Origin of the sequence: Desulfobulbus oligotrophicus, assembly GCF_016446285.1 — a bacterium.
In the GTDB taxonomy this organism is placed as follows: domain Bacteria; phylum Desulfobacterota; class Desulfobulbia; order Desulfobulbales; family Desulfobulbaceae; genus Desulfobulbus; species Desulfobulbus oligotrophicus.
Window position 1 is genome coordinate 57,672 of the sequence record NZ_CP054140.1, and the last position, 57,671, is coordinate 115,342.

Annotated in this window: 50 protein-coding genes (2 of these 50 cut by a window edge); 28 read left to right on the forward strand and 22 right to left on the reverse strand. The window is 51.7% G+C overall.

Going from position 1 to position 57,671, the window contains the following annotated elements:
* Positions 1-600 carry the 5' end (the start) of a retention module-containing protein gene (locus HP555_RS00255; RefSeq protein ID WP_199263233.1) on the reverse strand. Its footprint begins 3,750 nt before the window's first position, so 600 of the gene's 4,350 nt are visible here — the first part of the coding sequence; it begins with the start codon at positions 598-600; the stop codon falls past the left edge of the window.
* Positions 601-861: 261 nt separating this feature from the next.
* On the opposite strand from HP555_RS00255, the gene sppA reads away from it, so the two are divergent.
* Positions 862-2,727 carry a signal peptide peptidase SppA gene (sppA, locus tag HP555_RS00260; protein WP_199263234.1) on the forward strand — a complete coding sequence of 622 codons (1,866 nt, stop codon included), beginning with the start codon at positions 862-864 and terminating at the stop codon, positions 2,725-2,727.
* 78 nt (positions 2,728-2,805) lie between these two features.
* Here the strand turns inward: sppA and HP555_RS00265 are convergent, their stop codons facing one another.
* Positions 2,806-3,978 carry an RtcB family protein gene (locus HP555_RS00265; protein ID WP_199263235.1) on the reverse strand — a complete coding sequence of 391 codons (1,173 nt, stop codon included), beginning with the start codon at positions 3,976-3,978 and terminating at the stop codon, positions 2,806-2,808.
* Between the two features lie 119 nt (positions 3,979-4,097).
* On the opposite strand from HP555_RS00265, the gene HP555_RS00270 reads away from it, so the two are divergent.
* Together HP555_RS00270 and HP555_RS00275 are read left to right on the forward strand one after the other, a co-directional pair.
* A complete protein-coding gene (locus HP555_RS00270; RefSeq protein WP_199263236.1) occupies positions 4,098-5,069 on the forward strand; it encodes a hypothetical protein in 972 nt (323 codons plus the stop codon).
* 55 nt (positions 5,070-5,124) lie between these two features.
* Positions 5,125-6,051, forward strand: a complete 927-nt coding sequence (locus HP555_RS00275) for a universal stress protein (RefSeq protein WP_199263237.1) — start codon at positions 5,125-5,127, stop codon at positions 6,049-6,051.
* A 42-nt stretch (positions 6,052-6,093) separates the two neighbouring features.
* Here HP555_RS00275 and HP555_RS00280 read toward each other — a convergent pair whose 3' ends face one another.
* The gene (locus tag HP555_RS00280; protein ID WP_199263238.1) at positions 6,094-8,982 is read right to left on the reverse strand and encodes a M16 family metallopeptidase; all 2,889 of its coding nucleotides are present in this window, start codon (positions 8,980-8,982) and stop codon (positions 6,094-6,096) included.
* Between the two features lie 75 nt (positions 8,983-9,057).
* Here HP555_RS00280 and HP555_RS00285 point away from each other — a divergent pair, with 75 nt between their 5' ends.
* Positions 9,058-9,885 (forward strand): SDR family NAD(P)-dependent oxidoreductase, encoded by an 828-nt coding sequence (locus tag HP555_RS00285; protein WP_199263239.1) that lies wholly within the window; start codon positions 9,058-9,060, stop codon positions 9,883-9,885.
* A gap of 12 nt (positions 9,886-9,897) precedes the next feature.
* Here the strand turns inward: HP555_RS00285 and HP555_RS00290 are convergent, their stop codons facing one another.
* Both HP555_RS00290 and rpmB read right to left on the reverse strand, forming a co-directional pair.
* A complete protein-coding gene (locus HP555_RS00290; RefSeq protein WP_199263240.1) occupies positions 9,898-10,155 on the reverse strand; it encodes a hypothetical protein in 258 nt (85 codons plus the stop codon).
* A 98-nt stretch (positions 10,156-10,253) separates the two neighbouring features.
* Positions 10,254-10,448: a 50S ribosomal protein L28 gene (gene rpmB, locus HP555_RS00295; protein ID WP_199263241.1), complete on the reverse strand. Its 195-nt coding sequence runs from the start codon at positions 10,446-10,448 to the stop codon at positions 10,254-10,256.
* 308 nt (positions 10,449-10,756) lie between these two features.
* Here rpmB and HP555_RS00300 point away from each other — a divergent pair, with 308 nt between their 5' ends.
* Positions 10,757-12,250: a diadenylate cyclase gene (locus tag HP555_RS00300; RefSeq protein ID WP_233249211.1), complete on the forward strand. Its 1,494-nt coding sequence runs from the start codon at positions 10,757-10,759 to the stop codon at positions 12,248-12,250.
* Between the two features lie 188 nt (positions 12,251-12,438).
* Here the strand turns inward: HP555_RS00300 and HP555_RS00305 are convergent, their stop codons facing one another.
* The 3 genes from HP555_RS00305 to HP555_RS00315 form a co-directional block, all read right to left on the reverse strand.
* The gene (locus HP555_RS00305) at positions 12,439-13,503 is read right to left on the reverse strand and encodes a hypothetical protein (protein ID WP_199263242.1); all 1,065 of its coding nucleotides are present in this window, start codon (positions 13,501-13,503) and stop codon (positions 12,439-12,441) included.
* A gap of 115 nt (positions 13,504-13,618) precedes the next feature.
* Complete coding sequence (locus HP555_RS00310) at positions 13,619-14,851, reverse strand: CaiB/BaiF CoA transferase family protein (RefSeq protein WP_199263243.1); 1,233 nt, start codon at positions 14,849-14,851, stop codon at positions 13,619-13,621.
* 16 nt (positions 14,852-14,867) lie between these two features.
* Positions 14,868-15,056 carry a hypothetical protein gene (locus HP555_RS00315; RefSeq protein ID WP_199263244.1) on the reverse strand — a complete coding sequence of 63 codons (189 nt, stop codon included), beginning with the start codon at positions 15,054-15,056 and terminating at the stop codon, positions 14,868-14,870.
* A 1,112-nt stretch (positions 15,057-16,168) separates the two neighbouring features.
* Here HP555_RS00315 and HP555_RS00320 point away from each other — a divergent pair.
* The 7 genes from HP555_RS00320 (at position 16,169) to HP555_RS14315 (ending at position 25,419) form a co-directional block, all read left to right on the forward strand.
* Positions 16,169-16,957, forward strand: a complete 789-nt coding sequence (locus HP555_RS00320; protein WP_408639855.1) for an acyl-CoA dehydratase activase — start codon at positions 16,169-16,171, stop codon at positions 16,955-16,957.
* Between the two features lie 39 nt (positions 16,958-16,996).
* On the forward strand, positions 16,997-18,130 hold the full coding sequence (locus tag HP555_RS00325) for a double-cubane-cluster-containing anaerobic reductase (protein WP_199263246.1): 1,134 nt from the start codon (positions 16,997-16,999) through the stop codon (positions 18,128-18,130).
* 993 nt (positions 18,131-19,123) lie between these two features.
* The gene (locus HP555_RS00330; protein ID WP_199264450.1) at positions 19,124-19,888 is read left to right on the forward strand and encodes a thermonuclease family protein; all 765 of its coding nucleotides are present in this window, start codon (positions 19,124-19,126) and stop codon (positions 19,886-19,888) included.
* Between the two features lie 159 nt (positions 19,889-20,047).
* Complete coding sequence (locus HP555_RS00335) at positions 20,048-23,065, forward strand: RelA/SpoT domain-containing protein (protein ID WP_199263247.1); 3,018 nt, start codon at positions 20,048-20,050, stop codon at positions 23,063-23,065.
* A 575-nt stretch (positions 23,066-23,640) separates the two neighbouring features.
* A complete protein-coding gene (locus tag HP555_RS00340) occupies positions 23,641-24,486 on the forward strand; it encodes a pirin family protein (RefSeq protein ID WP_199263248.1) in 846 nt (281 codons plus the stop codon).
* A 487-nt stretch (positions 24,487-24,973) separates the two neighbouring features.
* A complete protein-coding gene (locus HP555_RS00345; protein ID WP_199263249.1) occupies positions 24,974-25,225 on the forward strand; it encodes a GIY-YIG nuclease family protein in 252 nt (83 codons plus the stop codon).
* 137 nt (positions 25,226-25,362) lie between these two features.
* Positions 25,363-25,419, forward strand: coding sequence for a hypothetical protein (locus tag HP555_RS14315; protein ID WP_408639856.1), 57 nt, complete (start codon positions 25,363-25,365; stop codon positions 25,417-25,419).
* Between the two features lie 563 nt (positions 25,420-25,982).
* Here HP555_RS14315 and HP555_RS00360 read toward each other — a convergent pair.
* The 6 genes from HP555_RS00360 to HP555_RS00385 all read right to left on the reverse strand — a co-directional run bounded on the left by HP555_RS00360 (position 25,983) and on the right by HP555_RS00385 (position 29,405).
* Positions 25,983-26,339 (reverse strand): putative quinol monooxygenase, encoded by a 357-nt coding sequence (locus HP555_RS00360; protein ID WP_199263251.1) that lies wholly within the window; start codon positions 26,337-26,339, stop codon positions 25,983-25,985.
* 47 nt (positions 26,340-26,386) lie between these two features.
* A complete protein-coding gene (locus HP555_RS00365; protein ID WP_199263252.1) occupies positions 26,387-26,782 on the reverse strand; it encodes a VOC family protein in 396 nt (131 codons plus the stop codon).
* A 15-nt stretch (positions 26,783-26,797) separates the two neighbouring features.
* Positions 26,798-27,688 (reverse strand): radical SAM protein, encoded by an 891-nt coding sequence (locus HP555_RS00370; protein ID WP_199263253.1) that lies wholly within the window; start codon positions 27,686-27,688, stop codon positions 26,798-26,800.
* Positions 27,689-27,751: 63 nt separating this feature from the next.
* Entirely contained in the window at positions 27,752-28,630 is an 879-nt protein-coding gene (locus HP555_RS00375; RefSeq protein WP_199263254.1) for a radical SAM protein, read from the reverse strand.
* 122 nt (positions 28,631-28,752) lie between these two features.
* Entirely contained in the window at positions 28,753-29,079 is a 327-nt protein-coding gene (locus HP555_RS00380) for an ArsR/SmtB family transcription factor (RefSeq protein ID WP_199263255.1), read from the reverse strand.
* Between the two features lie 152 nt (positions 29,080-29,231).
* Positions 29,232-29,405 (reverse strand): hypothetical protein, encoded by a 174-nt coding sequence (locus HP555_RS00385; protein WP_199263256.1) that lies wholly within the window; start codon positions 29,403-29,405, stop codon positions 29,232-29,234.
* Between the two features lie 263 nt (positions 29,406-29,668).
* Between HP555_RS00385 and HP555_RS00390 the strand changes: the two genes are divergently transcribed.
* The 12 genes from HP555_RS00390 (at position 29,669) to HP555_RS00445 (ending at position 39,869) form a co-directional block, all read left to right on the forward strand.
* Positions 29,669-30,853 carry an ATP-grasp domain-containing protein gene (locus HP555_RS00390; RefSeq protein WP_199263257.1) on the forward strand — a complete coding sequence of 395 codons (1,185 nt, stop codon included), beginning with the start codon at positions 29,669-29,671 and terminating at the stop codon, positions 30,851-30,853.
* On the forward strand, positions 30,843-31,601 hold the full coding sequence (locus tag HP555_RS00395) for an esterase family protein (protein ID WP_199263258.1): 759 nt from the start codon (positions 30,843-30,845) through the stop codon (positions 31,599-31,601). Before HP555_RS00390 ends, HP555_RS00395 begins: the two co-directional genes overlap by 11 nt.
* 185 nt (positions 31,602-31,786) lie before the next feature.
* Positions 31,787-32,629 (forward strand): class I SAM-dependent methyltransferase, encoded by an 843-nt coding sequence (locus tag HP555_RS00400; protein WP_199263259.1) that lies wholly within the window; start codon positions 31,787-31,789, stop codon positions 32,627-32,629.
* Positions 32,630-32,740: 111 nt separating this feature from the next.
* Positions 32,741-33,325 (forward strand): tetratricopeptide repeat protein, encoded by a 585-nt coding sequence (locus HP555_RS00405; protein WP_199263260.1) that lies wholly within the window; start codon positions 32,741-32,743, stop codon positions 33,323-33,325.
* A 207-nt stretch (positions 33,326-33,532) separates the two neighbouring features.
* Positions 33,533-35,233, forward strand: a complete 1,701-nt coding sequence (ilvB, locus tag HP555_RS00410; protein WP_199263261.1) for a biosynthetic-type acetolactate synthase large subunit — start codon at positions 33,533-33,535, stop codon at positions 35,231-35,233.
* Between the two features lie 64 nt (positions 35,234-35,297).
* Positions 35,298-35,780, forward strand: coding sequence for an acetolactate synthase small subunit (gene ilvN / locus HP555_RS00415; protein WP_199263262.1), 483 nt, complete (start codon positions 35,298-35,300; stop codon positions 35,778-35,780).
* Positions 35,781-35,829: 49 nt separating this feature from the next.
* Entirely contained in the window at positions 35,830-36,510 is a 681-nt protein-coding gene (locus HP555_RS00420; RefSeq protein ID WP_199263263.1) for a phosphatidylserine decarboxylase family protein, read from the forward strand.
* 131 nt (positions 36,511-36,641) lie between these two features.
* Positions 36,642-37,412, forward strand: coding sequence for a CDP-diacylglycerol--serine O-phosphatidyltransferase (pssA, locus tag HP555_RS00425; RefSeq protein WP_199263264.1), 771 nt, complete (start codon positions 36,642-36,644; stop codon positions 37,410-37,412).
* On the forward strand, positions 37,378-38,028 hold the full coding sequence (rsmD, locus tag HP555_RS00430) for a 16S rRNA (guanine(966)-N(2))-methyltransferase RsmD (RefSeq protein WP_269846879.1): 651 nt from the start codon (positions 37,378-37,380) through the stop codon (positions 38,026-38,028). Before pssA ends, rsmD begins: the two co-directional genes overlap by 35 nt.
* Positions 38,021-38,545, forward strand: coding sequence for a pantetheine-phosphate adenylyltransferase (coaD, locus tag HP555_RS00435; protein ID WP_199263266.1), 525 nt, complete (start codon positions 38,021-38,023; stop codon positions 38,543-38,545). The genes rsmD and coaD overlap by 8 nt, the downstream gene beginning before the upstream one ends.
* Positions 38,545-39,000 (forward strand): QcrA and Rieske domain-containing protein, encoded by a 456-nt coding sequence (locus HP555_RS00440; protein ID WP_199263267.1) that lies wholly within the window; start codon positions 38,545-38,547, stop codon positions 38,998-39,000. Before coaD ends, HP555_RS00440 begins: the two co-directional genes overlap by 1 nt.
* Before the next feature lie 14 nt (positions 39,001-39,014).
* Positions 39,015-39,869, forward strand: a complete 855-nt coding sequence (locus HP555_RS00445) for a cytochrome b family protein (protein WP_199263268.1) — start codon at positions 39,015-39,017, stop codon at positions 39,867-39,869.
* Between the two features lie 76 nt (positions 39,870-39,945).
* Here the strand turns inward: HP555_RS00445 and HP555_RS00450 are convergent, their stop codons facing one another.
* The 5 genes from HP555_RS00450 to HP555_RS00470 form a co-directional block, all read right to left on the reverse strand.
* The gene (locus HP555_RS00450) at positions 39,946-41,643 is read right to left on the reverse strand and encodes an ABC1 kinase family protein (RefSeq protein ID WP_199263269.1); all 1,698 of its coding nucleotides are present in this window, start codon (positions 41,641-41,643) and stop codon (positions 39,946-39,948) included.
* Positions 41,644-41,651: 8 nt separating this feature from the next.
* Complete coding sequence (locus HP555_RS00455) at positions 41,652-41,960, reverse strand: phasin family protein (RefSeq protein ID WP_199263270.1); 309 nt, start codon at positions 41,958-41,960, stop codon at positions 41,652-41,654.
* A gap of 73 nt (positions 41,961-42,033) precedes the next feature.
* Complete coding sequence (locus HP555_RS00460; protein WP_199263271.1) at positions 42,034-42,402, reverse strand: RapZ C-terminal domain-containing protein; 369 nt, start codon at positions 42,400-42,402, stop codon at positions 42,034-42,036.
* A gap of 1 nt (position 42,403) precedes the next feature.
* Entirely contained in the window at positions 42,404-44,140 is a 1,737-nt protein-coding gene (locus HP555_RS00465; RefSeq protein ID WP_233249212.1) for a chloride channel protein, read from the reverse strand.
* Between the two features lie 38 nt (positions 44,141-44,178).
* A complete protein-coding gene (locus HP555_RS00470; RefSeq protein ID WP_199263273.1) occupies positions 44,179-45,384 on the reverse strand; it encodes a deoxyguanosinetriphosphate triphosphohydrolase family protein in 1,206 nt (401 codons plus the stop codon).
* Positions 45,385-45,609: 225 nt separating this feature from the next.
* Here HP555_RS00470 and HP555_RS00475 point away from each other — a divergent pair, with 225 nt between their 5' ends.
* Positions 45,610-45,786, forward strand: coding sequence for a hypothetical protein (locus HP555_RS00475; RefSeq protein ID WP_199263274.1), 177 nt, complete (start codon positions 45,610-45,612; stop codon positions 45,784-45,786).
* A gap of 573 nt (positions 45,787-46,359) precedes the next feature.
* Positions 46,360-49,935 carry a pyruvate:ferredoxin (flavodoxin) oxidoreductase gene (gene nifJ / locus HP555_RS00480; RefSeq protein ID WP_199263275.1) on the forward strand — a complete coding sequence of 1,192 codons (3,576 nt, stop codon included), beginning with the start codon at positions 46,360-46,362 and terminating at the stop codon, positions 49,933-49,935.
* A gap of 156 nt (positions 49,936-50,091) precedes the next feature.
* Here nifJ and HP555_RS00485 read toward each other — a convergent pair whose 3' ends face one another.
* Entirely contained in the window at positions 50,092-51,045 is a 954-nt protein-coding gene (locus tag HP555_RS00485; protein WP_199263276.1) for a YkgJ family cysteine cluster protein, read from the reverse strand.
* A gap of 287 nt (positions 51,046-51,332) precedes the next feature.
* Here HP555_RS00485 and HP555_RS00490 point away from each other — a divergent pair, with 287 nt between their 5' ends.
* Complete coding sequence (locus HP555_RS00490; protein ID WP_199263277.1) at positions 51,333-51,530, forward strand: hypothetical protein; 198 nt, start codon at positions 51,333-51,335, stop codon at positions 51,528-51,530.
* 9 nt (positions 51,531-51,539) lie between these two features.
* Positions 51,540-52,358, forward strand: a complete 819-nt coding sequence (locus HP555_RS00495; protein WP_199263278.1) for a histidinol-phosphatase — start codon at positions 51,540-51,542, stop codon at positions 52,356-52,358.
* Between the two features lie 288 nt (positions 52,359-52,646).
* Here HP555_RS00495 and HP555_RS00500 read toward each other — a convergent pair whose 3' ends face one another.
* Both HP555_RS00500 and HP555_RS00505 read right to left on the reverse strand, forming a co-directional pair.
* On the reverse strand, positions 52,647-54,377 hold the full coding sequence (locus tag HP555_RS00500) for an FAD-dependent oxidoreductase (protein WP_199263279.1): 1,731 nt from the start codon (positions 54,375-54,377) through the stop codon (positions 52,647-52,649).
* A gap of 105 nt (positions 54,378-54,482) precedes the next feature.
* Positions 54,483-57,671, reverse strand: partial view of a hypothetical protein gene (locus HP555_RS00505; protein WP_199263280.1) — the 3' portion only. It continues 249 nt past the right edge of the window; only the last 3,189 of its 3,438 coding nucleotides appear in the window; its start codon lies off the right edge, out of view; the stop codon is at positions 54,483-54,485.

The window sequence follows — 57,671 nt, forward strand, 5'->3', positions numbered from 1 at the left end:
AATACTGTCCATCGACACAGTTGGCGGAGATACAGGCGGGGGAACAGGTATATCGGTCTCCCCGTCAACAGGAGGCGCAGGAGGTGTCTCGGTTCCATCATCAATACCGGCAAAGACCCAGTAGGGCGGATCTAAAAAATCCCAGCCAATGCCCCGTGTTTCAGCACCGGAATCAGGTATCATCTCCATCTGGGTTGCTTCAAAAACAACAATCTGCCGGCCACCGCCTCCTGCTCCGGCAACACCGGTACCGGCAGCAGGAGGTGGCAGATCCGTGGTGGGATCAAAGTTTTCATCCTGTTGCAGGGCCTGTTGCATATCTGCAACCGAGGCCGAAAAATCACCGGCATCCCCGGGTGCTGCCGCTCCGTACACTTCTTCATCAACGAGGACATCGGACATGCGCCCGAGCATCATTGCATTGGGAGTATTGGTAAAGGTGATGGAAACACTGCCATCTGAACCTGTTACTATTCGATCATCAGCGTAGATAACGCTGTTGGGAGTCAGTACCCGCTCAAAACCATTTGCTGAAACCGCCTTAACTGTTCCATACACGATAACGGCTTTCCCGACCGTTTGTGCCTTTCCAACTGCCATATCTGCTTCCTCCTATTGGTAAAAAACAAGTGTATGATCAGATTGTACGCGATGTGCTCCTCATGTCTATTGGACTTTGGTACCATGCCTCGTCTTTTTTTCCAGACACAGCAACTTCTCTGAACATTTTGCGTCTACCGTCATGTAAAAGAACAACTTTATAGTTTCAGTTGAACTGAAAACAGGCTCTTTCTGTCCTCTGCAAACAATGGTATGATGCCGGAAATCTTCATCGCCTCTGTATTGAAAGGAACATCGTCCATGAAACGTTTTTTATATCTGCTTTCCCGCCCCTGTGTCTGGTTATGGAAGTTTCTCAGCTCCGGACTGACTGTCATCTTCAACCTGCTGGTGGTGACCTTGCTGTTGGCCGGTCTGGCACTTGTCCTGTATACACCGAAAATCACCGTCCAGCCAGGCAGCGCCCTTGTACTGGCACCTGAGGGAAATATCGTTGAGGTGCGTTCCCCGATTGACCCCTTTGCCAGAGTGCTCAACCGGCTTTCCGGTTCCCCGTTCCAGGAAGAAACCTTTCTGCAGGATATACTGGACACACTGCAGGAAGCGGCCGACGACCAACGCATTAAAATGCTGGTGCTTAATACCAATAAGATGGGAGATGCCGGCCTTGATCAGATTCGGACCATCGGTGCCGCCATCGACGCCTTCAAAAAGAAAGACAAAAAAGTTATTGCTGTTGGCAATAACTTTAACCAGACCCAATACTATCTGGCCTCCTGGGCTGATTCGATCTACCTGCACCCCATGGGTGCCGTCCAGATTCGCGGCTTTTCAGTGTTCCGTCTGTATGTGCGGGATATGCTCGACAAGTTGGGTATCAATGCCCATGTATTCCGGGTCGGTGACTATAAGTCCGCTGTCGAACCACTGTTGCGTAACGATATGTCCCCGGAAGACAAAGAGGCCAATCGCCTGTGGCTCAACAACCTCTGGAACATCTACTGCACAGATATCGTCACGCATCGGAAGCTTGACCTGACCGTCTTTCGGAACAACATCAACCAGACCGTCTCTCAGCTGGCTTCAGTGGACGGAGACCGCGCCCGACTCGCCCTGGCTTCAGGTCTGGTGGATGGCCTGAAAACCCCACTGCAGATTGATGAGATGCTCAAACAGATGGTCGGTCTTTCCAGTGATAAGAAAAGCTGCAACCATATCGGATTTCGTGATTACCTGCAGACGATCACCCCCTCCTATACAAAACCGGACAAAGAAAGTGACCTGATCGGTATTATAGCTGTCAGTGGAAACATCATTCCCGGTAAAGGAACGCCTCAGCAGATCGGGGCCGAGGATCTGATCAAGCGAATTCGCCAGGCTCGCCAGAACCCGCGCATTAAAGCCATTGTGCTTCGTATCAACAGCGGCGGCGGCAGTGCCACCGCCTCAGAGCTTATCCGTGAAGAGCTGGCGGCTGCCAGGCAGGACGGCAAGGTGGTGGTTGTTTCCATGGGCGCCATGGCGGCATCAGGGGGGTACTGGTTATCAGCAAACGCTGATGCCATTGTCGCCGCACCAACTACTCTCACCGGATCAATCGGTATATTCGGCATGATTCCGACCATGGAAAAAACACTGGCCGGCCTTGGTATTCACGGTGACGGTATCGGCACCACCAACATCGCTCATTTCGGTAATATGGCAACAGCCATGGGGGAAGAGGAAGCCGCCTCCTGGCAAATGGATGTTGAACAGGGCTATCAGCGTTTCATCAACACTGTTGCCAGGGGTCGTTCGTTAAACGTGGAGGCGGTGAAAAAAATTGCCGGCGGTCGGGTCTGGGACGGTGAAACCGCCCTGAAGATAGGTCTGGTCGACAAGCTCGGCAACCTGCAGGATGCCATTGCTGAAGCAGCCAAACGCGCGAATGTGCCAAAGGAAAATGCCCTGTTCATCGAACTTGATCCGCGCAACTATCTGAACCGTTTCAAAAAAAATGAACAACCCATTGAAACCCTGATCCGAGGTCTGTTCGCCTCTTCTCCGGGTATTCTGCAGATGCGGCAAGCAGCAGAGGAACAGCTGGATTTTATAGTTGACAGCAGGGACCCCCGTGGACTGTACAGCCACTGTCTGTTTCCCTCACCGGCGCTCTTGTTTCGATAAAAAAACGGAGCAGCCCTTTTTTTACTGCCTGTCTCTTAATACCGTACCAGGCAGGCAGCAGACCATAACACGCAATGGTTATCCCTTCAAAACAGCCAGGGGTTGCAGCTCCACGGCTATTTCGATGAGGTCCTGCTGATCGGCGATGACCTCATCGATATTCTTATAGGCCCCGGGTGCCTCTTCAAGATCACGACGGTGCCGCAGAGAATGAAGGATACGTTTTTTATCGAGCTTTTCCCGTTCCTCCTCCAGATTCAACACCCGTTGAGCCTGCTTGCGGCCAAGAACCCGACCGGCACCGTGGGAACAGGACATGAAAGATAACGGATTGCCCAGTCCTTTCACAATATAGCTTCGACTTCCCTGACAACCCGGGATAATGCCGTACTCACCGGCAAAAGCACGGGTTGCCCCCTTGCGATGCACCCAGACCTCTTTGAAAAAATGCGTTTCCAGGGCCGCGTAGTTATGTGCCACATCGATAGGATCATCAAACTGATCACAACCGGTCAGGTCAGTAACGATCTCCTGCAAGGCGGCCATCATCTCACTTCGGTTGGCACTGGCAAAGGCCACACAGTACTCCATCTCCCGCAGATAACGCTGCCCAACCTCCGTATCCAGCGGGAGCGTCGCCAGTTGCCATTCCCTGGGTATCGCATCCTTACCGGTCTGCTTCGCCAGGCGAACCGCCAGCTCGTTGTAATGGCCGGCTACCCGGTAACCGATGTTCCGGCTGCCGGAATGCACCATCAACCAGATCCGCTGGTCGTTCCCCTGCTGAATTTCAATAAAATGATTCCCTCCACCCAGGGTGCCGATCTGGCGGCGAGCGTTCTCGAACTCACCGGTAACGACAGGTAAATCCTGACCAAATTCGGTTGGATCCGGCATCACCTCCAGGGGCCGAGATTTCTTATGATGCTTAAATCCCAAAGGAACAGCAGCACGCAACGCTGTGAGCATCTTCTTCAGTACCGGCACCTCCAGCGCAGTGAGGCCGGTGCGGACAGCCCGCATGCCGCAACCGATATCAACACCAACTCCATTGGGGATAACAGCGCCGATGGTGGCCAGCACGCCACCGATCGGCATACCGTACCCCACATGAGCATCAGCCATAATAGCGATATGATGAAAGGCACAGGGCAAATTGGCAAGCCGCCGTGCCTGCTGCAAGGCCTCTTCCTCCAGCGTGTCAAGCCAGAGCATAATAGGTATTTTTTCAGTGGTAATGGTTCGTTTCACAGTGTTCTCTTGCCCTCCCGGTTATCTGGTTTATAGTGCAACCTTATACATTTGCTGCCGATGACAGCAGCCTGTCAGACGTCTCAACAATCACCATTCCTTCAACTTCAGCAGCCTGCATGATCACTGAAGAACATCTTGTACATCTCTGGCTTCATCTGGGATGGCCTCTCCTGCGGTTGCTTATCTACCTGGCCATCGGCCTGCTTGTCGCACTCTTTATCGAATCACTGAACTGGACCAGAAAACTGGCGGTCATTGCACGGCCCCTCACCCGCTTCGGCCATCTTTCGCCTCTTGCCGGCGCCTCCTTTTCAGTCTGTTTCTTTTCAGGCATAGCTGCCAACAGTATGCTTGCCGAAGCCTACAGTACACAGCAGATAAGCAGGAAAGAGTTGATTCTGGCCAACCTGTTCAACAGTCTGCCCAGCAACTTCCTCCATCTTCCAACCACATTCTTCATTGCCATGCCAATAATCAAGGGCGCGGCCTTCATCTACATAGGTCTCACGGTCTTGGCCGCCCTTTGCCGCACCTTGCTGGTCGCCCTGATCGCCAGACTGCTGCTGCCTGCCGGCAATATCGAACCTGCACCGGTTCAGCCGAAACCGTCGACCACGGAACACCCGTTTCGCGTTGCTCTGCGTAACGGCCTGCACCGGTTTAAACGACGTATCCGTAAGATCATCGCCTTTACCGCACCGATCTACATCTTGTTCTATGCTCTGACAGAGGCGGGTTTTTTCACGGCGGCAGAGCACTTCATCGGCCGGCACCTCTCCTGGTTATCCTGGCTCTCACCGCAGGCACTGTCGATTTTAACCTTCCAGATGGCGGCTGAATTTACCGCCGGCCTGGTTGCAGCCGGGGCGCTCCTTGCCAGTGGCTCGATGCGCATGGAAGAGGTTGTTCTGGTGCTCCTGATCGGCAACATCCTGTCCTCTCCCATCCGCGCCATCCGTCACCAGTACCCCTATTACGCCGGCATCTTTAAACCGGTTCTTGCCGCTCAACTCCTGGTGTTCAGTCAGGGATTCCGGGCCTTGAGCATAGCCGCGATGGCTGTGGCGTATTATTTTATCTGCATGTGATCTGTCAGAAATCCGTTATCTGTGCAGAGCATGCTCCTGCAACACCAAGGAGGCAATGATGGAAAAAAACATACTGGTGGCTGTAGACGGCTCAACTTCCACGGGAAGCAGTCTTGACTATCTGGCCCAGCTCTTTGCGCACGATAGTGAACTCACCATACATCTGCTCAGCGTCATACCAAGTGGCGGGGGCGGTAAAGACTGGATGCTTGAGGTTGATCCCCTGCGCGCCGAGTCCGCGGGTTCGGACAAACGAACCGTGGCGGCACGCAAGCACCTTAAAGACGCGGAAGAACGGTTGCTTCGTTCAGGCTTTGCAAAAAAACAGATTCAAGTAAAGACCAAAACAGCAACCAGTATCAGCAATGCCATTCGTGAAGAGGCGGAGCGTGGTCATTTTGACAGCGTCCTTATCGGTCGCCGGGGACTGGGTTCAGTCGGCAGTATGTTCTTCGGCAGCACATCCGGTGATCTGGTCGAAAAATGCCACCGAGTGCCGCTCTGGATCGTCGACGGCAAGGTCAGGGCATTACGATTCCTGCTTGCCGTACAAAGCCATCCCGCCTCACTGATGGCGGCTGATCACCTTGCCTTTATGCTGAAAAACCACACAACCGCAGACATCTGTCTCTACCATTCCAATGCGGTGTTCGGCTCTCAACAGGTTGCCCGCCCTGAAGATTTTCACGCTCAATGGGGCAAAAGCTGGTGCGATAAATACCTCGACATCGACAACTTTCTCTTCTATGCCCACGCCCAGCTGCTGGTCGACAACGGTATTTCCCGTCATCGTATCTCTCAGCTGCCCGCGCAGATGCACCTCGATGTGGGCACGGATCTGCTCAGGCAGGCCAAACAGCACCAGTGCGGAACCATTGTCATCGGTCGCCGTCGCCGAAGTCTGACCGGAGGACACCTTAAAGGTGTTTCCGACAAGACCCTCAGGCAGGCCCAAAACATCGCCATCTGGTTGGCCGGCTGAAATCCGGCGGCGCAGGAGTTATCTTCTCTTCTTGAGAAGATGTTACTGAGCAGAAGATTTCGGGCTGACAATCACTGTTGCCGCCTGTTCTGCAGTCAGATATTCTCGGGCCAGAGCTGTCAGCTCATCTGCCTGAATGGCGGCAAAATCTTCGGAAATAGTCAATGGCCACTGCAGCTGCTGCGGATGACGTCCGGAAAGATTTAAGACCGACTCCAACCAGTATCGATTGTTGCGCTTGATGTCTTTAATTGAGGTCAGAGCAGGTTCCAGGGCCCGATGCAGTTCATCACTGCTGACCCCTTTATCGCCAAGACTTGCCGCAGTATCTTGTATAACCTTGGCAAGGGCACTTGCCTGCTGCGGTGCTACAATCATACTGCTTTTCATCACACCAAAACCCATGTAGGCACGGCTGGGCAGACTGACCACCTGCGGCGCATAGGTTGCCCCCAGGTTCTCCCGAATCTGTTCACGCAACCGATCATCCAGTACGGCCGCCAGCAGGTTGAGTCGTCGTGTACGCCCTATATCCCAGAAATCAGTGCTTCTCCAGGCCACACTGAGCATTGCCTTGTCGGTTGAGCTCGCAACAGACAGGATCTGTTGCTTACCGGCCGGAAACACCGGTTCCGGAACCGATGCCATCTTATTGACCGTCCGTTGATCGTCACTGAAAATCAGTGCCACCTGCCGGATCACCTCCTGCGGATCAACATCGCCGACAACGTTTATCTCCAACGCCTCCCGGCTCAATGCCGGTTCCAGCCACTGCCTGATCTGCGCCAGACGTATCTTCTCAACCTGTTCCCAGGTCGGTAATCCATACTCCTTGCCTGTACCATAGAAAAATCGCTCGGCCTGAACTTGAAAAACACCTTCCACCGAGCTGTTCAACTGATCGTACATACGTCGCAGACTCTCGTGGCTGCGCCGAAAAGATTCAGGAGAAAAAACCGGATCTTGCAGACGATGACGGAGCAACTGCAGCACAGTGGTCAGTTCGTCGCGCAGACCAGAACCGTTAAAGGAAAAACTTTCCGGCCCCACTTTAAATTCCAGCGCGATGTTGGTCCCGGCCAAAGCCTCGGTCAACTGTTCCCTGGTCAGTTTGCCGACCCCGCTCTCACGCATGAATGACTCGGTGACCAGGGCAAGTCCATCCACAGGTTCAGCCAACTTTCCCTTGCCAAACTGAGCCGAAAGCAACAGTTGCTTGGCCTGGAAATTTGTGGATTTAATATTGAGACTGATCCCGTTATTCAACGTCACCTGCTCCACACCGATGGCTGTGTTGTGATGATGACTGATGATTTTTGCGGGTGTGCCAGGCATTTTGAGATAAGGAAAGGGGGCTGGTTGCGAGACCACCCAGGCAGGTACCGGTTTGACCTCATTGGCCTGATAGAGTTCTTCCAACTGCTGTTTGGCCTGGGCAGACGACAAGCCCGGCTCAACCACACCGACCAGCTCCACCAGCCGGCGGGGATGCTTCCACAGTTGCCGGACGGTCTCGTTTACCTCGCTCAAGGTCATTTTCTGCAACGCCGGGCCGTACAGTGCCAACTCCTGAGCCGGGCTGAGAACAACCTCGTCATTGTTGATTTTACGGATAATATCCTCAGCCAGCTGCCTGCTGTCACGGGATGGTGCCGTTTGCACAGCTTTATCCAGAAGAGCTGCGACCTCTTTTTTCCCTCTGACTAATTCGGTTTCGGAAAACCCCTCTTTAAGCACCTGCCGCAGTGCTGTTTGCACCATCGTCACCCCTTCCCTCCACTTATTCTGTTCAACACGGGCTGTCAGGGTGGCATAGCCGTAGCGACGCAGAAAAAATCCGCCATAGGCCCTGGACTGAGCCAAAGGGCTGCCGAGCTGTTGCTCAAGTTGCTGGAGTCGATTGGTCAACAGACTCACCGCAACATACTGGCGCAACTGCTCAAGCTCCCACGCCAGGGTATCCGGGCGCGGTGAATGGTTGAAGACTGTGGTCAATGCCAGGGCGGTGTATCCTAATTCCGGCTCCATAAGAACAAGGGTATCTGTTCCCTCCTCCTTCACCGTCCCCATTTCCGGACAGGGTCCTGTTTCTCCACCAGCTCGTAAACCAGCCATGGCCTGCGTCAACAGGTGGACGGTCTGCTGGGGGTCTATCGCACCGACAACGACCACAATCATGTTCTCAGGCCGGTACCAGCGATCGTAAAAAGCCCGGAGCAGATGGCTATCAGCACTTTGCAGTACCTCTTCCGTGCCGATGGGGTCACGCTGGGCAGCAAGGGTGCCGGCAAAATCAAACCGCAGCTGCTCCTTTGACACCCGCGAGGCCGCTGAGTCACGTGTCCGTTTTTCGGCAAGAATGACTCCGCGCTCCCGTTCAACTTCCTGTTCCAGCAGCAGAGCTCCCCTCGCATAATCTGCCAGCACCTTAAAACCTTCGGCCAACACCTTCGTATCACCCGTCGGTAACAGCAGATTGTAGACAGTTTCACCAAACCCTGTGCGGGCATTGGTATCGCCACCAAACCCCATTCCCTGTGACTGAAAATACTTCACCAGCGTGCCTGGAGGATAATGGGTGGTACCATTGAAAAGCATGTGCTCAAGAAAGTGGGCAACACCCCGCTGCTGTTCAGTTTCATGAAGCGATCCGGCCTGCACATTGAGATACAGCGCCACCCGGTCTCTTGGTTCTCTGTTTGCCATCAGGACATACCGTAAACCATTGGGCAACTGCCCAAAAAGAAGAGCGGGATCAGGCTGCAAATCGCTGTTGTCCTGCGGCCATCCGGAAGAGCCACAGGATCGGGGTGCAGGTGGTGTCACAGCGGCATCTCCGGCCTGCAGCGGCCCCGGCGCATGGACGGCCAGAACACCCCAAAAAATCACCGAAACAAGCGCCAAAACAGTCAGAAAACGTGGAAGCTTCATTGTCGAACCTAAAACATTGGTGTAGAAAATAAAAAAAGTTCTTCAACTATAGTGTGGGATCGGAGGAACAACAAGATGATAATCACCGGAAAACGAGCCCTGGTTCTGGGGGCTTCCCGCAGTATTGGCCGCGCCATAGCCCGCAAGCTTGCCGAGCAGGGAGCGCTTCTGATTCTGCCATGGCTTGACTGGCCCGATTCAGTCGCCACGCTTGAGCAGGAATTTGGCGGGAAGGGTTCGGATAACCTCCTCATGCGTGTCGACGTTCGCAAACCAGAGGAAGTCGCCGGTCTGGCAGCTGCCATTGACAGGCAATACGGAGGGTTGGAGATCCTGATCAACAATATTGAACGTGGTGGTATGCCGATCCTCCATGGTGGGTATCACCGTGAGATCAACCATGAACAGTGGCAGCTGGAAATGGACACCACGCTGCATGCCAAATGGCTCTTATTTGAACATGCCCTGCCCCTGCTCCGCCGCCGTGGCGAAGGCACTGTGGTTAACATCACCTCAATAGCCGGTATTATCGGTCGATCCGGCCCGGCCGGCCTTCTCTTCAACGACGCTTATGCCGCAGCAAACCGTGGTGCAACCCTGCTGACGGAAACCTGGGCACAGCAGGCCGCTCCAACAGTACGAGTCAATGAACTCATGCTGGGACTCATTGACTCCAGACACGGTCCGGGCACCAGGGGATGGGATCTGTTAAGCAGGCAACAGCAGCAGGACCTGCTGACACACACCCTGTTACGGCGAACTGGAACTCCAGAGGAGGTAGCGCAGGCTGTAGTATTCCTGATCCGCGATGCCGACTTTCTGACGGGAGCGGTTATACGAATGGATGGAGGGTATATTTTAGGAGGAGAGTATCCGGCGGCAATGCCTGAAGGATATCTGTAAAAAGATGCCGGCTCAGCTTTCAAGCACCCAGCCCGGAATATGCCGCAAAACGTATTCCGTCACCTTTTCTTTTGCAGCCGCGTCGGCTTCATTCACGCCGACAGCACGCATAACCTCATCAAAATCAAACCAGCACAGTTCTTTATCCTGTACACTGTACACCGTCAGAATTCGATGATCAGGTTCGTCTATATCCTCTTCCTCTTGGATAGCCGCAACTAAACCTACAGCTTCATCGTAAGGCAAAAAGCGGAGTTTATCGTCACTCATCGTCTAATCGGGCCGTGGTGTTGAACGTGATATCTGACATAAAAAACGGTGACCTGCTGTTGCAACAAGCTCACCGTTTTCAGCACAAACAGCTGCGATCAGCTGGGCTTGACCACAGCACCGGAACGGATGCAACGGGTACAGACTTTGACACGAACACTACTGCCGCTGCGCGTCAGCATCCGCACTCTTTGCAGATTCGGCAACCATCGACGACGGGTTTTATTGTTGGCGTGGCTGACATTATTTCCAGTGGCAGGTCCTTTGCCACAGATTTCACAAATACGGGCCATGATTCTATCTCCTCAAAAATAGTCGTTTGGAAGTAACAGCGAATAATAGCCGTCGATCAGCAAAAAGCAAGTTTTTTCCATGAAAAAAACAGTGACCCGGGTTTCCTGCCGCTGTCCTCCACCAGCACTCTCTGCTGTCTCCTGTCAACTAAGCTCAGACAGCAGTCGCTCTCCCCATCCTCTTATCCGGCAGCAGGGCAACATCTGCACATTCTTGTAAAAAATTACTCGCCCATTGACTGGTTTTTGCTATAGTTAACCTTACTGTTGTTTGTTGTCATCGTTTCCACTTCCAAAACAGGCCGCTGATGTCTGTTTACATCGACAAACAGTCATCAGCATCCATACCATCACCCCGCAAGGAAGAACATATGGGCCCAGCCGAATCGTTGACATACGAACTCCTTACCTGGCGGTCAGGCCTTGACATACTTCTGATAAGCTTCGGGCTCTTCTTTCTCTACAGAACCCTTCTCCGTCTGGGCACCTGGAAGATCCTGGCGGGCATCCTGTTGGCGCTTATGGTTTTTATTCTCGCCAATGCGATGAATCTCAAAGGTATTGAGTGGATCTACCACAACGTCAGCAACGTTGCCGTGCTTGGTCTCATTATTATCTTTCAACCGGAACTGCGTAAAATCCTTGAAAAGGCTGTTTCAGTCTCTCCGGGACGGCTCAAGGATCAGGGGACTGACCTCTATGAGATGACCGGCGAAGCACTGGTCAAACTTGCCCAGAAGCATTGCGGTGCAATTCTCGTTTTCCCGGGCAGGGAGCCCATCAGAGACAAGATATCCGGGGGATACGACCTCAACGCCACACCCAGCATCCCCCTGATTTTCAGTATTTTTGACACTAACTCTCCGGGCCATGACGGAGCTGTTATCATAAAAAACGGTAAACTCACGCAGTTCGGAGTTCGCCTCCCCATGTCCCAGTCGACCCGGCTGTCAAACGAACTTGGTACCCGCCATCACGCTGCCATGGGTCTGGCGGAACAGACCGACTCTCTGGTTATGGTGGTTTCCGAAGAGCGGGGCAAGGTCTCCCTCTTTGTCAACGGAGAGATGCGGCCGATGCGCACTGCCAACGAAATCACCGAGGCTCTTATCCAGTATCAGCGGGGAAAGGGTTTTCTCGAACGGAACAGCGTGTTCAAGATTCGCAAAAGAACCATCTTTCAAGCTGTTGTCAGCCTGGTTATCGCTGTCATCTTCTGGTCGAGCCTGACCGTTGCAAAACGTGAAATTGTTGAACGAGTCCTGCCGGTCAGCATCGATTACACCACACCGCCGGAGGATTTAGCGTTGGTGGGAGAAAAACCCAACGAGGTTAAAGTCTATCTATCCGGGCCGAAGTCGGATATTGATAACCTGGCCAACAACCCCCCCAGTATCAAAATCGACCTCTCTAAAATGATCAAGGGTGTGCAAACAATTATCATCACCAGTGAAAATCTGCGACTACCCAAAGGAGTCACCCTGCTGGACACCTCACCCCAGCAGCTCAAACTCTCCCTTGCTGCTGTCGTGGAAAAAAACCTGCCCATCGCACCGCAGATCATCGGAAAATTACCAGGTACACTGAAAATCAAAAAGATTACCGTTACCCCGAACAGCGTCCTGGTCGCTGTCCCGGTCTCAAAAGAAGAAAAAATTCCCACAGAGATACTGACGACTCCTATCTATCTGGAATCCATTTCCACAGACAGCAAACTCTTCTGTAAAATCATTGCCCGGCCGTCCATCCAGCCGGTTAGTAAACGCTGGCCCGACGTGGAAGTCTTCATTGAAGTGAAATAAAGATCCTTGTTTTTTGCATTGCCGCTGTTTTCCCCTGCCCTGTGGCCGACTTTAAACCAAGGCGGAGTGGAAGGACCTACACTGGTTGTGGTGATATCCATGACCGCTCAGTCCGGCAAGGTCCGGTAAAAACGGTCACAAGACTGGAAGCCCCTGTACTTCCGGTCAACAGGGTCGAGAAGATCTTTTCACTTTCGCTTGAACTCCATCACCAATGTGAGTGTCGTGTCAGGGCTGCAGTTTGGCATGGTTTTCCCCACCTTCCGTTTAAGCTCAATCTTTGAGCGACGAAACCATTGCGTGAATTCTTTCCGGCTTATCGTTTCACGGTAGGTCTGACTGCAACCGGATCGATAACTCTCGATGTTGGCCGAACTCCCGAACTCCACAACCGGAACATCAACTCTCAACATCACCCCCCGGGCATCGCTGGTCAGGCTGACTACGCCGGCAGCCCTGCCCGGCGGTATCTCGCTGTCCGGGACCTGCCAGAGGTCGATCTTCTGCCACTGGGTACACTTGGGTGGGGAACCTGCATATTTGGAGCAAACCTGACCACCGAATTTCTCAACATTGATTTCTGTGGACAGGGTCCGAAGGGTATACTCTTCCTGACCCGGAGGGCCGGAGACAATGAGGTTACCAACAAAAGTTTCAAGAATCGTATACGTGAGCTCCTGCCGGACCTTACCGTAAAAGGTCGATGTATTACCGCCTGCCAACAGGAGGTGCCCGGTGACCGGTATCGTCTTTGCTCCTGCTGGTTGTTTCAGCATCCGCAGACTGCTCTCATCATTGACAGCCTGAACCTGCTGATCAATGATCTGAGGCCGCTGAATGACCTTTTTCCCCGGCACACTTTTCTTTCGGCTGGATCCGGCAGGTGCCGCGGCCACCCGGCCACCACTGCTCTCCACTGCTAAACGTGGAGCTTTTTGCTGTTGTGACCTGGTTACCTTTCCAGCTTTTTGCTGTTGCGGTTTAGTTGTCCGGCCGGCTTTTTGCTGCTGTGGTTTGGCTACCTTCCCAGTCTTTTGTTGCTGCAGCTTGACCGACGGTTGTTTTTTACACAGCCTGGCCTGATCTTTACTGAGTTTATTCAGTTCAGTCTGAATGCGAGCGGCAGCTTTTTTGTTGGTTGTTTTTTTCAGCGTTTCCTTGAGTATGCGCACACGGGACTGAACAGCCTCACAGGCGTTCGGGGCGGCATAAACAGGTACAATCGTCCCCTCCCAGAAAAAGATTGACAGCATAAAACAGAACACCCACAAGCCGAATCGGACAACACCCGCTTGCGTCGATGACAGAGTTTTTTTCAAAAACATTGTACCTGGTAGCAATAAAGACATCATAGTGGAAGTTCAGGATCTATTCATGTCGAGGAGGTGACGGCAAGAAATCAACAATACCCGCTGTTGTCAGTTCATCCATTTCTTCGACAGTAAGTCTGATCAGAGAAAGCAGATCTCCACCTCCCTGTCCGACCGACGGGGGCTGGATGCGGAGGGGAAATGAGTGTCCCTGAAGTCGGAGAGGTAACTTTGGCAAGCGGACAACATCGCCGGTCATGGTCGTGGTGCTGACCAGACCGTGGGACTGGTTCAGGTGAGGATCATCCCAAAGATCAATCGGCTGATTAACCGGTGCAAAGGGAATCTGTGCCTGTTCCGCCATGGTGATGAGCTCGTTTTTAGTCAACTGCAGTAATCTGCGTTTCAATTCGGTAAAAAACCAAAGGCCAGCCGCAACCCTTCCCTCATTGGTGGCCAACCTCGGATCTTCCGCCCAATCGGAGAAGCCGAACACTTTGCAAAAGCGCTGCCAATGACGATCTGAAGTGATACCGATAAACACCTGGTGACCATCGCTGGTGCCAAACAACTCATAGACTGCCCAGGTTTTCTCTCGCTCAGGCATTGGCGGTGGAGCATCACCGGTGACACCGGCTCCGGCCATGTGCTGTGCCATAAGAAAGGCAACAGATTCAAAGAGCGTTGCCTGCACCTCCTGCCCCCGGCCGGTTCTCCGGCGTTCAAGCAGGGCGGTGAGAATGCCGATCACTCCGAAACTGCCGCTTAAGATATCAGTGACCGAAGCCCCCGCCCGCATCGGTCTTCCACTGGGACCGGTCATATACGCCAAACCGCCCATCATCTGTACCACCTCATCCAGGGCGAGCCGATGCGCATACGGTCCCGGCATAAATCCTTTCAGCGAACAGAAAATCAGTTGCGGGTTGCGGAGTCGGCAAACCTCCGACCCTATACCGAGGCGCTCAACAGTGCCGGGAGCGAAATTTTCAATAAGTACATCAACCTGTTCAACCAAACGAAGCAGCAGCTCTTTCCCGCGCTCCTGTTTGAGGTCAATGCCAAGACTTTTCTTATTGCGGTTGAAACAGGTAAAAAAACCGGCGCCAAAGCCCTCTAACCAGCGCGTATCGTCTCCTTTTCCCGGCCGTTCGATCTTGTACACCTCAGCGCCCAGATCAGCCAGGATCAAACCACAGGCCGGACCCATGATATTGTGCCCCAATTCAAGCACCCGGATACCGCTCAGCGGTAAACTCTGCACAACTGCATCGGAGTTGTGATCAGACATGATTCTCTCCCGATTGTTAGCCACTGCGGATCACGCTGTCATTGTACCGACTATTCTCCATCAATACCGTGTTGACAACTGCAAACTCACCGGGCCCCAGCCGACATGATTGTTCAGTGGCGGTTTTACCACCACCCTGCTCCACTTTGATCACAGTCGACCAGAGGGTGTCGTGTAAAAACACCGGCTTATACGTACCGTACATGCAGCCGCCGGTCCCCCAATCTGCTGTTGCGCACAACAAATTGCCCCCCGCGAACGCAAAAATCATCCGCCCTGATCCCAACAGAAGACATCCTCTTAATACACATCCTGACCCTTTACCATTCTTCCACGTCAACGAGCTGCTTTTCTTCTGCTGCATACCATCTGACCATGCTCGGCACCAAAGGAATAAAAACAGTGTTCTTCAATAGTTAACACTATAGAGTGGGTACAGATATGTTTAAAAACTTGACAAAAACATTTACCCTTGCTTAGTATCTGAAAAAATCAGGTGAATGTATGCAGTTTTTCAGCAATTTCTTATATAAGAATCAGAAAAGCTATGCGGCCCGGCAGGCTGCATGGCAGAGATCTGTTCTTTTCTTCCGGCGTCAAATTCACGATGCCGGTAAAACTTGAGTACGCAGTAATGTGGGGCAGGTTGTCTCGCATAATTTCTCAGCAGAAGGCACTGCGTACTGATCTTTACTTTAAGTTCTCTCCAGCAAGTCTCAGCCTTCCAGCTGAGATTTTTTGTTTCCACCTCACAATTGTAGTTTTACAGCAAGCCAGGCTCCTTTTTAAGAAAGCACGTTTGCTTATGCTTTTGTTGCTTTTTTCAATGATCCGTCTGTGCTCGCTCATGGGATGTTGCAGCAAGAGCAGGCACCAGCAGCGATTATATCTGCATAAGGTGTATCGCCGGCACTGCACAAGGCAGATAATTGTGGCGGGAAACCCTTTACAATTTTTTATAAAAAATGAGAATTAACCTCTCCTTAACCCCTTTCCAACAGAATCTGGTGGTGAATGCATCCCCCCCTGTCTGTTCTGTTGCCCTGTTTAGATGCTTTGCTTTTACTGGCGGCATAACTTGAATAAACGGGTGCTGCGGGCAGGTTGCCACGCACTATCTCCTGAGCTAAGCCGCTCCCTTCATTTTGTATGGGCCCCGCTTTGCTCCATCGGGGTTGCTCTAATACACCTCCACACAGCGGCACCACAAATTATTTCTATTTTTAGCATGTCAATTGAGATGATTAAAAATAGCTCAAGCTGTCTATTTTTATCCTTTGGGCAGCAATGCCCTCAGAAACACGAAATGAGGCTTCTATGGTTGTAGCAGGAGTTGATGTTGGGTCAGTTGCCGCAAAAAGCGTTGTTTTTGATACCGCACAAAACAAAGTGCTTGCTGGAACGGCTATCCCCACAGGCTGGAACAGCGCAGAGGCTGGAAAACAGGCCCTTTCAATAGTTTGTCAAACAGCACAAATTCCAATGGAATCATTGGCAGCTGTGGTCGGCACTGGTTATGGCAGGGTCTCGCTGCCTTTTGTGACAAAGTCTGTCACCGAAATTACCTGCCACGCTCGCGGCGCTACTTGGCTTTTCCCTGAAACCGGCATCGTGATGGATATCGGAGGGCAAGACAGCAAGGTGATCAGTCTTGGCCCGCAAGGCGAAGTCCAAGATTTTATCATGAATGACAAATGCGCCGCCGGAACCGGCAGATTCTTACAAGTGCTGTCCGGCATTCTTGATATGCCTTTGGAGGAATTAGGAAAGGCTGCCATGGACGGAAAGCCCGTCTCTATTTCCAGCATGTGCGCTGTTTTTGCCGAAACTGAGATTGTCGGTTTGCTGGCCACAGGTACATCACCACAAGATATCGCTGCCGGAGTCTACCTTTCCATTGTTAAGCGCACGTGCGCCCTGGCAAAGCGCATAGCCCCACACGGTGAATGGACTTTTTCCGGCGGGCTGGCCATGAGCCCTGCATTTTGCCATTTGCTTTCTCAAGAGCTGGGGGCGCCTGTTAACGTTGCCCCGGAACCACAGCTCATGGGGGCATTGGGGGCTGCTCTTGTGGCCTCCACCCTGATTAAAAAACAAAGAAGATAATTAAATAACGTTTACCATTTACACTCAAGGAGAAACTCAATGAAATGTGCAAGCTACGAGGCCATAGGCACGGCCTTTGAACAAAATGTTCTACGCCTTAACGAGGCCAAAGCTGCCGGTAAAAAGGTAGTCGGCCAATTTTGCCTCTATACACCTTCAGAAATATCCCTTGCGGCAGGCGCCATTCCTGTTTCACTGTGCGGCACAAAAAATGATTCTATCCCGGCTGCCGAAGAATTTCTGCCTCGCGCTTTGTGCCCGTTGATAAAAAGCAGCTTTGGCTTTGGAGTAAAAGACAGTTGCGCTTACCTTGCCGCCTCAGACCTGGTTGTGGCGGACACAACGTGTGACGGCAAGAAAAAGATGTATGAACTATTCGATTTTAAGCCACTTTTCATGCTGCAACTACCGCAAATTCAAGATGATGATGCGCTGGCTTATTGGCGCAAGCAGTTTCAAAAGCTTGTAGAGCACTTAGAAAAAACGTTTAACGTAACCATCACTGAAGAAAAATTGAAACAAGCCATCAGGCTTATGAACCGTGAAAGGCTGGCCCTAAAAGCAGTGATGGATTTAGCACAGCGCAAACCTTCGCCCATAACTGGGCAAGAAATGGTAGAAATTTATTTTAAAACATCTTTCTTCCCCGATAAGGAAGTGGGCATTAAAATGCTGCAAAACCTCGCCGACGAACTTGGCGCCATGGATATAGAAACCGAGACGGGAAAAGAAAGTGCACCGCGCATTCTCATCACCGGGGTGCCGATAGGGGTAGGTTCACATAAGGTTGTTAAACTGGTAGAAGAATGTGGCGGGGCGGTTGTGTGCCTTGATAACTGCTCTGGCTACAAAAAAACTCGAATGCTGGTTGATGAAAATGCCGAGCCTCTATCCGCCCTTGCCGAACGTTACCTGCAAGTGCCGTGCGCTGTAATGTCGCCAAATCCCTTCCGCTATGATGCCATAACAGAAATGGTGAAGGACTTTTCTGTAGATGCTGTGCTGGATTTAACTTGGCAAGGGTGCCAAACGTATACGGTTGAGTCTTCATCACTAAAAAAATATGTGCAAAACTCCCTTAAACTTCCATTTTTGCAAATTGAAACCGATTATTCTGAAACAGACACTGAGCAGCTGAAAGTGCGTATCGAAGCCTTTCTCGAAATGCTCTAAAAAGAAGGCCTCACGGCGAGAGTTCTACATTATAAAAAAAACACTCGCTCATATCTTGCCTGGTGTCCTGTTTGGTTCATGTCATCTTTTAATTTTCAAGGGACTTCTGAAGCTATATGCCAGAATTGCGAGGCCAGAAGAAGGAAGACCGCGCCTGAAATCCCTGAAATTGCATGACTGAATGAACCGTACGAGACACCAGGGTCATACTGTGGCACCATCGTCATTCCGCGCGTAGTCGCGGAATGACTGGTATCCTGTTTGGTTCATATCGTCCTTTAATTTTCAAGGAACTTCTGAAGCTATATGCCAGAATTGCGAGGCCAGAAGAGGGAAGACCGCCCCTAAAACCCTTGAAATTGTATGACTGAACGAGCCGTACGAGACACCAGGGTCATACTGTGGCACCATCGTCATTCCGCGCGTAGTCGCGGAATCCATACAATCCAGACTCAAATCTTTCCGATCCGGATTATTTTTCTCACAAAGCAATTTTCCAGGCTCTCTTTCTGTTTCTGATTTTTTTCTCCGACTCAATAACAGCATGGATATCTTCTTCAGATTCGTGCCAAACCAGCCGATTACCAGTATATTCGCGCTGAAGCTTTCAGTGTGCGCTTTCTTTTCCCGTCTCGGTTTCTATATCCATGGCGCCAAGTTCGTTGATGAGGCTGTGCAGCATATTAAAACCCGCAGACCGACTCAACCTCTCTGGCCTGGCCCCAAAAAATCTTTAAATCTTCCCCCGATAGACAGGGAAACAAATGCCTGTCACTAACGTATAAAGTGATATAATCAAATGGAGCTGGTCAATTGCATGACCTGATCATATCGCAACCCCGGAAGGTAACCAAAAACGATATGTAAAGCCTTCTGATTTTCACAGCGATATTGCTTGCTAATAACAGACCAACAGGTAATTTTACCGGGATTGCTTTCTTGGTTTGTATACGACCGACATTTAAAAACGACCAATTACCAGGGGAGCCCCACATGCGCTGTTTCCGCCTCACCTTTCTCTTTTTACTCCTCGCCCTACCGTCTACCTGTTTTTCCTGGCCTGCCAAAGTCGTTGCCGTTACTGATGGTGATACCATCATTGTTCTTCACAATGGTCGGCACAAAGAAATCCGACTGTACGGGATTGATTGCCCTGAAAAAGAGCAAAGATACGGCCGGCAGGCAAGGGCTCTAACCGCTGCTCTGGTTGCCGGCAGGAATGTCGATATCAAGCAGAAGGATACTGATCAGTACAAGCGGATTGTGGGCTTAGTGAAGGTCGATGGCCAAAATCTCAGCGAGCTGATTGTACAGAACGGCTATGCATGGGTGTACACGAAACACTGCAAAGAGAAGTTCTGCTCTGATTGGAAGAAGTCTGAAAGAGTTGCCAGGCGGCAGAAGAAAGGGATGTGGTCTGATTCGGTTGTTGTGCCACCTTGGGAATGGCGAGCAGCACAGAGAGAAGGAAGGCAAGAGCAGGAAGCGGCGCCGGTGATTATTATTGGTGGCAACAAACCTGTCAGTGCCGGTTCATCGGGTAAACCAACCCTCATTGATGCCGTAATCAGCTTCTGCCAGGGCAACAAATCTGTCAGTGCCGGTTCATCGGGTAAACAGTACCGGTGTGACGGCAGAACGTACTGCTCGCAGATGACATCATGTGATGAGGCGAAGTTCTTCTTAAAAAATTGTCCGGGTACCAAGATGGACGGGGATAATGATGGGGTACCCTGTGAGAGACAATGGTGTAGGTGATGGTTGGATGATCGAGTTGAATGGTCAACGCTTGTTGAAAAAGTGTTGACCGATTTCAGCTACCCATTTGTAGTGAAGTGCAATCCGACCTCTATTCAATTATATTTAGACGTTGTGGCCTCAGAATGCCCAACAATATTATTTGCGGAAGATTAACTGATGGATTTCGAAGAATATGAGCGCGCAGGACGAGCGGAGTACGCGGATTTTGCAGCAACGGTTGCCGCAATCCTCACAGCTGCAATCAACGCTGAAGAAGGTTATCGGTTGCAGCAAGTTAAAGGCCGTGCAAAGCAACCTGATTCTTTAAACAAGAAACTCCTGCTGCGTGACATTGATACTAGCACGACGCTTGAAGATAACATCAAGGATCTCGCCGGATGCCGAGTCATCTTCTACACCAACAGCGACGTCACGCGGTTCATTAACTCAGAAATCATCGATCAGAATTTTGAGGTGTCGGAGGTGAAACTCCACCACCCGCGGCAAGAAACTGAAGATGCTACCGAACTCTACATTTCCAATCATTACATTGTGAAGCTTCGTCCCGACCGGGCGGCTTTGCCGGAGTATGCTCGCTTTATTGGAATGCGCTGCGAGATTCAGATCCAGACGATTCTGAATCATGCCTGGGCGGAAATGGCACACGACACTATCTACAAAACCCCAGAACTTGGCGATTTCGGCGGCAAGGCCTTCGAGGGCATCAAGAGTCGGCTGCAAAAGGTCGCGCGCAAGTATCTTCTGCCCGCAGGCTACGAATTCCAAAAAATCGCCAGCGATTTTCAGCGACTCGTCGAAGGCAAGGCCCTGTTTGATGGAGACGCCCTTGAAGCCATTGTCGAGGCAGCGGACAACAACGTGCGTGCCGACGCGCTTGAGACATTTGCTGAAAACGTCCTGCCGCTGTATGACGATCCGCATGCGATTTACCATGACGTCGTCGACCGATTGCTCGTTGCGGCCAATCGTGCCCGCGTGACGCCACCCGTCACGATAGAAACACCCTACGGTGCGTTGCCGGCCAAGACTTATGGTGACATTCTCAATGCCGTTGCGGACATCCTGATGCGTTATCGCTATCTCGATTTCGATATCACGTTTGACGCACTCTGCAAACTCTTCAGTTGGTCCGAAAATGAGGATGATCGGAAGCGGCTGACCAAACTGGGCAAGGCTCTTGCCAAGCACGAATTGCAAATTTGGCGTGAACAGGGTCCGATTGCTCAGGCACTCGTGGTCGAGCGGATCGAAAAGTTTAGTGCTGATGAGCGCCGCGAGTTGGAAAAATTGCTTACCGAGATGCTGCGAGAAGTGCTCGAAACTGAAGTCAGCGGCTCCACCAGCAGTTCCAACGCAGTGACATTGCATCGCGGGGTTGTGGTGGCTTCCGACGCGCTTCGTACCGTACGAACAAGAGCGATTGATCTGTTGAAAAATCAGTTTGCCCTTGCCGAAAGCGACAAGTCCTATCGAGCGATCCTTCAAGCGCTTCAAGCCGCGACACAGCCACCCTTTAGTGCCGAGTACAGCAAAGAATTGGCGCTGCAGGTTATGGAGAACACGCACACTATCATGGAATTCCAGACCCAGATCGTTCCAAGGCTGAGTTATAAGCTCCTGCAATCTACCGAGCATTGGGTCAATCTATGTTACTGGCGTCACATGACATTGCCGGAATCGATGTGCAGCGATCCAAAACTTGCCGCTGCTCGGGATCAGATAGAGGCAGCTGCACTCGCATTCCGTGATAGGGCGAACTCCAACCCTGACTTCGTGATCTACAAGATACTCGTCGGTTACAACTCCGTGTTTCCGCCTGCCTGGCAGGACAAGGAATTCCGTTACAACCAGATGAAAATTTACCGCAACGAACAGGTCGATCTTCTTCTGGCGTCGGTCAATGAGGATAGCGCTGACGCTTGGTTCGAGAGGATCAGCCATTACGCACAGACCGAATCCGACGATGCAGCGACCTTTCCGACCTTCGGCAATTTTTTTGAACGGCTCGCTGAGGCGCAGCCTGCCATCGTGTTTAGCTATGTTGACCGGATGGAAGCACCGCTTGCAAATTTTCTGCCTGGCATGCTGCTAGGGTTGATGCGAAGTGGCATGCGAGACCAAGCACGCCAGCTGATTGATGCTTGGCTCGATTCCGGACAGCATGTGGGGCGGATTGCATGGTATCTTAGTTTTGCCAATCCATTTGACGAAGCGATGCTACGCCATGCCCTCGACAGCGCCATCAAGCAGGATGACCGGTTTGCCTTGCGAAATGTACTGGTCGCCGCCGTCAGCCAATTCGAAAAACATCCTGGGATACTCATAGACGAGGTGTTCATTCCCGCGCTTCGTCACCTCAAGGCTGCAGGGGATGACAGCTGGGTTCGGATGCCCTGGTTTTCATGGCTTGACAGCCCAATCATCCGAGCACTTGACGAAGAAGCAGCATCAGTTGTGCTTGACGCACTGGTTTCCTATCCCCAACTTGAAGATAGCGCCGAGCATATTGTAGCCGCCATTGCAGAAAGATGGCCGGCAAGCGTCGTTACTTTCATCGGTAATCGTCTAGCCTTTGCTCAAACAGAAAACGCGCCAACGCGCTACAATGCTGTGCCGTTTGCGGTACATGAACTTCAGGCACCGCTTGCAGCAATTCCTGATCTCCTGCTGGAAGGCGCGCGCAAGTGGTATGACGCATACCCGGATTCTTTCATCTATGACGGGGGAAAACTGCTTGCGTCGGTTTTCCCTGATCTGTCGAATGGCCTAGAAGAACGCCTTTCTGCTATCGCTGTCGATGGCGACCAAGACGATTATGTATTCGTGTTCAGCGTGCTGTCTGCCTTCGAAGGTAAGCCATGCGTGTATGGGCTCGTACGGGCGGTCGTTGCGGAACTCGACTCCGAGAACGTTCTGCTGGCTGAGGCGCGATCGGTGTTACGGGAGATGGGCGTTGTGTGTGGTCAGTTCGGCTTAGTGGCACTATACACCAAGCGTAAAAAATTGATCGAGGCGTGGCTTGATGATCCTAACGAGAATGTTCGGTGCTTCGCAGCTGATTATATTCGCGAGCTCGAGAGCAGGATAGCGGAAGAGAATCGATCGGCTGAGGCATCGTTAGCGCTGCGCAAGCTTGAATACGGTGAAGAATTGGATGGTAAAGAGCAGGGTTAAGTCATTTTTCATGACGAGTCTGTAGCGCTGGTAAGCTCTACGTTAAAAGTCACGATACCTCCTGTATATCTTGATGAACAACATACTGCCCCAGGGCAATTTATTTTTGAAGAGGAAGAAATGAAAACAAAGCTGCATATCTACCTTGTCCTTTTTTTTATATCGGCAGGTGTCATCATAGTTTATGCTAATATCTCTGGAGAGTTTGGAATTTTTTCAGAATGGAGGAATTTTATTGTAAATGCATACATTGCTGCAAGTGCACTCTATTTTTCTTTTACATTCGAAACCCTCAGAAGAAACCTTCACAAAACGAACCCCTGATAACGCCACAGTTCATTATCATTCCTCCTTGCGTTGGTTGTAATGGTTCTCTCACTGGTATATTGATACCGAGTAAAACAACGAAGGACGCTTTTGGCCTCACTGGCCTGGCCCCCAAAAAATCTTTAACAGCCCCCGGATAGACAGGGAAACAAATTTCTGTCACTAACCTATAAAGTGGTTAGAGTGACATAACTAAATGGGGCAGGTAGTTGGTACACTACTACTATAAATCTTCTCAGGAGGGTCTGATGAAAGAGCGCAGTGTTCATAAAACTGTAAGAGGTAAACGCGCCATTGACGGTGCTGGCGTGCATCTGGTCCGGGTTATCGGTTACCGCACTGTAAAAGATTTTGACCCTTTCCTCATGCTGGATGCCTTTGATTCAACAAACCCGGATGATTATATCGCAGGCTTTCCTTTTCACCCGCACCGCGGCATAGAAACTGTTACCTACCTGGTAAAAGGTAGTATGGAACACCAGGATAGCCTGGGCAATAAAGGTGTTATTGTTGATGGTTCCTGCCAGTGGATGACCGCCGGAAGCGGCATTATGCACCAGGAAATGCCACAGGCTTCCGAGCACATGCTGGGTCTGCAACTTTGGATTAACCTGCCGGCTAAAAACAAAATGGCTACGCCAAAATATCGCGACCTGACCAGTGAAAATATTCCGGCCGTGCAAGAAAACGGCGCGGTGGTGCGGGTACTGTCCGGCACTTATAAAGATACGCCCGGCGCCATGCAGGCCGACTATGTACAGGCTTCGTACTTTGATATTGAGCTTGAGCCAAACGCCGGCCTAAGCGTAAACACCAGGGCCGGCGAAACAGTGTTTTTTTATATTATGACCGGCTCAACATCGGTAGCCGGCGCTGAGCAGCTTGCAGCCAAGCAGGCCGTACTGCTTGACGATGGTGACGTGGTTCATTTTAAAGCCGGGGCAGAAGGCGCCCGCCTGATGCTGCTCATGGGCGCGCCGCTAAAAGAGCCTGTGGCCTGGGGCGGCCCCATTGTGATGAACACTGATGATGAATTGCGCACAGCCTCTTTTGAACTGGAGAATAATACCTTTATTAAAGAAAGAGGTGCGTGAACCGAAGGCTGCTGATCTTGTAAATCTTGTCTGATGCAGCTGCAATTTGCAGTGCTGGTTGGACTGGCTTTTACTCTAGAAAATCCGCAACCTTGCTCGTCGTTTATTGCTGGTGTCCTGTATGGTTAGTGCAGTCAGGCAACTTCAAGGGTTGCAGGCGCAGTCTTCCTTCTTCTGACCTCGCAATTCTGCCATATGGCTTCAGAAGTTCCTGGTTATTCCGCGACTGTCATGGAGTCCATGTTGGCCTATCAAGGATGATAGATTCTGCGACTACGGCCGCTGCGCGTCCTTGCGCAGAATGACCGTTGCAGGGTGACAGGGTGATGTTTGAGTCAGATTGGGGTCATTCCGCGCGTAGTCGCGGAATCCAGTTGAATGCAGGAACGCCATATGGAAGCTGAACACGCTCCCCACATCTAGCCAGCAAACGAAATGGAATGCTCTACACCACCGGGAGTGACCAGTAATCTGGAACGCCGTATGCATGAACATAAAAACCAAGGCACACACTGAAAGCTTCAGCGCAAAATATACTGTTCATATGCCGGCTTGGTACAAATCTGGAGAAGATATCCATGCTGCCATTGAGTTGGAGAAAAAATTAAAAACAGAAAGAGAACCTGGATTGTATGGATTCCGCGACTATCATGGAGTCCACATTTGGCCTATCAAGGATGATGGATTCTGCGACTACGGCCGCTGCGCGTCCTTGCGCAGAATGACCGTTGCAGGGTGACAGGGTGATGTTTGAGTCAGATTGGGGTCATTCCGCGCGTAGTCGCGGAATCCAGTTGAATACAGAGGAACACCATATGGAAGATAAACACACCTCCACATCTAGCCAGCAAACGAAATGGAACGCTTTACACCGGGGTGACCAATAATCTGGAACGCCGTATGTATGAACATAAAAATCAAGGCACACACTGAAAGCTTCAGCGCAAAATATACTGTTCATATGCCGGCTTGGTACAAATCTGGAGAAGATATCCATGCTGCCATTGAGTTGGAGAAAAAATTAAAAACAGAAGGAGAGCTTGGATTGTATGGATTCCGCGACTATCGCGCGGAATGACGATGGAGCCACAGTATGATCCTGGTGTCCTGTGTGGTTCGTTCAATCAGGCAATTTCAAGGGTTGCAGGCGCAGCCTTCCTTCTTCTGACCTTGTAATTCTGACATATGGCTTCAGAAGTTCCTTGAAATTAAAGGACAACATGAACCAAGCAGGACACCAGCTGCTTGAGTACAGCTTGCAAATGCGGGTTGACGGTCAGTGTAGCTCGTATTTGTACGTTCTGAACTTCTTTTTGCGTGAATATCCTTTACAAATAAGCACATGGCAAGCGCCAATCCTCCAGGGGCTGGTGCTTGCTTTTTTATTTGTCCTTAAATTTTGTAAAAGCACTGCCCCAGACAAAATACTGCCCGACTAAAAAAGGAAAGCCGTCACACCGATCAGACCACCTTCCTTTTTGATAGAGCAGTGAAGCTTAACGGGCAAATCCTCCGATCGGCGTCATATACGTGCCGCCAAAGCCCTTCAATGCCTCTTTAAGACTGCTTGCTGGATTGCCATAGACAACAAATGCGGTGGCATTACCAAGAGCCATCAGCCTGGCGGCAAACTTTTCATTGAATGTTTTCAGATGGGTTAAAGCAGAATCAGAGTCTGTATACCTTTCATAAATGTGGCAGATCGTTTGATTCTCATTCAGAGTCCATTCATACGCCAAAGTACCGGACTCGTTTGCTGTTGATTCAACCAGCTCGGGCATCAATGCCTTCAAATCATCAGAGCTACCCTTTGTCAGGGTTAATTCAAATATCCATGATACGTTGTTACTCATTGCTCAGTTCCTCCTGCAAATAAGTTAGTATTCATCGAACCTATCAATCAAAGTTCATTAAAAAATTCAATAATCTCTCCGGCAACTCCAATCACAAAGGCAAAACATACAGGATATGGCTTTTCCGAAGGAATAAACACCGGCCCCGACTCCTGCAGCACTGCAAGCCCCTGCTTACGGCAAGCTGCTACACAGGCATCGACATCATCTGTGGCTAGTGCAATATGATCAACCTGCCCGGGCCTGCGCCCTGGTTCAGCATCAGCAAAGAGTTCCAGCAACCCACTGCCGGTATCAATCATACACACAGCATACCGCCCGTTTCCCCAGCTCCTGACCCGGCGCATACCCAATATATCGCAGTAAAACGATGCGGTACGGTTCATTTCGTCTTCACCCACACAGCGCAGCGCTGTATGATGAATCCCCTTAATCAGGCTCATGTAGTTCCTCCTGCCTTAAAGATGATCGCGGCGGAACGTTTGGCGAAAGGCTTCATCATCCATGGTATCAATGCTGTGCTGCAAGCGTTTGAGCATGGTTTCTTTCTCATCCCGCAGCAGACCGGCAATCTTTGTCGAATCAAGGGAATGCGCCGCCCATAAATAGGTGTCCGGAAGATCCAACAGTTCGATAAAGTGTTTTTGGGCCATTAATACTTCCGATTCCGGTGCCGCTTCAAAGATGCCGTTCTTTACATCCTGCTCCAGTTTTGTTCCGGGGAATACCGCCATTGTGGTGAGTATCACCATATCCGGCTTTATGGCATTCTCCAGCTCTGCGGTCTCCTCTGCTTCCTGCAAAAGCTTTCCCTTGCCTGCTGCTCCGGGCATGAGCATATCACGATGACGGATGCCGGCTGCATTGAGCCTTAGGCACTGCGTTTTCGCCTCTTCTGCGGTATTGCCCTTGTTCAGAAAGGCAAGAGCTTCTTCTGAACCGGTTTCAATGCCCACATAGAGATCATTAACCCCCAGATCAGCCAATTGTTTCAGGTACTCATCCGTCTTACTTGTGATGTTCCGCACGGCGGCATACATCGTAATCACCCGGACGTTTGGACAATACGTACGAATCAGATTGATTATGGGTTCCAACTTGCCTGCGGACAGTGCAAAGGGATCCGCCCCCACAAGATAAACGCGTTCCAAATGGTCCATAAATCGTTTGTTGTATTTTTGGGCCTTGCTGAGAAATTCCTCGATGTCGGCGAGCGGCAGCGTCCGAAAACGTACACCCTCGTACATATTACAAAAACGACAACTGTTGTGCGTGCATCCTTCTGTCACCGGAATCAGAAAAGTCTCTGCTTCCATCGGTGGCCGGTACACGGTGCCATTGTATTCCATATCAGTTCTCCTGTTCTATCGCTGTGACTGCAACTCTTTGCGCACGCGTTTTTTGTGTTGTCTTTATAGACTCATGACCCGCTTGCGGAACCCATCCAACCCCCCTTCTTTGGCAATGTCGATTTGCTCCTGCAGGAGTTCAAGCATATTTTGCTTGTCCTCCGGCAGCTTTCCTCTGATCGGCACAGGGATGGTCACATGCTCGGCCTTGAATACGGTGTCGATATCCAGGCAGCGGATAAACTCATACATTTCTTCCAAACGTTCCACCTCGGTCGCTTCCGCAAAGAGTCCTTTTTGTTTGTCTTTGGAAAGCGGTGTGTCAGGGAACAGGGTCAGTTCAGAGGCGTAGACCAGCGTTGGATGAAGCTGATTGATGACCTTTGCGGATTCTCTCGCATGGCTCAGGCCGTAATTGTAACCGCCAAGCCCGCCTAAAAAATTGACAATGTATTTCATGCCGGCTTCATCCAGCTTGGAGAGCTGTTCCACAACAACCTCTGCTTTATAGCCTTTGTTCATTCTTTCCAAGAGCTTGTCGTCACCGGATTCATTGCCGAAGTAAAAATTGCTATAACCAACCTCGGCTAATCGGCGCAGCTGCTCCACGGTCTTGTTTCTGACGTTATCAACACGCGCATACCCACCGATGCTCTCTACGGACGGCAGGTATTGATGAATCAGCTCGGCAACCTGCATTAACTTGTTGTACGGCAGAATAAAGGGATCCGCTCCCTGCAGAAAAATTCTTTGAAATTTCCACCCCCTGTCTCTGATCTCCTTGATGTCCTCTTCGATTTCTTCCATTGGCGAGACTGCAAAAGGCGCATCCTTATAGAAGGTGCAGAACTTGCACGAAGCATGGGAACACCCCGAAGTCACCTGTAAAAACCCATCCATTGCTTCATACGGCGGACGATTGATGCCACTTGAAAAATGCATGTGATACACTCCTTACATATTGACATATCGATATTTGTAGATATGTCATGTCTAAAAAAAGAACAGGTTGCCCTGTCCATCTCCTGGAATAACTGTTCAGATAGTTCTACCGCGTTGTCGTCCTATACCTCCATTTTAATGTGCTCGATCAGCGCCTGTATCGTTTCTTCATTGCGACGGTAATAGGTCCATTTCCCGTGCCGTTCAGCCGTTACCAGCCGTGCCCTGAGCATGATATCCAGATAATGCGAAACCGTGGATTGAGAGACCCCCGCCTTTTCCTGTATGCTGCCGACACAAACGCCTCCTTTGAGTTCGACTGTGTCTGCCAGATGCTCCCCTTGCGGCGGAAAGCACTCATCCGGTGTTTTGAGCCATTTCAGGATACTCAGTCTCGTTTCGTTGGACAGTGCTTTGAAAATTTCGATTAACTGTTTTTCGTTGATCATGGCTTTATCATATCTATAATTACCGATATGTCAATATGTCTTTTAAATTTATTTTTTGCACAGCGCTACACCCAAAAAATAGGATCCAGTGGTCATGCTGAATAATCTGGTGAAATAAACGCCTTCAAATAAAGAACCACGTGGTTTCTATGTCATGAAGCAGCTTTTGATAAATAAAAAGATCCTCTTCCTTGAATACGCCCCTGATGGTGACTGTCGGTTTCTTTTTGATATTCCCTGACCGTCTTTACCGCAATTGCCGCTGCTCTTTGATTCGGAAAACGAAGTTCATCCGTGCTGATACAGCACAAGGCGATTGTATTCAACCGCTTTCTGGCCTGCCGGTTCCAGACAGGGACGATAACAGGCTGCCGGTAGCCTGCAAGCCTGTCCCTGAACCTTTCCCTATTCCCCGGACAGACAGGGAAACAAATTCCTGCCACTAACGTATAAAGATAACAAAATGGGGATGGTCACACATTGCTCTGTCGCCGGTTCCGTTGTACTATAAAAAGAAACTTTGTATCGATTCATCTGCCAACAGGATTCCAGCTACAACCCGACGAAATTTGCTGATAGGTTACCCTGTATGAACTGTGTTTTTCTCTCACCGCATTTTCCATCCCAATACTATCATTTCTGCCGCCAGCTCAAGTTGGCCGGTGCCAATGTCCTGGGTATCGGTGACGCCCCGTATGACAACCTGCTCCCTGAGGTTCGCGAATCGCTCACCGAGTATTACCGGGTGGAAAGGATGGACAACTACGACGAACTGCTCCGGGCCTGCGGTCATTTCACCCATCGCTTCGGTAAGATCGACCGGATCGACAGTCTTAACGAATACTGGTTGTCCACCGAAGCACGACTGCGAGACGACTTTAACATCTTTGGGGTGCGGTCGGCAGACATCGGCATGATCCGGCACAAATCGCAGATGAAGGAAAAATTCCGGGAGGCCGGGATACCGGTGGCTGCAGGTCGAGTGGTTCAAGACCTGGAAGACGCCCGGCGTCTCCTTGCTGAAACAGGTTATCCGGTGGTGGCCAAACCGGATGCCGGAGTCGGTGCACTCAATACGTTCCGTCTTGATACAGACAGTGATCTCGTTCACTTTTTTACCGTCAAACCGCCGGACGAGTACATCATCGAATCCTTTGTCAAGGGGACGATCGTCTCCTTTGACGGACTCTGCGACACTGCCGGTAAACCCATCTTTTCAACGTCCCACGTGTTCAGCCAGGGTATCATGGAGACCGTCAACGAGGCTCGCCATATCGCCTACTACTCGTTGCGTGAAATACCACCCGCTCTTGAAGATGCCGGGTTGCGCTGCCTGCAGGCCTTTCAGGTGCGGGAACGTTTCTTTCACATCGAATTCTTTCAAACCGGTGGCGATGAGTTCACCGCCCTGGAGGTCAACATGCGCCCCCCGGGCGGCTTTACCACCGATATGTTCAACTACGCCTGTGATATCGACATCTACCGTATCTGGGCCGAACTCCTTGTCCACAACCGGACCGACATCACGTTTGCAAGGAAATATCACTGCTGTTACGCCAGCCGAAAGCATGGCCTGCCCTATCTGTACAGCCATGAGCAGATTGTAGATCGGTACAACGACGCCATCTGCAGGATTGATCAGGTTCCCGGTGTTTTTGCCAGCGCCCTGGGCGATATAGGCTATATTTTCCGTACACCGGACTTTGCTCAGTTACAGGAAATCATCACCTTCATCCATCAGACCACGAACGAGGAGACATCCCATGCATATTGAAGAGCACCGTTGGTTCAGCACCAATCTCCAGCGGGACATGGCTTTTAAAGTCTATGGCCATTGGGGGATGCCGATTCTGGTCTTTCCCTGTTCGCTTGGTCGTTATTACGATTATGAAGGCATGGGCATGATCGATGCCATTGCTGATTTTATCTACGAAGGCAAGATAAAGCTCTTCTGTGTCGACAGTGTTGATGCCGAATCCTGGTACAATTTCTCTGCACCTCCAGCCGATCGCAATGCCCGTCATGAAGCCTATGACGCTTACATTGTTAAGGAGATGGTTCCCTACATCCGCCAACACTGCAGCCAGAAAGATATCCGGGTGATGGCCAACGGTTGCAGTATGGGTGCCTACCATGCGGTCAACACCTTCCTCAAACATCCGGATCTCTTTGCCGGCACCATTGCCCTCAGCGGTCTGTATCGGCTGGACCACACAGAATTCGGCCTCCACAGCGGCAACATTGCGGATATTTACTTCAACTCTCCGCTCCACTATCTCTCTGACCTGAATGACTCCTGGTATCTCAACTGGTACCGACGCAGTGATATTATTGTCTGTGTCGGCCAGGGAGCCTGGGAAGCCGAAGCACTCGATGATACCCGTCAGCTCGCACAGATACTGCGTGACAAGCGTATTCCCGCCTGGGTGGATTTTTGGGGAGAGGATGTCAGTCATGACTGGCCATGGTGGTACCAGCAGATGCAGTACTTTTTAGACCATCTCTACAATAAAGAGGCATAACTCCATTCCGGCAACAAACAGGCGCAACTATCTGAAAACACAAGGTATCATAAATTTTTACCGACCCGGACAGAACAGGCGTTGTGTACCACACCATCTGAAACAGCCGAACCGGCATCACGGCAGTCAGGTTGCATCGCTCCGACACGACGATATTCCCACCGTGCGTGTTTTTTCCTGTCACCATGAAAGGCCTACCGTTTCGATCGATCCTTAAACGTCATCTTGTCGATATCGATCCCACCCTTCTGCCCACCGGTTTTGATCGGACAGGAGATATCGTGGTGGTGGTAATCCGGCCGGAATTATTCCCGTACGAACATGCAATCGGTGTGGTGCTTCTCGACCTCCACCCATCCATCCGAGTGGTGGCAAAACGCAGCGGCCGATACCGTGGTGAATACCGTCTCTCACCGTTCCAGGTGATCGCGGGTGAAAATCGACTCACCACTGTTCATCGGGAAAACGGCATCCTCATGCATCTTGACCTTGCTCAAGTCTACTTTTCCACACGACTGGCTCATGAACGGGCTCGAATTGCCGCTCTTGCCTGTTGTGGTGAACGAATAGCTGTCCTTGGTTCCGGGGCAGGTCCATTCACGTTGATCATCGGTTGTCACAGCAGGGCAGCTGAAGTTATCGGGATCGAGAAGAATCCGATTGCCCACAACTATGCCGTATGGAACCAGCAGAGTAACCGATGTGCGTCTCGTGTTCGTTTTCTGGAAGGCGACGCTGCTGCAGTCCTGCCGGCTTTGCCGCCGGGCTTTGATCGGATTCTCATTGCTCTGCCTCAGGGCGGAGAAGCTTTACTTGCCGCCGCTGCATATGCCCTGCGCCCCGGCGGTACCCTCCATTTTTACACCATGCAGCCCAAAGACGGCCTTGATGCTGTCCGCGCAAACATTGCAACTGTCTTTCACAATCAGGGGCGCAGTCCCCGATTTATGAACACAGCCATCTGCGGCCACTGCAGCCCGACAATATACCGTTTTTGCCTGGATGTGCTGATGGACCAGGCGGTTTGATCGACCTTTTTTATCATCCTCCTTTCATTGCGGTTCCCGGCCGCTTGTGCTATCCTCGCGCCACCTTGCTGTCGTTGAATAACGCGAAAAAAACTGATCCCAGGAGCACAGATGGATACCAGCGGCTACGTTAAAAAACAGACATTATATCTCGCCGTGATCGGCGCAATAATCCTCGGCTTTATCGGGGGAGTGATGTACTCAATCTACCGGATGCCCTCATTGAACGGAGCTGCCGAGCAAGCCGTACATCAGCATGAAATTGCCGAGACCATTGCCTCTCTCGAACAAGCCACAAAAGACAACCCTGACAACAATCAGGCCTGGGTGGAACTGGGACATGCCTACTTTGATACCGGTCAGGCACAAAAAGCCATTGCCGCCTATACACAGGCACTGACCCTGATGCCCGGCGACCTCAATGTCATGACTGACCTTGGTGTCATGTATCACCAGAATAAACAGCACCAGAAAGCCATTGAACTTTTTGACCAGGTTCTCAAGACCGACCCGCAGCATGAACAGGCCCGATTTAACAAGGGGGTGGTACTGCTCACAGGGATCAACGACCACAATGCAGCACTGGCCGAGTGGAAAACCCTGCTCAAGTATCATCCAATGGCTGCGGCACCTTCCGGTAAACTGGTTGGTGAGCTGGTTGATCACCTTGAAAAGGAAATTGCCAAAAAGCCATAATCAGCACACATCACCTTACCGGTATTGACCAGTGTTGCCGGCGGGTACTGTAGCATATGAACCAAAGATGCCCGGGTTCCGTCTTGACAGCTCCCGACGCTCCTCTTATATTTTTTGTTTCTTTTCTTTACTGTATCAAATACAGACAACAGAACAGGTACTGCAGACAAACGGACGTAAACCGACTACCAACACAGGGAAGACAGCATGAGCAAGATCAAGGGTACACAAGCTATCATCAAATGCCTTCAGGAAGAGGGTGTTGAGCTAATTTTCGGGTATCCGGGCGGCGCGGTTATTGAACTGTACGATGAGCTGTGCAAAAGCGATATTCGCCACATCCTTGTGCGCCATGAACAGGGAGCGGTTCACGCTGCCGATGGTTTTGCCAGGGCCACCGGCAAGGTCGGAGTCGCTCTCTTGACCTCCGGCCCTGGAGCCACCAATGGCGTCACCGCCATTGCCACTGCCTACTGTGACTCCATTCCTCTGGTGGTGTTGACCGGCCAGGTACCGCGGGCTCTTATTGGCAACGATGCCTTTCAGGAAGTCGATATCGTTGGGATAACACGGCCGTGCACAAAGCATAACTACCTGGTGTACGATCCTGAAGAGCTGGTCTCCACAATACGGGAAGCCTTTTATCTCGCTGCTTCAGGAAGACCGGGACCGGTGCTGATCGACCTGCCCAAGGATGTCATGGCCTCCATGGTCACCTACCCTGCAAAAAAACCGATCAAGATGCAGACCTATCAGCCCAATGTCAAACCACATGCCAACCAGGTGGCCAAGGCCTGTCACGCCTGTATCAGGGCGAAACGCCCGGTGCTCTATGTCGGCGGCGGTGTCATTCTTTCCGGTGCACACGAGGAGTTGAAACGGTTTGCCACCCGTCTCAACATTCCGGTCACCATGACCCTGATGGGTCTGGGAGGGTTTCCAGGTACCGATCCACTCTCACTGGGTATGCTTGGTATGCACGGCAGCTATGCTGCCAACATGGCGGTGGCGAAAAGTGATCTGCTGATTGCCATAGGCTCCCGTTTCGATGATCGGGTCACAGGGCGACTTGATGCCTTTGCACCCCAGGCCAAGATCATCCACATTGATATTGATCCATCCTCAATCAGTAAAAACGTCGGCGTTGATATCCCGCTTGTTGCCGACTGCAAACTGGCCCTGCAGGCGATAAACGGATGGCTGGACAAGTCAACCGACTTTAACCAGGAAGAGACGATCGCCCTCCACCAACCCTGGGTGGAACAGGTTATGGAATGGGATGCAAAGCATCCGATTACCTATGTGGACGATGGTGATGTGATCAAACCCCAGTATGTCGTTGAAACCCTGCACAGACTGACCGGAGGCAATGCCATCATCACCACCGAAGTCGGCCAGAATCAGATGTGGGCAGCACAGTTTTATAAGTTCAATCACCCCAGACACCTGTTGACCTCCGGAGGACTCGGTACCATGGGATACGGGCTGCCGGCCGCAATCGGTGCCCAGCTGGCTTTCCCTGATACAACGGTCATTGACATTGCCGGTGACGGCTCGATCCAGATGAACATTCAGGAACTGGCCACTGCCCGTGAATGCGGCGCCCCGGTGAAAATAGCCATTCTCAACAACAACTATCTTGGTATGGTGCGACAGTGGCAGGAACTTTTCTATAATCGCCATTATGCCTCAACAGTGATGGAGTTCACGCCGGATTTTGTCGCCCTGGCTCAGGCCTACGGTGCTGTCGGCTTACGCGCGACGACCAGGGCTGAGGTGGAACCGGTCATCAGGGAGGCTCTGGCGACCAACAATGTGGTTATCATGGACTTTTCCATTGCCCGTGAAGAAGGGGTGTTTCCAATGGTGCCGGCAGGTAAAGCCACCACAGAAATGCTCTTGGTCTGAAATCTGTCCGGCCATGAGCTCCGACCGGCTTCCCAACCAACCCCGTTGAACAGGACAATACATTATGAAACATACGCTGACTGTTTTGCTACGTAACCGGCCCGGCGCGCTGTCCCGGGTAACCGGCCTCTTCAGTGGCCGCGGTTTTAACATTGAAAGTCTCTGTGTCGCTGAAACCTTTGACCCGCAAATTTCGTGTCTGACCGTGGTCACGACCGGTGATGCCGCCATTATCGAGCAGATTACAAAGCAACTGCACAAGCTGATCGATGTTGTTACGGTGCTGGATGTCGGGGAGGGAGAGTTTGTTGAGCGTGAAATGGCTCTTATCCGAGTTCGGGCCGAGGCCGACACCCGGGCCGAGGTGTTACGCATTATCGACATCTTTCGGGGCAAGGTGGTTGACGTCAGTCCCAACTCGTATGCCCTGGAGATCACCGGCTCCGACTCCAAGATCAGGGCGGTGATCGATATTCTGCGCCCTCTCGGCATAAAAGAGATTGTTCGCACCGGCAAGGTCGCCATGGCGCGGGCTCCAAAAAAATAATCATAAAAACAGACTGTTTACCCAATCATGCGCTTCCTCCAGACTCCTTATGCAAAAAACTGAACTTCCCCTGGCTGTTGAGGGCTATCCCTTTATTGTGCTGAGTGGCTTTGCTACTTTGATTTTCGCCATTCTTGACCTGATGCCGCTGGCCCTCTTGGGATTAGTGCTCACTGTCTTTGTTACGTATTTTTTTCGTGATCCGGTCAGAGTTCTCCCTGCGGATCCGCATGCCGTGCTTTGCCCTGCAGACGGTAAGGTGATCGTTGTCGAAGAGGTTGAAGACAACCGTTTTCTCCAGAAGCGTGTGCAGAAAATCTCCATCTTTATGAATGTGTTCAATGTTCATGTCAACCGTATTCCTCTTGCCGGAACAGTGGAAGAGGTCATCCTGTCACCAGGAAAATTTTACGCCGCTGACAAGGACAAGGCTGTGCTCCACAACGAATTCTGTGCACTTACCCTAGCCACTCCCACCGGTCACCGGTATACAGTGGTCCAGATCGCAGGCCTGATCGCCCGCCGCATTGTCTGCCGTGCCGAAGAAGGGGATCAGGTCACCGCAGGTGAACGCTTCGGTCTGATTCGCTTTGGATCCAGGGTTGATCTCTACCTGCCGCTGCCAACCAGAGTACAGGTCAAAGTGGGTGAAACAGTGCGGGCCGGTGAATCAATACTCGGCCACCTTGCTCCACCGGCTCAGATAAACCAGGAAGAATCTGTTGCCTAACTGACCGATATATCGTATTCTGGTAGACCTTAACGCCTTGCCCTCAGAGTGTCATCCTCGACGCGCAGACACTGGGGGTACAGCAACCACGCTTTTTTAACACCGGATCGACTCCCTTTACAGAAACCTTCATGGAACAGCCATTACCCGTGGAACAACACGCAAATCGTTTTTCAGTCCTCCCCTGCATGCTCACCATCTGTAGCCTGTTCAGCGGTTTTTACTCTATTATCGCTTCGTTTAACGGACATTTTTTCGCTGCTGCTGTGGCCATACTGGTGGCAGGAGTCTTTGACGGCCTCGACGGTCGAGTTGCCCGAATGACCCGGTCGACTTCGACCTTTGGCATGGAACTTGATTCTCTGTGTGACATGGTTTCTTTCGGTGTTGCTCCAGGTGTACTTGCCTATCTCTGGGCTCTGACGCCCTATGGCCGTTACGGTTGGCTGGCCGCGTTCCTCTATGTTGCTGCCACCGCCCTCCGCCTGGCCCGCTTCAACTCACAAACCGTGGCCAGTCCAAGCCATGATTTTACCGGTCTTCCCTGTCCGGCAGCCGCCGGGATGATTGCCACCTCGGTCATGTTCAGTACACACGTCTTTAAGACCACCGACACGGTGCAACATATCACCCTGCTCGCCATGGTCTATGTACTTTCGTATCTGATGGTGTCCACCCACAGATATTTGAGCTTCAAACATCTGGAAATTTCCAGAGAAAAACGTTTTCAACTTATTGTCGGTCTGCTCCTGCTTCTGATCCTGCTGGCCAGCGAACCACCTATCACTCTGTTTGGAGCCTCTTTCCTGTATATGATCTCCGGTCCGATTCTGGCAGTAAGGGCAAGAGCGGGCAGAAAGAAACAACCTGCCGCCGCCGAGACGAACAAATCCCAACTCTAACGCCAACAACCACCCGTGGAAAGCCATGCGTATTACCGGTGGCAGTGCCAAAGGCCGTAAACTACACTCCCCCCGCTCCAACCTGATTCGACCGACCAGTGATCAGGTGCGCGAGGCCATGTTCAGCCTCATCGGTGAACGGGTTGTCAACAGCAGAGTGCTTGATCTTTTTGCCGGTACTGGTGCCCTGGGTATTGAGGCATTGAGCCGTGGTGCAGCTGCAGCTGTCTTCGTCGACAAGTCAATTGAGACAGGTCGCCTGATAGAGACCAACCTGAGGATATCCATTACCCATCCCCAGGCTGCCTTTGTCATGCTGAACCTGGCAACAACCCCTCACCTCGGCACGCTGCATTCCTATGGAGCCTCCCCGGGCTTCAACCTGGTCTTCATGGATCCGCCTTACCAGAAACAGCTGGCAGAACGGGTTTTGGTTCTGATTGAGAAGGCCGGTATCCTGGCCGAAGAAGCGCTGATCGTTGTCGAGGAGGATCGACGGGTTAACATACCTGCCGCAGGCTTAACAAGCTTACACCCCATTGATCAACGTCAATATGGAGCAACCGGGCTGTGGTTCTATGAATTCCGCTCGACAGCAAAACACTGCCATGCATGATATACCAGACACATCCATAATCGAGAGGCAGCCACCACAACCACGGGTTGCCCTGTATCCCGGCACCTTTGATCCCATCACCAACGGTCATCTTGATATCATCGAACGGGGCCTGCAGCTCTTCGACCGTATTATAGTCACCATTGCCATCAATATACAGAAAACCCCCCTGTTTTCACTGGAAGAACGCTGTGCCATGATTCAGGAGTGTTTTAAACACTCCGATCGGATCACTGTCGGCTACACAGAAGGTCTCATCGTGGACTATGCCAGGCAGCAGAATGCAGAGGTTATCATCAGAGGACTGCGGGCTGTCTCAGACTTTGACTATGAATTTCAGCTGGCACTGATGAACCGCCGGCTGGAGCGATCCGTGGAAACCGTCTTTTTTATGACCGGGTTTCGCTGGATCTATATCAGCTCAAGCGGTATAAAAAATGCTGCCAGATGTCAGGGCAAGATCACCGGTCTTGTTCCGAAACATGTGGAACAGGCATTGCAAAACAAATTTATCTGATGCACGATTCAACTGTTCGGCCGAACAAAAAGACACCTCAACAGCAGAGCAGACGGACTTTTTTAACACGTTGGCTCCAGTGGGGAACAGCACTGGCTGCCACTGTTTTCCTCTACCCCCTCCTTCGCTTCGTCGGCCACCGGATACCGCCCAAACCTCGTTTGGTGGAGGTGCCGACACCGTTACCCTTAAGCGGAGCCCATGCCGGTCAAGACTTCTTCCTCTTTGCCGGCACTGATCGTCTCTCCGCGGTCTCTCGTGTCTGTACCCATCTTGGCTGCCGACTCAACTTTCAGGAGGACAAACAGATCATCGAGTGCCCCTGTCACCAGAGTCGTTTCACCCCTGACGGCATGCGCATTTCCGGTCCGGCACAAAAAAACCTGCCGCAGTATGAGGTCACTGTCAAAGAAGACGGGGAAGGAAAGGTGACCGCCTATGTGGTCCATCTCTGATGCAGCGGCCAAAGATGCAATGGTCCGCCGTGCCGCCTCTGCGCCGGCTGCTTGCCTATCGCTGGGGAGGGGGCTCTCTGATCAGCCTCTTTCTTTCCATCCTTTCAGGCATCGTTATTGCCCTGCAATACGATGTCGCCGCCCCGTTTCATACAACCAGCTCCATTGAACTCCTTGCCCCCTACGGCTCGTTCTGGCGAGGCCTGCACTACTATTCCAGCCAGGCATTTTTCCTGATTCTGCTGGGGCATGTGGTTGTTGAACTCCGCAACCAGGACATGGTGTTGCAAAGAGGCGCCTGGATACGTCTTTGCACCACTGTTCCCGCTGCTGTCCTGCTGCTGTTCACCGGGTATGTGCTCCGGGGGGATGCCACCGGCGAGGCGGCAGGGGCGATAGCTGAACATATCTGTCTGGCAGTACCCCTGATCGGTGCACACCTGAACAACTTCTTTTTTGATCTGGCCAACAGTGGCTTACGTAAAGTTTATGCCCACCACGTCATTGGCCTGGTAGTTCTCGGCGGGGTCGCAGCCTGGCCTCACCTCCGACGCTATACCGCACGCTGGCGCAATCATCTCCTGCTGATAACAATGACCCTGCTCATATCCGTTACGATCCCGGCTCCCATGGAACCCTATCGTCACGGCCTCCTGTTCATTGCCGGCCCCTGGTTCTTTCTGGGACTGCAGGAACTTCTTCGCTTCCTTGACCCTTTTGTTGCCGGTGTGCTGGTGCCGATGCTGCCGATTGTGCTTCTATTCTGGCTTCCATCGGCTCCACGCCCTCGCTCTGTTGTGCTCTGGGCCATAGGCCTCTGGCTGCTGCTCTACGCTGTGTTGACTGTTCTCTGTCTCTTTCGGATCTGATCGACCTGCACCGAAAAAAGGACTTTCTTCAGGCCTGCCGGGTTGCCGCACCTGAAAAAATGGTGAGATGACAGGACTATCGCCGTCCGTGCCGGATGATGGAAAGCAGCAGAAAAAACCCTATGAGAGCGGCCACCAACAGTCCTATCAGGCCGATGACCGGGATGTTCCGCCAGTGTGGAGGGATATCGGAGAGGATAAGCAGAGCACTGCCGACAATCAAAGCAGCGAGCACAACGGCACAGGCAAGGCGGCTGGCCGCCCTGTCCAGAACCTTATTGAGAGACCGCACATCCCTCTGCTCCAGTGACAGGCTCAGTTGACCGCTGCGCAACCGGGTAAGGATCGTGTCCAGTTCTCCGGGCAGGTTACGTAACAGCTGCAGATAACTTAAACCGGTGAGTGAAAGTTCTGTGGCAAGGCGATCGGGCTGCAACCGGCCTAAACGGATTTTCCGCATAAAAGGTTGAGCCAAGCGGATCAGTTCCAGCCTTGGATTCAGCATCAAACCAAGTCCCTCCACAGTGCTCAAGGCCTTCATCATCTGGTAAAGACTGGGCTTAAAAGAGAGCTTGTGCCGTGACACCAGATCCAGCAGATCCTGTAAAATCTTCGCGGCCTCCAGCTCAGCCAATGGCCGATACAGGTACAGATCCATCATACCCGCCAGATCTCTGGTCAGATTTTCCCGATCTATCTCGCCCAGCTGAACCGTCACCTTCAGAACGCCGTCAACGATCCGCTCTTCATTCCCGGTCACCAGGTCCAGAACCAGATCGGTAAAGTCCTCACGATCCCTCATCGAGAGCCGTCCCATTTGTCCGAAATCAATGAAGCACACCACATTGTCCGGCAACACGAAAACATTCCCGGGATGGGGATCAGCGTGAAAGAAACCATGCACAAAGATCTGTTCCATCATCAGATTGGCGCCCCGCTCGGCGATCAGGGCTAAATCATAGCCCTGTTCACGCAGTATCTCAATCCTGGACGATTTTATCCCGAGAATATATTCCATGACCAGCACCCGGTCGGTGCTGAGTTCCGGATAAACAAACGGAACGTGGATAGTGGGGTTATCTTCAAACTGACGGGTGAAGCGCTGGATGTTGGCCAGTTCTATCGAAAAATCGATTTCCCTGCTGAGACTGCGGGCAAACTCATGGACAATCGCCATGGGCTGATGCCCCTGCGCCTCTTCCAGATGTTTCTCCATAAGTTCGGCAATATGCGCCAGGATCTCGAGATCAACAGCAATCACATTCTCGATGCCCGGCCGCTGGACCTTTACCACCACTTCAGCTCCACTCTCCAGGACAGCCCGATGGACCTGACCTATGGAGGCTGCGGCAAGAGGTTCGATATCAAAATACAGAAAAATCTCTTCCGGATAGCGGCCGAGCTCTTCTCTCAGGATATCCCGCACCTCTTCCAGACTGAACGGTGGGATGTCATCCTGGAGTTTAGCCAGTTCACCGAGAAAATCAGCAGGAATCAGGTCCGGACGGGTCGACAGCAACTGGCCGAGCTTGATAAAGGTCGGCCCCAGTTCTTCGAACACCAGCCGCAACCGCTCAGGCCGAGACAGCCGCGAGACCTGCTGCCTCGGTTTACGATTGATCATCTGTAACCCTGATTCCAGATACTGATCAATATGCAACCGATCGATCAGGTCATTGAACCCGTATTTGAACAGTACCCGGAGAATACGATGATATCGGTTCAGGTGTCGATACGTCCGACCGACAGCCCCGAGTTTTCTGATGCTGAACATCACAGGAGTTACTCGGCCTTGTCCTTGTTGATAGCCACCTGCAGTTCCTCGATCTTACGCTGTAACTCGGCCATCTCATCCTTGGTGACCAGATTCAATTGCTTCACCCTGTCTTCCACCCGTTTCGTGATCCAAAGATCCAACTGGTCCTTGGCCTTTTCCGATTTCCGCAGAAGATCATCGACAAACTGCCTCCCCTCTTCCTGCGACATCTTGCCCTTGGCAATCAGCTCACTCTTCAGCTCCTCGATTTTTTCCTTTGTCATAAAGGCGGCGCCGATACCGGCATACATAAAATTTTTCAGAACTTCTTTCATGGACTCCTCCATCAGTGGATTTGTAGTTTCGATGACACGTTATACTATACGTTGCGTGTACGCACTGCGCATCCTATTCCTTATCAATATCACGATGAAAGACCTCGGGATATCGGTCATGAGCCCGGAGAAAGGCGGAGAGATGCTCCACCACTGCCACTGAGCGGTGTTTACCACCGGTACATCCTATAGCCACTGTCAGCGCCGGCCGTTCCTGGTCAGTGTACGCATCCACCAGAAAGAGAAAAAGCGGTTCAACCAGGGCAAGAAACCGCTTCCCGGGATCGCTCTCAAGCACATAATGCGCAACGTCCGATTGCAGACCGTTGAGAGGACGAAGTACCGGATCCCAGAACGGGTTGGGAAGAAAGCGGACATCCCACACCAGGTCAGCCGCAAGGTACTGATGTTTAAATCCGAAGGAGGATAACGTAATCTTCATTCTAATCCATTGAACAGAGCATTTTGATATTTTCAGCCCGCTCGTTGATACCACGCTTCAACATCTCATGGTTGTAGGCGGCTATGACGTCCTGACGTTTGAGCATGCCCAAAACCCAGGGCTCCTCATGGGATTCCACCACCGGTATCTCTTCAATACCTTTGATGTCAAACAGTTGCATGGCTTCAAAGCAGGTATCATCCGGTGTCAGCATGATCACCTCTCTGGTACAGATGGCACCGACCAGATGACACACCCGCTCTTCCTCGTTATGCAGCACGGTCTTCACGTCCTGCATGGACACCACCCCAACCATAAGTCCCTTCTGATTGACCACCGGGAAGTAGAAGTTGTTACGGGCAATCCGAAACAGTTCCAGCAGATGGTTGATATTAGCATTTTCACTGATAAAATCGACATCTTCGGTGATCACTTTGCCGACCCGGATCGACTTCATGATCGCCACCTCACGGCCCTCATGAATATTGATGCCGTCTCTCGTGAAATCAACGGTATCAATGGAATCCGCATACAGCCAGGAAGAGGTCATGGTACCCAGTACAGCAGTCAGCATTACCGGAACAATGATCATGTAATTCCCTGTCATCTCAAACAGGAAAAAAATAGCAGTCAACGGCGCATGGGTGGTGGCGGCGAGAAACGCACCGATACCGACTGTGGCATAGGCTCCGGCAGGAGCTGTATGGGCCGGAAGAAGGTGATGGACAATCCCGCCAAACGAACCGCCAAGCACCGCACCGATGAACAACGCCGGGGCGAACAGACCACCGGCACCTCCGGATCCCAACGTGACGGCAGTGGCCAGCGACTTAAGAAAGACCAGGAGCATCATCCGCCAGACCAGGGTGTCTCCGACAAGAGCCCTGGCAATGTACTCGTAACCATTTCCCATAACCTGAGGAAACAGAATACCAATGCATCCGACCAGCAGAGCACCTAAAATCGGCTTCAGCTGGGGATGTAGTTTCATCTGCCCAAAGCGGTCTCGAATCAAATAAAAAAAACGGATGTGTAAAACCGCGGTTATACCGACTATCAGAGCCATCAGCGTGTACAGCGGGATCTCAACAAAGGCGTTGACAATCGTATAATCCGGAATGGGAAAGGCTGGAACCGCCCCGTAATAGGCCCGGGAAACCACAGTGGACAAGGCTGAAGCAATGACCAGGGCAGAAAAAGAGGAGATCTCATACGTCCCGAGCAGAACAATTTCAGCGGCAAAAAACACCCCGGCCAAGGGGGCGTTGAAGATGCCGGCAATACCACCGGCGCAACCGGCTGCAATGTAGATTTTCATCCGTTTGCCTGAAACCCGAAACCGCTGACCGACCTGAGAGCCCAACGCACCGCCGATTTGAGCAATCGGGCCTTCAACACCGGCTGAGTTCCCCGATCCGATGGTCAAGGCAGTGGCAACAATCTTGATAAAGATGTTGCGGGCACGAATGACACCATTTTCCAAATTGACCCGGCGGAGAAAATTGGTGAAACCATAGCCATTCACCTTGCCCGGAAAAGCCAAAGAAAGAGGAATCAGCAGTACCGCGCCGGTCATGGGCAGAATCGGCAGCAGCATTCGTCGCCACCCTCCTTCACCAATACGCAAAACTTCATATCCCCAGACAAAGATCACCCTGTGCACCAGATCCACAGCCTCTCGGAAGACGATGATAGCCACACCTGACATAACCCCAATAAAGGCGGCAATCAGAATCATCCGAGCCCTTTCCCCCGGTAAAAAATGCCGTGCTCTGGTTAACATGTCCGTTCCGGGACCTCACAGCCGATGGCAGCAGCCTGGCGCAGAAAAAAGGCGTCCGTCATACCGGCCAGATAATCACGAACCATGCTTGCCGGGTTGTGCGCTGCCATATACACCGGCGACATCGAACGAAGAAAATCACGATCAGCCCCTCCCTGTTCAGCCCTGTGCAGCTGATCAAGGTAATAATCAAACAACTGCTCATAACAACGCTGGATTTTAACAAAATCAGGTTTAAAGGCCGGATTGGTATAAATCCGCTGATAGTTGAAGGTCTTCAACTCTTTAAGGGCTGCTCCCACCTCCCGGCTGAAGCCGATGTGATCGTTATCCGTGTCTTCTTTCATGGCATCTTTCACGTGCAGGCTGTTGAGTAACAGATCAGTGGTCAATGTATAAACAATGGTGCCGTTACTCGAACCAAGAACAGATGTACAGGTTTTCGGCAAGTCGTGACGATGCACCAGACCAAGCTCAATGGCATCTTCAATATCACGGCCTATATACGCAACAGTATCGGCCAGGCGAACCATACAACCTTCTAAAGTCATTGGAACCAGGGCCAATTCCGGATGTTCCATCTTGGCGGCCAGTTCCATATCATGAGCAGCAAAATCCTTCTCCCGCAGTGGCTCAAGATGTTGACCATGGACCTCTCCATCGTGACAGAGTATGCCATCCATGACCTGAAGGGTAAGGTTCCACCCGGCACCGTCGCGTTCAAATCGATCCAGAAATTGAACCGATTGAATATTGTGCTGAAATGAGCACAGTCCATGCTGCTGACAGAGTTTTGTAAGAATACGCTCGCCCTCGTGGCCGAACGGCGGATGACCGATATCGTGCCCAAGGGCAATGGCCTCGATCAGGTCCTCATTAAGCCCCAGAAACCGGCCAACGGTCCGGGCCACACGAGAAACCATCTGCACATGCAGTGCCCGATGGGTAATATGATCGTTGTCAACCAGGGAAAAGACCTGGGTTTTGTCGATGTACCGGGCGTAGGCCCTGGAGTGAAGGATTCGATCGGCATCCTGAGCAAAGGGTTGCCGATAATCAGCCAGTTTTTCCTGAACCCGTCGGACAGCCTGGCCACTCAAACAGGCAAGTCCACTGAAATGGCTGCTCTCGTCCTCATCAAGCTGTATTCGCAGAGCCTGCAAAATTTTTCGGTCATCTGGAGAATATCGTTCAACCATATTGACGTCCGGGTAGATTTAAAATGCTGAAAAGAATAAGGAGCTACTGGAAATGGAACCGTCTGCACCTCTTTAAAACCAGCTTACCTGTACCACTTTCAGCGCAAAAGAGTAAAAAAAATACCAAATATCCTTGTTTCTCAAGCATTGGTTCCTTATATAGGATGGAATAAAAACTTTTCGATTTCCTTGAAATCAGGTTGGTACGCGTACAAAAGGAGACATATGACAGAACAAAAAAAGAGACCGGATCCAGCCAAAGTAGCCTTCCTGCGTTCGTTGCCTGCGGACATCAAGGCAAGTATCACTGGTGAAGAGGCTGAGCAGTTTATGTTCAGTACGGAAATCCCCGAATCATTGTACGAAAAAATAAAAGATTTTCTCATCGAGACCGATGAGTAACAGGCTCTAAACTCCTGCTTTTACGGAGACCGAACAACAGCGTCTCCCTCCTGTTTTATCTTGTCCCGAAGCGCTGTTTCCGCCCTCTCATCTGCCGCCCCGCTGCTCAGCTGCCTTTGCACCGACAAATCACAACAACTCGCTGTCGCTGTATCGATTTTTCAACCACGCTTTAACATTGCATAATGCTGTTTTTTGGTTTATCGTGACGCTGAATCTCGATTCAGTAACACCATGAACATCTGGTTACACCTGTTGTTTTGCAAGGCGTATCATGGCATAAATTGCACCAGTCGGGTGAAATAACTATTAAATACGGGTGAGAAATACCGATCTGCCGGAGTCGTCGGCAAGTCTGCAGAGAGCCGATTATCCGCCTGGGCCTGACCGGAACCACATATGCCGCTTACCCCTTTCCCCAAAAGGTCTAAAACGCCGCAAATCTGAACAGGATGTTTTGGGTTTGCAAAGGTTCTCCGGAACCTTTTTATTCATCGCGTTCATTGTTAACCGTTTGCCGACAGCCAGCCGCCTGTCGGCAGATATCAACCACCGTGTAAGGAGAATGATCTTATGTCGCGAAAAATGGTCACCATTGACGGAAACCAGGCGTGTACGCATGTCGCATATGCCACAAGTGAAGTCATAACAATCTATCCCATTACGCCATCTTCTCCGATGGCGGCCGAAGCCGATGCCAAGGCAAATGCCAAACAAGAAAATATCTGGGGTTCTATTCCGGTCATCTCTCAGATGCAATCTGAGGCCGGTGTGGCAGGATCCATCCACGGTTCCCTCGGTGCCGGTGCACTGTGTACCACCTTCACCGCCTCCCAGGGTCTCCTCCTCCTGATCCCCAACATGTATAAGATCGCCGGCGAACTGCTGCCCACAGTTTTCCATGTCACAGCCCGTTCCATCGCCTGTCAGGGTCTGTCCATTTTCGGCGACCATGGTGATGTCATGGCCGTTCGTCAGACCGGCTGGGCCCTGCTCGCCTCTCAGGATGTCCAGGAGGCCCAGGATATGGCCCTCATTGCAACGGCCTCAACCCTGCAGTCCAGTATCCCTTTTCTGCACTTTTTCGACGGCTTCCGCACCTCTCACGAGGTCATGAAAATTGAGCAGCTGACCAATGATGACATGACCGCCATGATTGATGAGGATCTGATCATCAAACATCGGGAACGTGCTCTTACACCGGATAATCCGACCATCGGCGGAACCGCTCAAAACCCGGATGTTTATTTCATCGGCCGTGAAACTGTCAATAAATTCTACGATGCGGTACCGGGTATTGTTCAGGCAAACATGGACAAGTTCGCTGCACTGACAGGCCGTCAGTATCATCTGTTTGACTATATCGGTGCTCCGGATGCTACCGATGTCATCGTTGTCATGGGCTCTGGTGCTCTGACCGTAGCCTCCACTGTTGAGCATTTGGTTGCCGAGGGAAGCAGGGTCGGCCTTGTTATCGTTCGTCTGTATCGCCCCTTTGATCCGAAAGCAATGGTCAATGCCCTGCCGTCGACCGTTGAGCGTATCACCGTGCTCGACCGCACCAAGGAACCAGGTGCCAACGGCGACCCGCTTTACCTTGATGTCCGTGCCGCTGTCAGCGAGGCTGCTGAAGCCAACCCGACCATGTTCGTACCCCTGATCCTCAATGGCCGTTACGGCCTGGGTTCTGCCGAGTTCACCCCGGCAATGGTCAAGGCTGTATTTGACAACATGGCCTCCTTTGCGCCAAAGAAAAAATTCTGTGTCGGACCGAACGACGATATCACCTTTACCAGCCTCACATATGACAAGTCCTATAATATTGAAGGCAAAGACGTTTTCCGCGCTCTGTTCTACGGTTTAGGTTCTGACGGTACGGTTGGTGCCAACAAAAACACCATCAAAATTATTGGTGAAGAAACTGACAACTCAGCACAAGGCTACTTTGTCTACGACTCCAAAAAGTCTGGTTCCATGACTGTTTCGCACCTGCGTTTCGGGAAAAACCAGATTGTTGCTCCCTATCTGATCAACAAGGCTAACTTCGTAGCCTGTCACAACCCGGCCTTCCTCGACACTTATGACATGCTGGCCAACCTTGATTCAGGCGGTACCTTTCTGCTCACCACCAACTTCAGTAAAGATGAGATCTGGGATCACCTGCCGGCTAATGTGCAACGACAGCTGATTGAGAAGAAGATCAAGTTCTACATCATCGATGCGGTCAAGCTGGCCATGGCGCTTGGTCTCGGTGCCCGTATCAACATGATCATGCAGACGGCCTTTTTCGTTATCTCTGATATCATCAGTAAAGATGAGGCGATCACGTCCATCAAAAATGCCATCAAGAAAACCTATGGCATCAAGGGCGATAAGGTCGTCAACATGAACTACAGCGCAGTTGATGGTGCGATCGAAAACATCGTTGAGGTCAAAGTACCGAAGAAAATCAGCGGCCACGAGATGCCCCCGACAGTTCCCGAAGAAGCTCCGGAATTTGTTAAAACCGTGACAGCCAAGATGATGGCCGGACACGGAGAGGATATTCCGGTTTCTCAATTCCCGAACGACGGCCGCTGGCCCACAGCCACTACGCAGTGGGAGAAACGCAACATCGCCGTGCAGGTCTCCTGCTGGGATCCTGAGTCGTGCATCCAGTGTGGTCGATGCTCCCTGGTTTGTCCACATGCCTGCATCCGTATGAAAGTTGCAACTCCGGAAGCCCTGGCTGCAGCCGGTGCTGATGCATCTTTTAAGACTGTTGATGCCATCGGTAAAGAATTCAAAGACATGAAGTTTACCATCCAGGTGTCCACCCAAGACTGTTGCGGCTGTACCCTGTGTGTCACCGTCTGTCCCGGACGAAAGAAGGATGCTGAAGGCAAAAGGACCGAAATCCGTGCACTCCACATGGCTATGAACTCTGAAGAGGTCAAGCAGGAGTCCCAGAAAAACTGGAAGACGTTCCTTGCCCTGCCGGAAGTCGATGAAAGCCTGATCAACATCGGCACCATCAAGGGCAGTCAGTTCAAACGACCCCTGTTCGAGTTCTCCGGTGCCTGTGCAGGTTGTGGTGAAACTCCCTACATTAAACTGGTTACCCAATTAATCGGGGATCGCATGCTTGCCTCCAACGCCACGGGTTGTTCCTCTATTTACTCCGGCAACCTTCCCACCACTCCGTACTGTACACGTGCTGATGGACGTGGGCCGGCCTGGTCAAACTCCTTGTTTGAGGATAATGCGGAACACGGCCTGGGCATGCGTCAGGCTGTCGATAAATTGGCCAGTCAGGCAACTGAACTGCTGGAAGAGGCTGTTAAGCAAGGTATGGTCGACAAGAAGCTGGCCGACGCCCTGGTCAGCGCCCCGCAAAAAACTCAGGCTGAAATTGAAGCGCAGCGTGCACGGGTAGCAGAGCTGAAAGCCGCTCTCGACGGCAAGAAGGATGTCATTGCCAAACGTCTCTACCATGTTGCCGATTACCTGGTGCAAAAATCCGTCTGGATCATCGGCGGTGATGGCTGGGCGTATGACATCGGCTACGGCGGTGTTGATCATGTCTTGGCCACAGGCAAAAATGTCAACATCCTGGTTCTGGATACCGAGGTCTACTCCAACACAGGTGGTCAGATGTCAAAATCAACACCACGTGCGGCTGTAGCCCAGTTTGCTGCCGGCGGCAAGAACATGCCCAAGAAAAACATGGGGTTGATCTTCTCCACCTTCGGCACCGTGTACGTGGCCAGAATCGCCATCGGCGCTAATCCTCAGCAGGCCATTAAGGCTATCCAGGAAGCTGAGGCCTTCAACGGACCATCTCTCATCATTGCCTACTCACACTGCATCAATCATGGTATTAATATGGCCATGGGTCTGGAGCAGCAGAAGAAGGCTGTTGAGTGCGGCCACTGGTCATTGTTCCGCTACAACCCGGAGCTCGAGGCTGAAGGCAAAAACCCGATGATCATCGATTCCAAGGAACCGACCATCAGCTTTGCCGACTACGCCCTGAACGAAAACCGCTACCGGATGCTGAAGCTGTCTAATCCGGCCATGGCGGATGAGTTGATGGAGCAGTCGCAAAAAGACGTTGATAAGGCATGGAAGCTCCTGAAGGGCTGGGCCAAGGCACTTGAGAGCGAATAAACAGACTGTCTTCGGACATTTACCCTGAAAAAAGAAGCCCTGCCGGAAACCCGGCAGGGCTTTTCTTATCTTGTCTTCCACAGCTTACACTTAAAAAAAAGAGAGGCTGAAGTCAGCCTCTCTTGACACACGACAAATGGGATCGTCAGCAACGTATCATGATCTGTTTTCTTCTGCTTCCCTCTCCTTAAGCATTCGGTCGCGCTCAGCTTTAAGCTCTTCGTACTCCCGCTCTGCCTCAAGCAACGCTTCGTCCTGTCGTTTTTTGATCTCCTCAACCTTGGCTTCAATCTTCTCTTTTCTGATATTCATTCCAGGCGCACCAAACAGGGTGTTGGCCAGATATTTGAATGAAAACAGCATAAGCTCAACATCGTCCTCCTTGATCTTAGCCAGGGTATCGCTCTCTACTTCATAGGTATCAAGGAAAGAACTTTCAAAAATAAACGTACGAAACGTGTCAAGATCCGTGGAGGCCATGAAAAACATCCGTTTCGCTGCTTCACTCAAGGTTGCCTGCAAGCCAAAAGACTTACGGCGCATGACCAGCCGCAACCATTCCCTGTTCATCTCATCGCGCACATCAACACCCTGATCAGCACGCCACTCACCAATGGTCCATTGTTTAGGTTCTTCATGGCCTTTGCAGTGGGGTTCTTTCACAAGAAAGAAGAATTTTTCCTCAAGCGCATCATCGGTCCCGCCTTCATGAAAATCAGCCATGCCAACCGGATAATACCTGCAGGCAGAGGGTCGATCGGAATAAACGGTACACCCTTCAGGCGTCACAAAAGGACAGCCGTTTTTCTCCCCGACCAACTTAATCTGTACACCGGGCATATCCGTTTTCTCCAGGTAGGTCGGTTCTGTGTACACGGAGATAAATTCATGGGCCGTCAGGCCCAAACGCTTGCGGAGCACCAGGATGTCGTACGGTGTGAGGATAATTTTAATGTTATGGCAACAGGCGGTGAAACAGCTGACTCCAGGATGACACTCAAACTGCAGAGACGAATCAAGGGTAAGTTTTTCAGGAAGAATATTCGTTGGGTTCTTGTCTGTACACTTGATAAAATCTGAATCGTTATCAATGTATTTGTTAATCGCCATGGAAAACCTCATGCGGTGTTGAAAAAAAAACCGTACCTCCCTAAAACTGAGGCAAGAAGGCGATACTTTACCATGCACTCTGCCACTGTCAAACCTTAAGACAAAACGAGATGATTTATCATTTAATCTCAACAGCAGCAGAAGACGACTTTATCACCGTTCATATGTAAAAACATCTGTGCTCAACATGGGGAAATGAGGAGGGAAGGCATAAATTTTGTATCTTTTCCCCAGTAAACCGGCTAAGTATAAAGACCGATTTTCACCTTAACTGTAAAGAGAATTCCATGAGAAAGCTTTTTTCCAATCCGATTGACTTGAGCAAAGTCAATACCCTCATCTACCACCTGCCGGACGGCCCTATCTTTTCCCTGGAAATGAACGGGGTGGATGACTTTATCGATCTCGATATGGGACTGGGCGATATCTGTGATACCTCGGATATCGATGGGGTCATCCACTTTTTCCCCCGTGGAAATGCCTGATGCCCACTCATGTCCCCTACACTCAATCATTCTGAATCGCCACTGATCAACATCCATGAAGACGGTCATGTCCACACCCGTCTGTGCAATCATGCCACCGGTGAAATGGAGGAGTATGTCGAACAAGCCGTGCAAAAAGGCTTGGCACGTATTGTTTTTCTCGAACATCTGGAAACCGGAATTGATTATTATCCGCCAAGCTGGCTGGGTGACGAAGAGTTTACCTACTACTTCCAAGAAGGAGCACGACTGCAAGAACGCTTTGCCGGACTCATTGAGATTCAACTCGGCGTGGAGTTGGGATTCAACCCGGAGGCAACAGCCGTCATCTTAGAAAAACTCACGCAATACCCCTTTGCCCGAGTCGGCATTTCCTGCCACTTCTACCGGTACAAGAACATCCATTTAAATCTGCTCAGCAGGCGTCGGCAAAGTCTGGATCAGCTGGCTGCCATCGGCACTGACAAGGTGATCTCCACTTACCTGCACACGTTGATCGAGGCCGTCTGTTCAGTCCCCTGTAACGTACTCTGTCATCTGGATGCTGTTCTGCGCCACCTGCCCGGTGTTCGTTTTACCGATGAGCATGTGGAACTGATTTACCAATTGCTCGATGCCATGCACGAACATGCTGTTGCTCTGGAAATCAACACCTCCGGCTTCGATTACCGGGGAAAAGCCTTCCCTGTTCCCTGGATCATTGCCGCCGCATTACAGCGTGGCATCAGTCTGCGCGCCGGTTCCGACGCGCATCGTCCCTCTGAAGTCGGTCGCCATTTTGATCGGCTTCCGGATCTCCTTAACACCGCACAGCACAGCCAATCCTGATATTCCTGTCAACAGGAACTCGATAATCCGTTCAGGACCTTCGTCGTATGGAAGCTGTTTAAACAGGCAGAAAGTCTAAAGAACAACCCACAAACCGTACAGCAGAAAGGCAGGATACTTTTCACGGGAAGCCGACAACAACAAGCCTGTTCTTTTGCCGATTGTGACAGCATGGTAGGCAACAGGCCGTGCTACCGGCGACTCTCCCGGCCAAAGCTTGATTGCTGTTGCGTACCATAGAAAGACAGCACGTGTAGGTACCCTGCCCTGTTGTTTTTGTTTACTCCCTTATTTACCATCCATCCAATCCGGCTTTAACCGGCTGATGAGGTTTGTGCCGCCACAGAGCACCATGGTTGTATACGAACCAATGTGATCAAGGAAGAGCTGTACTTCATAAGAACGGGTACCGGCATTGCAAAAAATGACGTAGGTTTTGTCTGTCGGCAATTCCTGGTAGCGTTGCCGAACCTGCCCATACTCCAATCCAACCCAACGATGTGCACCAAATTTTTCAATACAGGGTGCTGCCTCCAGAGGATGCCGCACATCAAGCACCATCCAGTCAGGCTCAATGCTCTCATCATCCAGCCACGCCAGAAAACGGGTATGATCCACCCGGTGTAACCGGTTTTCACACATGTTTTCAGCCATGTAGGCAGCTGCATTAATCGAATCGATCGCCGAAGAAAATGGTGGCGCATAGGCCATCTCCAGTAAACCGAAATCTTCAATGGTCCCTTCCTGGCTGATCAGGGCAGCAGCAGCATCCACCCGAGCTGAGACCGAATCGTTCATCATGCCGAAGGCCTGCAGACCAAGTACCCGCCGTGAGCGCCGGTCAAAAACCAACTGCAGAATCACCACCGCCTGACCCGGAAAAAAATGGGCCCGATCAGGAGGAGAGGTCAGCGCATAATCAGCGTCAAAACCTTCTGCCAGAGCGGCTTCCCAGGTCAACCCGGTGGAACCGATACACCGTTCAAAAGCCTTCATGATGAACGATCCGCACACACCTTTGAATACCGACGGATACCCGGCCATATTATCGCCGACAACCCGACCTTCACGGTTGGCAAGGGATCCCAGGGGAGCAAAGGTTTCCCGACCGGTAACCAGGTGATTGACGGCAATGCAGTCGCCGGCAGCATAGATAAAAGGATCAGAGGTCTGCAACCGCTGATTGACCTTGATCCCACCCCAGGCTGCAACATCCAGCCCTGCATCTCGTGCCAACTCACTGCGTGGCCGGACCCCCACCGCCATGATCACCAGATCAGCCTCCAGGGTACGCTGCCCGGTCTTCACCCCGCAGACGCAGCCATGACCATTATCCAGCAGCTTTACCGCAGACTCACTGGTATAGACGGCCACCTTCTGCTCAACAAGATGGTTTTTCAGCATTTCCGCAAAATGCCGGTCAACCAGTTTGGGCAGCAGTTGTGGTGCCAGTTCCAGCAGAGTCGTTTCAACTCCCCAGAGATCGGTCAGGGCTTCAGCCATCTCAATACCGATTGCCCCGCCGCCGATGACCACAGCCCGACTCACCCTGCCTTCAGCAATCCGCTGTTTGATCTCAATGGCCTTATGCAGATCAGCAATGGCGAACACACCGTCAAGTTTCACACCTGGAATGGGGAGTTCAAAGGGTCTCGCTCCGGTAGCCAGCATCAGATAATCATACGACAGTTGTTGTTCCACTTCGGTATCGAGATTGCGCACCGTCACTGTTTTCTTGCCCCGATCAATGGCCAGAGCCCGAGTTCTTGTCAGTACACGCACACCTTTGGAGTGGAGAAAAAAATCCGTATCACGGACCACATGAAAACTGGTCTCCCGCAGTTCGCTCTCATCGGAAACATCCCCGCTGACGTAGTACGGGATACCACAACCGCCATAAGAAATCAGACTGTCCTGATCAATCATGGTGATGTCCCAATCAGGGCGCAACCTCTTCAATCGACACGCCGCTTTAGGACCGGCAGCAACAGCTCCGACAACAACCACTTTTTTGCTCATGCTAAAACCTCCGTTAAAAAATAATTCGTACAACTCTTTAATAAATATGTGTGTATATGACGAAAAAACAGATCGGTTTATTTTGTTTCTGTTGGATGAACCGTTTCACGGTTCGACCGGTTCGTCAGTCTGAGGCAATTTTTTATATCTATCCGACCTTCTGCTTTTGATGAGCTGATGAGCCAGCCCTGTAACCAGGGCATGGGCATCAAACTCCGGATTCTGCCTGGCTCCATTGATCACAGCAGTGACAAGCCGCCTGTCGTCGGAATCCGAGTCGGTATCCGAACCAATGAGCTGCGCAAGTGCCTGCCCAAGAGGAAACTGCACCGTGTACTGCAACTGTTGGTCACTGCTGAGTTCCCCCTGCAGTGCGATCTGCTCATCATCGACTAAAAGATGTACCGGGTCGCATTGTACCCGGCCATTCTTCCCTTCACATCGAATCTCTTTTTCAACACACGAAAACCATTCCTGAACATATCCGTTCAAACTCAGCACTTCCTGCAAAGGCCCCATAGGGGTAAATTGAAGTCGGTCAACCACAAGAGAGATGCTGAAAACAGGACTCTGCCAGCCCCTTGCACTGATCGGCACTGAAAAATGGTTGATAGACAGATCCATTGTTCCGCGTACTTGAGCAAAGACCCCGAAAAGAGGGTGCAACCTGCCGAGGACCCCATCGAGCAGGGGTGGTTGAGGCGATACACCGGCCAGACAGGGTGCCCTGGCTGGTAAAGACAGAACCGGTTTTGCAGCTGCAACATCCCATAACGGTGCCAGGGAGACCTTACCGCCATCCAGCTCGCCGTCGATCCGCAGCCGCAGTTGGTTGCGATGAAAATCAAGGGGCAGATAAACGGCACCAAGATCCATGTCCCTGAAACGTAAACTGTCCATGGGTAATTCAGCTGTAACCGTGATGTCCCCTTGCTGAACAGGTGTCGTCAGGGGCATTGAGAGCTGAAATGTACCGGGCCGGTTGCCGCTCCATGCAATCCCCCGCCCGATATACGGCTGCAGCAACGGTTGCAGCTGAACATATTGCGGAGTAAACTGACCTTGCATGCTCAGATTCGGCTGCTCTTTGCGCATGATCCGACCGACTCCGGCAAGGTGGACCAGCTTGCTCCGCAGATTGAAATCAGTCATCCTCAGCTCAGAGGGCTGGTCGGCTGTCTCCTGTAATCGGAAGCCACAGGTCACAAGCGGATCGGAAACCATCACCCGTTTACCACGGGTAACCGCCAGGGAGGCAACTTCAAAAAACATGGTCTGCTCACGTTTTTGACCATAGCCTCCCTGTAAGCTCCAGTTGCCTCGCAGCTTCCCCTTAAGGTTGAAATCAGCCGGCAGGATCTTTGCCGCTTTGAGCATATCGCCCGCAAAAGCGCCCTCGCCCTCACCCTGTGCCATCAACCAGTATCCCACGTTCATCTGCTGCCGGTCGTTGAGTGCTCCGCTCAGCTCAATGGCCGCCCGCTCAGAACTCCAGATCAGGCGACGAATGTCAACACTGCGCTGATCAATATTGAACTGCAGCAGCGGGCTGGCCTTATCAGCAAAATCCGGCCAATCTTCAACAACCAGCAACCTCTGTAAGCTGACCTGTTGCGCAACCTCTTTGGTTGTTCTACCGCCCAGGCCAAACGTGACGCGCGGTTCCCGGATTATAAACTCCTCACCGGACACCGTTAAATCAGCAATCTCGCCCTGCAGATTCTGTACAGCAACAACATCTCCACACCATGTCCCGGCTGCCTCGAACCGGACAGCTCCCTGGAGTGCCGACACATGGTTTCCCCAAACAGAACCTTGAGCAAGACCATGGAGGCGCCCCATGTCAAGCCAGCCCTGCATGGAAAAATTATCATCGCTGTGCCCTGCACACTGCTGCACATCACGGGCATGGAAAGACAGGGTTCCCGGCCAGGCGGTTGCCTCCAGAGACAGGCCATGCACTGTATGCAGATCAAGCCGGGATCGTTCTGTTGTCACAGCCGCGGTAATGACCAGAGGATGCGCCGGTATGAGTACCTGATTATCTTTTAAGAGGCTGAAATTGTTGATTGTGAGTCTGCTGTCCACATGGCGTTTGTCGCTGCCGTCATCTCGGCTGGTAGCGGCAATTTTTATCTGTCCCCTGGCCTGAAAATCCATTAAAAACAGTCTGCTGAGCTCCCGCGACATCCGTTCGAGGTCTCCCTCACCGCTCAGCACCAAACCTTTGTCACTACTGTCTCCGTGCAGTTCAAAAAACGGCATACGTAAACGAAGATTGCGCACTCCGCTCTGTTCGCCATGAACAGCTTCAAGCTCAAAATGCAGCGGCATGGTCCAGGAATAGGCCTGTTGGTCATGGACAAAGCGCAGGTGATCGGTTCGGCAGTCAGCCTGAATGGCCAAGGCGGTTGACCGGCCCTTTATGGTTAATGAAAAGTCCGTCACCCCCTCATCAATAACAGTACGTTCATGGATCCGTAACAGATGCGGCAGTTCGGTGGCCAATGCCGGTATTTTGACCTGCCCCCGGCTCTGAAACGATACGATGTCGTCATCATAGGTGCCAGTGGCATGCAGATTGACGGGGTCGGAGCGCAGGGTTAATTCGGCAAGTCGCCAGCCCTCAGCCGGCCGACGGCTTCCTTTGAAATCAAGGGAGAGTTCGTTCAACCGCGGTTGATCTTTACCAAGCACGCCACCGGTAAGGTACAGGTCATGGAGGGTGGTCTCTCCCCGAACTTCGGCCTCCGTGAGCCCAATGGCATTGATGCGAAAAGACGCGTCCAGGCGGCCGCTGCCCTGTGGTACGGTGCTCCACGAGGCTGCTGCCAGCGTCAAAAAATCATCAATCACAAGATTTCTGATTCTGAGCTCAGTGTTGGAAATCAATGCATCCCAGCTCTCGTCGGCACTCCTGGGAAGGTGGAATGTCCCTGATCCGAAGAGGTGACCGTCTGCATGGGGAGAGGTAAAGGCCAGTTCATAAGAAACAGAACCCTGCACCAAGCTGCCGGTACAGTCTATCTGTCGGGCCAGCAGTTGAGGCGGCTTATCGCCATGCTGCAGAAAAGCCTGCCCGTTCCGGACCCGGAGGCGCAGGCCGAACTGTTGCCATCTGGGCGAATCTGCTGCTATTGCCTCTGAAGGTGGTGGGTCTTCTGCTGCGATACCGGCCGCGGGGACATCCTGAGGATGTTCTGCCTGAGGTGGATAAAACGTGCACACAGGTTGATCAACAGTAACTTCACCCAGGTAGGTTGGGGCGACAAGCAGAGCGAGCAACCCCTTGTC

Coding starts and splice junctions, on each gene's coding strand:
- sppA (WP_199263234.1), top strand. CDS start 862: ATGAAACGTTTTTTATATCTGCTTTCCCGCCCCTGTGTCTGGTTATGG.
- HP555_RS00270 (WP_199263236.1), top strand. CDS start 4,098: ATGATCACTGAAGAACATCTTGTACATCTCTGGCTTCATCTGGGATGG.
- HP555_RS00275 (WP_199263237.1), top strand. CDS start 5,125: ATGATGGAAAAAAACATACTGGTGGCTGTAGACGGCTCAACTTCCACG.
- HP555_RS00280 (WP_199263238.1), bottom strand. CDS start 8,982: ATGAAGCTTCCACGTTTTCTGACTGTTTTGGCGCTTGTTTCGGTGATT.
- HP555_RS00285 (WP_199263239.1), top strand. CDS start 9,058: ATGATAATCACCGGAAAACGAGCCCTGGTTCTGGGGGCTTCCCGCAGT.
- HP555_RS00290 (WP_199263240.1), bottom strand. CDS start 10,155: ATGAGTGACGATAAACTCCGCTTTTTGCCTTACGATGAAGCTGTAGGT.
- rpmB (WP_199263241.1), bottom strand. CDS start 10,448: ATGGCCCGTATTTGTGAAATCTGTGGCAAAGGACCTGCCACTGGAAAT.
- HP555_RS00300 (WP_233249211.1), top strand. CDS start 10,757: ATGTCTGTTTACATCGACAAACAGTCATCAGCATCCATACCATCACCC.
- HP555_RS00305 (WP_199263242.1), bottom strand. CDS start 13,503: ATGCTGTCAATCTTTTTCTGGGAGGGGACGATTGTACCTGTTTATGCC.
- HP555_RS00310 (WP_199263243.1), bottom strand. CDS start 14,851: ATGTCTGATCACAACTCCGATGCAGTTGTGCAGAGTTTACCGCTGAGC.
- HP555_RS00315 (WP_199263244.1), bottom strand. CDS start 15,056: ATGTACGGTACGTATAAGCCGGTGTTTTTACACGACACCCTCTGGTCG.
- HP555_RS00320 (WP_408639855.1), top strand. CDS start 16,169: ATGGTTGTAGCAGGAGTTGATGTTGGGTCAGTTGCCGCAAAAAGCGTT.
- HP555_RS00325 (WP_199263246.1), top strand. CDS start 16,997: ATGAAATGTGCAAGCTACGAGGCCATAGGCACGGCCTTTGAACAAAAT.
- HP555_RS00330 (WP_199264450.1), top strand. CDS start 19,124: ATGCGCTGTTTCCGCCTCACCTTTCTCTTTTTACTCCTCGCCCTACCG.
- HP555_RS00335 (WP_199263247.1), top strand. CDS start 20,048: ATGGATTTCGAAGAATATGAGCGCGCAGGACGAGCGGAGTACGCGGAT.
- HP555_RS00340 (WP_199263248.1), top strand. CDS start 23,641: ATGAAAGAGCGCAGTGTTCATAAAACTGTAAGAGGTAAACGCGCCATT.
- HP555_RS00345 (WP_199263249.1), top strand. CDS start 24,974: ATGAACATAAAAACCAAGGCACACACTGAAAGCTTCAGCGCAAAATAT.
- HP555_RS00360 (WP_199263251.1), bottom strand. CDS start 26,339: ATGAGTAACAACGTATCATGGATATTTGAATTAACCCTGACAAAGGGT.
- HP555_RS00365 (WP_199263252.1), bottom strand. CDS start 26,782: ATGAGCCTGATTAAGGGGATTCATCATACAGCGCTGCGCTGTGTGGGT.
- HP555_RS00370 (WP_199263253.1), bottom strand. CDS start 27,688: ATGGAATACAATGGCACCGTGTACCGGCCACCGATGGAAGCAGAGACT.
- HP555_RS00375 (WP_199263254.1), bottom strand. CDS start 28,630: ATGCATTTTTCAAGTGGCATCAATCGTCCGCCGTATGAAGCAATGGAT.
- HP555_RS00380 (WP_199263255.1), bottom strand. CDS start 29,079: ATGATCAACGAAAAACAGTTAATCGAAATTTTCAAAGCACTGTCCAAC.
- HP555_RS00390 (WP_199263257.1), top strand. CDS start 29,669: ATGAACTGTGTTTTTCTCTCACCGCATTTTCCATCCCAATACTATCAT.
- HP555_RS00395 (WP_199263258.1), top strand. CDS start 30,843: ATGCATATTGAAGAGCACCGTTGGTTCAGCACCAATCTCCAGCGGGAC.
- HP555_RS00400 (WP_199263259.1), top strand. CDS start 31,787: ATGAAAGGCCTACCGTTTCGATCGATCCTTAAACGTCATCTTGTCGAT.
- HP555_RS00405 (WP_199263260.1), top strand. CDS start 32,741: ATGGATACCAGCGGCTACGTTAAAAAACAGACATTATATCTCGCCGTG.
- ilvB (WP_199263261.1), top strand. CDS start 33,533: ATGAGCAAGATCAAGGGTACACAAGCTATCATCAAATGCCTTCAGGAA.
- ilvN (WP_199263262.1), top strand. CDS start 35,298: ATGAAACATACGCTGACTGTTTTGCTACGTAACCGGCCCGGCGCGCTG.
- HP555_RS00420 (WP_199263263.1), top strand. CDS start 35,830: ATGCAAAAAACTGAACTTCCCCTGGCTGTTGAGGGCTATCCCTTTATT.
- pssA (WP_199263264.1), top strand. CDS start 36,642: ATGGAACAGCCATTACCCGTGGAACAACACGCAAATCGTTTTTCAGTC.
- coaD (WP_199263266.1), top strand. CDS start 38,021: ATGCATGATATACCAGACACATCCATAATCGAGAGGCAGCCACCACAA.
- HP555_RS00440 (WP_199263267.1), top strand. CDS start 38,545: ATGCACGATTCAACTGTTCGGCCGAACAAAAAGACACCTCAACAGCAG.
- HP555_RS00445 (WP_199263268.1), top strand. CDS start 39,015: ATGCAATGGTCCGCCGTGCCGCCTCTGCGCCGGCTGCTTGCCTATCGC.
- HP555_RS00450 (WP_199263269.1), bottom strand. CDS start 41,643: ATGTTCAGCATCAGAAAACTCGGGGCTGTCGGTCGGACGTATCGACAC.
- HP555_RS00455 (WP_199263270.1), bottom strand. CDS start 41,960: ATGAAAGAAGTTCTGAAAAATTTTATGTATGCCGGTATCGGCGCCGCC.
- HP555_RS00460 (WP_199263271.1), bottom strand. CDS start 42,402: ATGAAGATTACGTTATCCTCCTTCGGATTTAAACATCAGTACCTTGCG.
- HP555_RS00465 (WP_233249212.1), bottom strand. CDS start 44,140: ATGATTCTGATTGCCGCCTTTATTGGGGTTATGTCAGGTGTGGCTATC.
- HP555_RS00470 (WP_199263273.1), bottom strand. CDS start 45,384: ATGGTTGAACGATATTCTCCAGATGACCGAAAAATTTTGCAGGCTCTG.
- HP555_RS00475 (WP_199263274.1), top strand. CDS start 45,610: ATGACAGAACAAAAAAAGAGACCGGATCCAGCCAAAGTAGCCTTCCTG.
- nifJ (WP_199263275.1), top strand. CDS start 46,360: ATGTCGCGAAAAATGGTCACCATTGACGGAAACCAGGCGTGTACGCAT.
- HP555_RS00485 (WP_199263276.1), bottom strand. CDS start 51,045: ATGGCGATTAACAAATACATTGATAACGATTCAGATTTTATCAAGTGT.
- HP555_RS00490 (WP_199263277.1), top strand. CDS start 51,333: ATGAGAAAGCTTTTTTCCAATCCGATTGACTTGAGCAAAGTCAATACC.
- HP555_RS00495 (WP_199263278.1), top strand. CDS start 51,540: ATGTCCCCTACACTCAATCATTCTGAATCGCCACTGATCAACATCCAT.
- HP555_RS00500 (WP_199263279.1), bottom strand. CDS start 54,377: ATGAGCAAAAAAGTGGTTGTTGTCGGAGCTGTTGCTGCCGGTCCTAAA.